The sequence below is a fragment of the Rhizobium viscosum genome (assembly GCF_014873945.1).
In the GTDB taxonomy this organism is placed as follows: Bacteria; Pseudomonadota; Alphaproteobacteria; order Rhizobiales; family Rhizobiaceae; genus Rhizobium; species Rhizobium viscosum.
Genome location: NZ_JADBEC010000002.1, coordinates 398,088 through 455,758 on the forward strand (window position 1 = coordinate 398,088; position 57,671 = coordinate 455,758).

43 protein-coding genes (1 of these 43 only partly in view) are annotated in these 57,671 nt (G+C 60.2%); 25 read left to right on the forward strand and 18 right to left on the reverse strand.

Annotation, left to right across the window (positions count from 1 at the left end):
• Positions 1-96: 96 nt before the first annotated feature.
• Positions 97-1,137 carry an alpha/beta fold hydrolase gene (locus H4W29_RS22805; protein ID WP_192731136.1) on the reverse strand — a complete coding sequence of 347 codons (1,041 nt, stop codon included), beginning with the start codon at positions 1,135-1,137 and terminating at the stop codon, positions 97-99.
• A gap of 135 nt (positions 1,138-1,272) precedes the next feature.
• Positions 1,273-1,644, reverse strand: a complete 372-nt coding sequence (locus H4W29_RS22810) for a DUF488 domain-containing protein (protein ID WP_192731137.1) — start codon at positions 1,642-1,644, stop codon at positions 1,273-1,275.
• Positions 1,645-1,871: 227 nt separating this feature from the next.
• Here H4W29_RS22810 and H4W29_RS22815 point away from each other — a divergent pair, with 227 nt between their 5' ends.
• Together H4W29_RS22815 and H4W29_RS22820 are read left to right on the forward strand one after the other, a co-directional pair.
• On the forward strand, positions 1,872-3,647 hold the full coding sequence (locus tag H4W29_RS22815) for a cytochrome c biogenesis protein DipZ (RefSeq protein ID WP_192731138.1): 1,776 nt from the start codon (positions 1,872-1,874) through the stop codon (positions 3,645-3,647).
• 43 nt (positions 3,648-3,690) lie between these two features.
• Positions 3,691-4,449: an alpha/beta hydrolase gene (locus H4W29_RS22820; RefSeq protein WP_192731139.1), complete on the forward strand. Its 759-nt coding sequence runs from the start codon at positions 3,691-3,693 to the stop codon at positions 4,447-4,449.
• Between the two features lie 31 nt (positions 4,450-4,480).
• Here H4W29_RS22820 and dhaL (H4W29_RS22825) read toward each other — a convergent pair whose 3' ends face one another.
• The 12 genes from dhaL (H4W29_RS22825) to H4W29_RS22880 all read right to left on the reverse strand — a co-directional run bounded on the left by dhaL (H4W29_RS22825) (position 4,481) and on the right by H4W29_RS22880 (position 18,823).
• Positions 4,481-5,137 (reverse strand): dihydroxyacetone kinase subunit DhaL, encoded by a 657-nt coding sequence (gene dhaL, locus H4W29_RS22825; protein WP_192731140.1) that lies wholly within the window; start codon positions 5,135-5,137, stop codon positions 4,481-4,483.
• Positions 5,138-5,189: 52 nt separating this feature from the next.
• Positions 5,190-7,280 (reverse strand): bifunctional sugar-binding transcriptional regulator/dihydroxyacetone kinase subunit DhaK, encoded by a 2,091-nt coding sequence (locus tag H4W29_RS22830; RefSeq protein ID WP_192731141.1) that lies wholly within the window; start codon positions 7,278-7,280, stop codon positions 5,190-5,192.
• A 153-nt stretch (positions 7,281-7,433) separates the two neighbouring features.
• The gene (dhaL, locus tag H4W29_RS22835; protein ID WP_192731142.1) at positions 7,434-8,081 is read right to left on the reverse strand and encodes a dihydroxyacetone kinase subunit DhaL; all 648 of its coding nucleotides are present in this window, start codon (positions 8,079-8,081) and stop codon (positions 7,434-7,436) included.
• A 14-nt stretch (positions 8,082-8,095) separates the two neighbouring features.
• Complete coding sequence (locus tag H4W29_RS22840) at positions 8,096-9,091, reverse strand: dihydroxyacetone kinase subunit DhaK (RefSeq protein ID WP_192731143.1); 996 nt, start codon at positions 9,089-9,091, stop codon at positions 8,096-8,098.
• A gap of 22 nt (positions 9,092-9,113) precedes the next feature.
• Positions 9,114-9,884 carry an SDR family oxidoreductase gene (locus tag H4W29_RS22845; RefSeq protein WP_192731144.1) on the reverse strand — a complete coding sequence of 257 codons (771 nt, stop codon included), beginning with the start codon at positions 9,882-9,884 and terminating at the stop codon, positions 9,114-9,116.
• 59 nt (positions 9,885-9,943) lie between these two features.
• On the reverse strand, positions 9,944-10,930 hold the full coding sequence (locus H4W29_RS22850; RefSeq protein ID WP_192731145.1) for a substrate-binding domain-containing protein: 987 nt from the start codon (positions 10,928-10,930) through the stop codon (positions 9,944-9,946).
• Positions 10,931-11,025: 95 nt separating this feature from the next.
• Positions 11,026-12,102 carry an ABC transporter permease gene (locus H4W29_RS22855; protein WP_246517423.1) on the reverse strand — a complete coding sequence of 359 codons (1,077 nt, stop codon included), beginning with the start codon at positions 12,100-12,102 and terminating at the stop codon, positions 11,026-11,028.
• The gene (locus H4W29_RS22860; protein WP_192731147.1) at positions 12,071-13,549 is read right to left on the reverse strand and encodes a sugar ABC transporter ATP-binding protein; all 1,479 of its coding nucleotides are present in this window, start codon (positions 13,547-13,549) and stop codon (positions 12,071-12,073) included. Before H4W29_RS22860 ends, H4W29_RS22855 begins: the two co-directional genes overlap by 32 nt.
• Positions 13,550-14,094: 545 nt before the next feature.
• Positions 14,095-15,078: an ABC transporter permease gene (locus tag H4W29_RS22865; RefSeq protein ID WP_192731148.1), complete on the reverse strand. Its 984-nt coding sequence runs from the start codon at positions 15,076-15,078 to the stop codon at positions 14,095-14,097.
• Positions 15,075-16,070 carry an ABC transporter permease gene (locus H4W29_RS22870; RefSeq protein ID WP_192731149.1) on the reverse strand — a complete coding sequence of 332 codons (996 nt, stop codon included), beginning with the start codon at positions 16,068-16,070 and terminating at the stop codon, positions 15,075-15,077. The genes H4W29_RS22865 and H4W29_RS22870 overlap by 4 nt, the downstream gene beginning before the upstream one ends.
• Positions 16,067-17,605: a sugar ABC transporter ATP-binding protein gene (locus H4W29_RS22875; RefSeq protein ID WP_192731150.1), complete on the reverse strand. Its 1,539-nt coding sequence runs from the start codon at positions 17,603-17,605 to the stop codon at positions 16,067-16,069. The genes H4W29_RS22870 and H4W29_RS22875 overlap by 4 nt, the downstream gene beginning before the upstream one ends.
• Positions 17,606-17,683: 78 nt before the next feature.
• Positions 17,684-18,823 carry a sugar ABC transporter substrate-binding protein gene (locus tag H4W29_RS22880; RefSeq protein ID WP_192731151.1) on the reverse strand — a complete coding sequence of 380 codons (1,140 nt, stop codon included), beginning with the start codon at positions 18,821-18,823 and terminating at the stop codon, positions 17,684-17,686.
• Positions 18,824-19,055: 232 nt separating this feature from the next.
• Between H4W29_RS22880 and H4W29_RS22885 the strand changes: the two genes are divergently transcribed.
• Positions 19,056-20,078, forward strand: a complete 1,023-nt coding sequence (locus tag H4W29_RS22885; protein WP_192731152.1) for a LacI family DNA-binding transcriptional regulator — start codon at positions 19,056-19,058, stop codon at positions 20,076-20,078.
• Here H4W29_RS22885 and H4W29_RS22890 read toward each other — a convergent pair.
• Complete coding sequence (locus tag H4W29_RS22890) at positions 20,075-22,378, reverse strand: FdhF/YdeP family oxidoreductase (RefSeq protein ID WP_192731153.1); 2,304 nt, start codon at positions 22,376-22,378, stop codon at positions 20,075-20,077. The genes H4W29_RS22885 and H4W29_RS22890 overlap by 4 nt on opposite strands.
• Positions 22,379-22,626: 248 nt before the next feature.
• On the opposite strand from H4W29_RS22890, the gene H4W29_RS22895 reads away from it, so the two are divergent.
• The 7 genes from H4W29_RS22895 to cysG all read left to right on the forward strand — a co-directional run bounded on the left by H4W29_RS22895 (position 22,627) and on the right by cysG (position 33,142).
• Entirely contained in the window at positions 22,627-23,214 is a 588-nt protein-coding gene (locus H4W29_RS22895; RefSeq protein ID WP_192731154.1) for an ANTAR domain-containing response regulator, read from the forward strand.
• 37 nt (positions 23,215-23,251) lie between these two features.
• Positions 23,252-24,535: a CmpA/NrtA family ABC transporter substrate-binding protein gene (locus tag H4W29_RS22900; RefSeq protein WP_192731155.1), complete on the forward strand. Its 1,284-nt coding sequence runs from the start codon at positions 23,252-23,254 to the stop codon at positions 24,533-24,535.
• Between the two features lie 454 nt (positions 24,536-24,989).
• Positions 24,990-26,231 (forward strand): MFS transporter, encoded by a 1,242-nt coding sequence (locus H4W29_RS22905; protein WP_192731156.1) that lies wholly within the window; start codon positions 24,990-24,992, stop codon positions 26,229-26,231.
• 18 nt (positions 26,232-26,249) lie between these two features.
• Positions 26,250-28,700 carry a nitrite reductase large subunit NirB gene (gene nirB / locus H4W29_RS22910; protein ID WP_192731157.1) on the forward strand — a complete coding sequence of 817 codons (2,451 nt, stop codon included), beginning with the start codon at positions 26,250-26,252 and terminating at the stop codon, positions 28,698-28,700.
• A gap of 11 nt (positions 28,701-28,711) precedes the next feature.
• Positions 28,712-29,041, forward strand: a complete 330-nt coding sequence (nirD, locus tag H4W29_RS22915; protein ID WP_192731158.1) for a nitrite reductase small subunit NirD — start codon at positions 28,712-28,714, stop codon at positions 29,039-29,041.
• A complete protein-coding gene (locus H4W29_RS22920; RefSeq protein ID WP_192732761.1) occupies positions 29,041-31,695 on the forward strand; it encodes a nitrate reductase in 2,655 nt (884 codons plus the stop codon). The genes nirD and H4W29_RS22920 overlap by 1 nt, the downstream gene beginning before the upstream one ends.
• Positions 31,667-33,142: a siroheme synthase CysG gene (gene cysG, locus H4W29_RS22925; RefSeq protein ID WP_192731159.1), complete on the forward strand. Its 1,476-nt coding sequence runs from the start codon at positions 31,667-31,669 to the stop codon at positions 33,140-33,142. Before H4W29_RS22920 ends, cysG begins: the two co-directional genes overlap by 29 nt.
• Before the next feature lie 110 nt (positions 33,143-33,252).
• Here the strand turns inward: cysG and H4W29_RS22930 are convergent, their stop codons facing one another.
• Both H4W29_RS22930 and H4W29_RS22935 read right to left on the reverse strand, forming a co-directional pair.
• The gene (locus tag H4W29_RS22930; RefSeq protein ID WP_192731160.1) at positions 33,253-33,585 is read right to left on the reverse strand and encodes a hypothetical protein; all 333 of its coding nucleotides are present in this window, start codon (positions 33,583-33,585) and stop codon (positions 33,253-33,255) included.
• 122 nt (positions 33,586-33,707) lie between these two features.
• Complete coding sequence (locus tag H4W29_RS22935) at positions 33,708-34,718, reverse strand: ketopantoate reductase family protein (RefSeq protein ID WP_192731161.1); 1,011 nt, start codon at positions 34,716-34,718, stop codon at positions 33,708-33,710.
• Between the two features lie 1,435 nt (positions 34,719-36,153).
• Here H4W29_RS22935 and H4W29_RS22940 point away from each other — a divergent pair.
• The 8 genes from H4W29_RS22940 (at position 36,154) to H4W29_RS22975 (ending at position 49,706) form a co-directional block, all read left to right on the forward strand.
• Complete coding sequence (locus H4W29_RS22940) at positions 36,154-39,447, forward strand: GH36-type glycosyl hydrolase domain-containing protein (protein ID WP_192731162.1); 3,294 nt, start codon at positions 36,154-36,156, stop codon at positions 39,445-39,447.
• A 558-nt stretch (positions 39,448-40,005) separates the two neighbouring features.
• Complete coding sequence (locus tag H4W29_RS22945; protein ID WP_192731163.1) at positions 40,006-41,313, forward strand: ABC transporter substrate-binding protein; 1,308 nt, start codon at positions 40,006-40,008, stop codon at positions 41,311-41,313.
• Entirely contained in the window at positions 41,313-42,272 is a 960-nt protein-coding gene (locus H4W29_RS22950) for a carbohydrate ABC transporter permease (protein ID WP_192731164.1), read from the forward strand. The genes H4W29_RS22945 and H4W29_RS22950 overlap by 1 nt, the downstream gene beginning before the upstream one ends.
• Entirely contained in the window at positions 42,269-43,090 is an 822-nt protein-coding gene (locus tag H4W29_RS22955; RefSeq protein WP_192731165.1) for a carbohydrate ABC transporter permease, read from the forward strand. Before H4W29_RS22950 ends, H4W29_RS22955 begins: the two co-directional genes overlap by 4 nt.
• A 5-nt stretch (positions 43,091-43,095) precedes the next feature.
• Positions 43,096-45,147, forward strand: coding sequence for a beta-galactosidase trimerization domain-containing protein (locus H4W29_RS22960; protein ID WP_192731166.1), 2,052 nt, complete (start codon positions 43,096-43,098; stop codon positions 45,145-45,147).
• Positions 45,148-45,287: 140 nt separating this feature from the next.
• Complete coding sequence (locus H4W29_RS22965; RefSeq protein WP_192731167.1) at positions 45,288-46,322, forward strand: LacI family DNA-binding transcriptional regulator; 1,035 nt, start codon at positions 45,288-45,290, stop codon at positions 46,320-46,322.
• A gap of 37 nt (positions 46,323-46,359) precedes the next feature.
• Positions 46,360-47,457 (forward strand): ABC transporter ATP-binding protein, encoded by a 1,098-nt coding sequence (locus H4W29_RS22970; protein WP_192731168.1) that lies wholly within the window; start codon positions 46,360-46,362, stop codon positions 47,455-47,457.
• Between the two features lie 2 nt (positions 47,458-47,459).
• Positions 47,460-49,706, forward strand: a complete 2,247-nt coding sequence (locus H4W29_RS22975; protein WP_192731169.1) for a glycoside hydrolase family 95 protein — start codon at positions 47,460-47,462, stop codon at positions 49,704-49,706.
• A 171-nt stretch (positions 49,707-49,877) separates the two neighbouring features.
• On the opposite strand, the gene H4W29_RS34460 is transcribed toward H4W29_RS22975, so the two are convergent.
• Positions 49,878-50,897, reverse strand: a complete 1,020-nt coding sequence (locus H4W29_RS34460; protein WP_246517424.1) for a right-handed parallel beta-helix repeat-containing protein — start codon at positions 50,895-50,897, stop codon at positions 49,878-49,880.
• A 60-nt stretch (positions 50,898-50,957) separates the two neighbouring features.
• On the opposite strand from H4W29_RS34460, the gene H4W29_RS34465 reads away from it, so the two are divergent.
• From H4W29_RS34465 to H4W29_RS23010, 7 genes are all read left to right on the forward strand, one after another.
• A complete protein-coding gene (locus H4W29_RS34465; protein ID WP_246517425.1) occupies positions 50,958-51,617 on the forward strand; it encodes a hypothetical protein in 660 nt (219 codons plus the stop codon).
• A gap of 199 nt (positions 51,618-51,816) precedes the next feature.
• The gene (locus H4W29_RS22985) at positions 51,817-52,950 is read left to right on the forward strand and encodes a transporter substrate-binding protein (RefSeq protein WP_192732762.1); all 1,134 of its coding nucleotides are present in this window, start codon (positions 51,817-51,819) and stop codon (positions 52,948-52,950) included.
• A complete protein-coding gene (locus H4W29_RS22990; RefSeq protein WP_192731171.1) occupies positions 52,947-53,528 on the forward strand; it encodes an ANTAR domain-containing response regulator in 582 nt (193 codons plus the stop codon). The genes H4W29_RS22985 and H4W29_RS22990 overlap by 4 nt, the downstream gene beginning before the upstream one ends.
• Positions 53,529-54,377, forward strand: a complete 849-nt coding sequence (locus H4W29_RS22995) for an ABC transporter permease (protein ID WP_192731172.1) — start codon at positions 53,529-53,531, stop codon at positions 54,375-54,377.
• Positions 54,377-55,297, forward strand: coding sequence for an ABC transporter permease (locus tag H4W29_RS23000; protein WP_192731173.1), 921 nt, complete (start codon positions 54,377-54,379; stop codon positions 55,295-55,297). Before H4W29_RS22995 ends, H4W29_RS23000 begins: the two co-directional genes overlap by 1 nt.
• A 25-nt stretch (positions 55,298-55,322) precedes the next feature.
• Positions 55,323-56,942 (forward strand): ABC transporter substrate-binding protein, encoded by a 1,620-nt coding sequence (locus H4W29_RS23005; protein ID WP_192731174.1) that lies wholly within the window; start codon positions 55,323-55,325, stop codon positions 56,940-56,942.
• Positions 56,943-57,008: 66 nt separating this feature from the next.
• On the forward strand, positions 57,009-57,671 hold the 5' portion of the coding sequence (locus tag H4W29_RS23010) for an acetamidase/formamidase family protein (protein WP_192731175.1). Its footprint extends 282 nt past the window's final position; 663 of the gene's 945 nt are visible here — the first part of the coding sequence; its start codon is at positions 57,009-57,011; the stop codon falls past the right edge of the window.

Here is a 57,671-nt window from a genome sequence, read left to right on the forward strand (position 1 = left end):
TTGTTATCTTAGACGCAGACTCGCTGGGTTCCTGTTTTGACTCTGAATTGGCTGCCGCGAAATAGGGAATTCCGTTCGCGGCAGCAAAGGCAGACTTTAGAAGCGATCGACATCCAGGATGGCCTGGGCAAAGGCCTGCGGTGCTTCTTGCGGCAGGTTGTGGCCGATGCCGCCGGTGATGGTGCGATGCTCATACCTACCGGTGAACTTCTTGGCATAGGCAGAAGGATCCGGATGCGGCGCGCCATTGGCGTCGCCCTCCATGGTGATGGTCGGCACGGTGATGACCGGAAAGGCGGCAAGCTTCTTTTCCAACGCGTCATACTTCTTTTCGCCATTGGCAAGGCCAAGCCGCCAGCGGTAGTTGTGGATGGTGATCGCGACATGGTCGGGGTTTTCGAAGGCTTTGGCAGAGCGGTCGAAAGTTGCGTCATCAAATTTCCACTGCGGCGAAGCGAGCTTCCAGATCAGCTTCGCGAAATCATGCCGGTTGGCCTCGTAGCCCTCGCGGCCGCGTTCCGTGGCGAAGTAGAACTGGTACCACCAGGACAGCTCGGCCTGCGGCGGAAGCGGCTTCTTGTTCGCCTCCTGACTGCCGATCAGATAACCGCTGACCGAGACCAAACCCTTGCAGCGTTCCGGCCAGACAGCGGCCAGAATGTCCGCAGTGCGGCCGCCCCAGTCATAACCGCCGATCACCGCACGCTTGATGTCAAGCGCATCCATGAAGGCGATGATATCCGTGGCGATGGCAGCCTGCTGACCGTTGCGCGGTGTCTTTGCGGAGAGGAATTCGGTTGAGCCATAGCCGCGCAGATAGGGGATCAGTACCCGGTAGCCGGCATCGGCGAGCGCAGGCGCCACATCGACGAAGCTGTAGATGTCGTAAGGCCAGCCATGAAGAAGGAGCACAACCGGGCCATTTGCGGGACCGACTTCTGCGTAGCCGACATTAAGTACGCCAGCCTTGATCTGCTTCAGCGGTGCAAAGGACGTATTCGAGCCTGCCTTGATGGCGGATGCGGTAACCTGCGACTGGGCGCCGGCAGCGCTGGTCAGGCCGAATTCGACCGCCGCCATGGTCATGGCCGCAACACCGAAAAAACGACGACGCTGAAGATTGATTTCGCTGGACATTGGCTTTCTCCGTTTCAAGTTGATGGCAAGGAGAAAACAGCTCGCATGTATCCCCGATGTTTCGGTATCCGCTTCAATTGCATGCGGATGTAGCATCCGGCCTTCCGGATACGTTCCGATACAATGGCTGCCTTCCTAATCGAAAATCCGTTTGATGAGGAAATCACGAAGCACGACGGCATTGTTGTGCTCATCATCGCGGGCGGCATAAAGCAGAGTGACCGTGCCTTTTTCTGCGAAACCGAGCACCTGATCTACCTCTTCCTCCTTCTGCTGAAGCTCGACGCTGTAGCGCTTGCAGAATTCCTCCCAGCGGTCCGGTTCATGATTGAACCAGTGGCGCAGCTCGGTACTGGGTGCGATATCCTTTAACCAGGCATCGAGAGCAGCGCGGTCCTTGCTGAGGCCGCGCGGCCAGATGCGATCGACAAGCAGGCGGGCGCCATCCGCGGCGGCTTTGGCCGCATATACCCGCTTCAGCTTTATCGTCTCCGGATTGATCGCCATGTGATCCTATCTGCTCTCCCACACTCTCCCGAAAGAAGATTCCGTCAGCGAGAGCCGTGATGCGGGGAAGATAGCGCAGCCCTCATCGGAGCGCTTCCTACACTTCGGTACATATTACCCGGAAACCAGACACATCCGGGATACATCGCCCCGGCCAGATAGCCGCGTTGCTGGTCGGGCTGCATCGCCGTCCAGAGCCCGATCACCCGGTTTCAAAGGAAACGATGATGACGCTTCTTATCATTGCCTATCTCGGAGGGGCGTTGACCATATTCAGCCCCTGCATCCTCCCCATCCTGCCCTTCGTTTTCGCCCGCGCCGGGCAGCCATTCGCGCGCAGCACGCTGCCCATGCTGATCGGCATGGCCGCAACATTCGCGCTGGTCGCGACACTTGCGGCAGTTGGCGGCAGCTGGGCGATCAACGCCAATGAATATGGCCGCCTTGCCGCGCTGACCTTGCTTGCCATCTTTGGCATCAGTCTTCTTTCGCCCCGTATCGCAAGCTTCATCACCCAGCCTGTCGTCGATTTCGGCAACCGCCTGCTGAACGCTTCCGGCAAGACCGGTGCTGCGCCGACTGTGGCGAGCGCGCTCCTTCTCGGCGTCGCAACCGGTCTGCTCTGGGCACCCTGCGCCGGGCCGATCTTGGGTCTTGTACTGACCGGCGCCGCACTCCAGGGCGCGAACCTGCAGACGACGTTCCTGCTGCTTGCCTATGCCGCCGGTACCGCCACTTCGCTGGCTATTGCCCTCTCCGTCGGCGGCAAGATCTTTGCCGGCATGAAGAGGTCGCTTGGCGTCAGCGAGCGAATTCGCCAGGGCCTTGGCGCTGCGGTGCTTGCAGGTGTCGCCGTCATCGCACTTGGTCTCGACACTGGCCTGCTTTCGCGGCTTTCCTATGCCAGCACCAGATCCTTCGAGCAGGCCGTTCTCGACAGGGTGAATGTGAAGCCAACCGATGGAGGATCGTCCGAAGTCGCGAGCAACGACAAGACGATCGGTCTTGCCGATGCGAAGAAACCTTTCCATAGCGATCTGCCGGTCGAAGGCCGTGCGCCCTCACTGGACGGTGCCGTCGAATGGCTGAACTCGCCGCCGCTGACGATGGAACAGCTTCGCGGAAAGGTCGTGCTCGTCGATTTCTGGACCTATTCCTGCATCAACTGCATCCGCACCATCCCCTATGTCCGCGCCTGGGCTGAAAAATACAAAGAACAGGGCCTGGTTGTGATCGGCGTGCATGCCCCGGAATTTGCCTTCGAGAAGAAGATCGACAATGTCAAAAAGGCCATTGGCGACTTCAACATCGGCTATCCGGTCGCAATCGACAACAACTACAAGATCTGGCGCGCCTTCGATAACAGCTACTGGCCGGCTCATTATCTGATCGATGCAAAGGGCCAGATCCGCGAACATCACTTCGGCGAAGGCAACTACCGACAGACCGAGCAGGCGATCCAGGATCTGTTGCGCGAAGCCGGCAGCGAGATGGCGACAAGCGCACCGGTCGTGCCGGATGCGAAAGGTGCCGAGATGAGCCCGGACCTGAAGGACATCGGCTCCGGCGAGAACTATATCGGCTATCAGCAGGCCAGCGGCTTTGCCTCCAACGAGAGCATGCGCGCCGATGCCACCAGGGACTATTCGGTCAAGCAGCCGGGTATCAACCAGTGGGGTCTTTCGGGCAAATGGACTGTCGGCGCCGAAGAGGCGACCCTCGATCAGTCGGGCGGCGGCATCGCCTACCGCTTCAGCGCCCGCGACCTTCATCTCGTTCTTGGCCCAAGTGCTGACGGCAAACCGATCCGCTTCCAGGTGACAATCGACGGCAAGGCGCCAGGTGCCGACCATGGCAGCGATATCGATGCCGATGGAAACGGCACGGTGACCTCGACCAAACTCTACCAACTCGTGCGCCAGTCCGGCGAGGTAGAAGCACGCAACTTCGAGATCCATTTCCTCGATCCCGGCGTTCAGGCCTACGCCTTCACTTTCGGCTGAACATTCATTCTCTCGTTTAACTTGAACAACAGGAGCAAACATCATGAAACGCAAGTATTTTTCTACCATCGCCCTTGCCTTCGCCACCAGCGTCATCGCTTTCGCCGCCCAGGCGGCAGAGGTAAAGAACATCGTCATCGTCCACGGCGCTCTCGCCGACGGTTCCGGCTGGCGCCAGGCGACTGAAATTCTCGAACGCCGCGGCTTAAACGTCACCATCGTCCAGGAACCGATCACCTCGCTTGCCGATGACGTCGCCGCCACCAACCGGGTGCTGGACCTGCAGGACGGCCCAACCCTGCTCGTCGGCCATAGCTATGGCGGCATGGTCATCACCGAAGCCGGCAACAGCCCCAATGTCGCGGGCCTGGTCTATGTCGCGGCCTTCCAGCCGGACAAGGGGGAAAGCCTCATCAGCCTGGCGAGTTCCAAGCCGGCCGGCGGCATGAATATTCGTGAGACGAAGGACGGAAAATATCTCTATCTCGACCCGGCCTCCTTCGCGAACGACTTCGCCGCCGACCTGCCGAAAGATGAGGCCGCGTTCCTCGCGAAGTCGCAGGTCTTCGCCGCCAAGGAAGCCTTCTCGGCCAAGATCGGCGATCCCGCCTGGAAGACCAAAAAAAGCTGGACGATCGTCGCGACCGAAGACCATTCGATCAATCCCGACCTCGAACGCGACATGGCAAAGCGAGCCGGCAGCACGGTGACGGAGATCAAGGCAAGCCACGCCGTCTTCGCCTCTCAGCCGGAAAAGGTCGCCGACGTGATCGCGAAGGCTGCCGAGGCAGCCGGCAAATAACTGACCAAAAGCGGTAGCCGGAGCCGGCGGATCACTCCGCCGGCTCATTTTCAGTAAACGTCTCCTTCATCGCCTTGATGATGACGACAGCCGATGCCGCGCCCGGATCGATGTGACCAAGGGATCGTTCGCCGAGGCGCGCGGCACGGCCGCGGGTGGCAACCATCGAACGGGTCGAGCGTGCGCCAGCGTCGGCGGCTTCAAGAATGCCGTCCCACATATCAGAGACAGACGACTGTCTGTCACGGGCTGCAGCCGCCGCTTCTGTCGCCGGGATCCAGGCATCCAGCATCGTCTTGTCACCGCGCTGCCCCTTGCCGCGGTCCCGGATACCGGATGTCATGGCCTCGACAATTGCAGCCTGAGCGGCAACCGAAAGCGTCTCGTCCCGTTTCAGAGCCTGCGCTGCCTTGCGGAAGGCCGTGGCATAGAGCGGGCCGGTCGATGCGCCGACGGCATCGAGAAAGGCCGATGCGGCAAGCGAAAAGACCTCTGATGGCAAGATCTCATCAAGGTCGTGTTTCGCCAGTTCGCCATTCACCGCCTGGAAGCCGAGCGACATGGTAATGCCGTGGTCGGCATCGCCGATCGCGCCATCCAGATCGGAGAGATGATCCTTCTCAGCCGAAATCGCCACGGATATCCGATGAAACATCCTGCTGAGGCGGCGGGCCGCGTTTGCCGACATGCTTATCCTCCCAATTCACGCAGCCCAGCCCCCTGGGATGCCTTTATGCTTTTCAGTTTACGACCCTCAGAAACGCCGCATCGCAAGGGTGATGCAGCAGATCCGTCAATTCCTGGTCGAGATGCAGGATCGATATGGATGCGCCGACCATATCGAGCGATGTGCAATAATGTCCCACCCAATTCGCTTCGATCTTGATCCCCTTCGCGCTCAGTCGCTGTTCCACCCGTCGATAGAGAATATAGAGTTCCATCAGCGGCGTGCCGCCGAAGGAATTGACGAGAACGGCGACGCGGTCCCCCGCCACCGGTTTCATCTCCGAGAATATGCGATCCATGACGACATCGACCACGGCATCGGCGATCATCATCTTTTCGCGCATCACGCCCGGTTCGCCGTGGATGCCCATGCCGATTTCCATATCGTCGGGTCCGATCTCGAAATTGTGGCGACGCGTCTGCGGCAGGGAGCAGGGCTCAAGCGCCACGCCCATTGTGAAGGTACGGGCGTTGGCTTTTCGCGTTGCTGCCTCGCACGCATCCAAGGACAGGCCGCGATCGCAAGCCGCGCCGGCGATCTTGAAGATGAAGAAATTGCCAGCGACTCCGCGGCGCCCATCCCGATCCTCCACAGGCGAGGAGGAAATATCGTCGGTCGTAACCACAGTACGAACCTCGATATTGTCCTCCGCGGCCATTTCGGCAGCCATCTCGAAATTCATGACGTCGCCGGCATAGTTGCCGTAGACGAACAGTACGCCCTCCCCGCCCGATGCCGCCTTGGCGCATTGCAGGATCGGTCCCGGAGGGGGGGAGGAAAAGATATTGCCGACCGCAACAGCGTCGGCGAGCCCCTTGCCCACATACCCGAGGAAGGCCGGTTCGTGGCCGGTGCCGCCGCCGACGACCAATCCGACCTTGCCCGCTCGGGGGCCTGCGCGGGCAACGAGCGCGCGGTTGGAGCCGTCGACCGGGCGGAGGTAGCCCGCATGCGCTTTGACGACGCCCTCGAGCATTTCCTCGACGACGTCATCAGGGTTGTTCAGGAACTTCTTGATCTGGGTGCGTGCGCTGTTCAGCGGCGATGAAATCTCACTTTCCACACGCGGACGCTGGAGGCTCTTCTGAGCGATTTCAGTAACGCCGTCGGCATTGAGGATGCCACGGCCCGTAGCCGCATCGGTAATGAGGACATTTACATAGCCGCCGCGAAGCGCCGCGAGGATAGCCGGCACCTTGTCGAAGCCGCCGGCAACAGCAATGCGCATGTTGATCTTCTTCAGGAGATCGAGCGAGATGCCGACCGTCCGGTCGTCCAGCGGACCAGCGACGGGCCGTCCATGGCCATCGATGAAGCGTCCTGCCACGACACCGGTCGCATCCTTCGCCAGGTAGTCCTGCAGCGACACAGACTCGAAAAAGCCGCTGGTGTGAATAGTGGAGTTAGGCCGCATGGAAGCGATGCCGAAAATCACCCTGTTCGCGCGCGAAAGCGCCTCGAACTGACGATCGATCAGCGGTTCGCGCATCAGCAGATCACGCACTTCGGCGCTGGACACAATGGCGGGTGCCGCGATGTTGATGAGGCGGCCATCGACCGCGTCGGCAAAGGCCACGGCACAAAGTTCCGGCGTGTAGGCAAATGTTGCGCTCGTCCCCCCTGTGGCCTGCACAACGGTCATATCCTGCAGGCCCGAAATTGCGGCCTGCTCGCCGACCGCCATGATGGTGCGGCCCCAGACGACCGCCAAGGTGTCGCCCGACTTCAGGAGCTTCTGCAGTGCCTGCGCGCCGGCAGCACCCAGCCGCTCGATCAGCGGCCGCGCATTGTCATCGCTCGGAACCACAAGACAGTCCTGCAGGCCGAAATGCCGCTTCAGTTCCTGGGCGATGGTAAGAGAACTCAGGCGTGAGGGTTCGATGGAAATATTGACGATGCCGCGGGCGCGCGCATCGGCGAGATAGCTGTTCACCGTGGCCCGTGAAATGCCCATGGTTTCGGCGATGTCGCCTTGAGTCATGCCATCCTCGTAGTAGAGCCAGCATGCCCAGACATAGGGATCGTCGCCGTAGCGCAGCGGGATTGGTTCGGCCCCGATATCAGCCGCAGTGTTCTTTCGTGCCGATGATGTCTTAGCCGTCATCCTGCCTGGTTTCTCCTCGTCTGCAATCGACGGCGAAGATGAGCGCAAAAGCTGCAGTTTTCAACGTGCCTTCGCCCGATTGTTCCCGGCCGCCGAAGCGGCCGGGAAGGTGATGCAAGGGAGGATCGCGGGCTCTCACCAAAGCCCGATCTGTCAGGCCGACTGCAGCCTCGGTTCCACGCCTTCAGCCAGCGACGTCAGGATCAATGCACAGGATGTCGCGCCTGCATCGAGCACACCGAGCGAACGTTCGCCGAGCCGGCTGGCGCGACCGATCTTTGCGACGAGATCGCGTGTGCTGTCGCGTCCGGCCTCGGCAGCTGCGACAAGGGCCTGAAGCGCCTCGCCAAAGGACTTACCGCTGCCGATTGCCGTATCGAATGCAGTGATCGCGGGCACGAGTGTGTCGAGCAGCGTCTTGTCGCCGACCTTGGCCGAGCCGATCGCCTGAATGCCGTCGAGACCATTGTGGAGCATGGTGCTGAAAGCCGTGGCGTCGATCGCATCGGACTTTTCGATGGTTTCAGCAAACTGCGTGAACATCACGCCGTACAGCGGTCCCATCGAGCCACCGATCTCCGTCATCAGCACGGTGCCGAGCGTATCAAGCGCTTCAGCCAGCGACATGTCTGTTCCCTTGATACGCTCGGCAGCCATGCCGAAACCCTTGGCCATGTTGACGCCGTGATCGCCGTCTCCGATCTTGCCGTCAATTTCGCTCAGATAGGCGCGATTTTCGATGATCCGGTCGGCCAGCGAGAGAACGATTTCACCCGATTTGGCATTCTGAAATTGCTGCATTGACCCGCCTCCCCTCAGAGCATCGCCGGGCACTGGACATCGACATCCAGCAGTCGCTTCAGTTCATCATCCAGTGCCATCACGGTCAGTGTTGCACCGACCATTTCCAGCGATGTGAAATAGTTGCCGATATAGACCCTGTAGATCGTCAGTCCGCGCCCGGCGATCTCGGATTCAATCGTATCGTGGAGAATATAGAGCTCGTTAAGCGGCGTTGCGCCGAGGCCGGACACGATAACTGCGACTTCGGATCCAGCAGCAAGCTGGTGATCGTCGAGAACGATCTTCGCCATCTCCTCGGCGACGTCCCTGGCGGACCTCAGGGGCTCGACACGCACGCCGGGTTCGCCATGGTGGCCGATGCCGACCTCCATCGTGCCAGGCTCGATGGTAAAATTCGGGTGGCCAACGGACGGCAGGGTACAGGGGCCGAGGCCGACGCCGATCGAGCGGCAATTGTCGATCGCCTTCTGCGCGGTCGCCCTGACTTCCTCGAGGCTTGCGCCCTCAGCAGCCTTCGCCGCGCCGCACTTCCACATGAATATCTCGCCAGCTACGCCGCGACGCTTTTCGCGCTCCTCGGGACCTGCGGAACATACATCGTCATTGGCAACGACGGTGGTGATCTCGATGCCTTCCTTGGCCGCCAGCTTGATCGCCATCTTCACATTCATGTTGTCGCCGGCATAGTTGCCATAGAGGCAGACGACGCCCTTGCCGCCATTGGCTTCGCGCGCGGCATCAAGGAAACTCTTTGCGGTTGGCGAAGAGAAAAGTTCGCCGACTGCCACGGCATCCAGCATGTTACGGCCGGTATAGCCGATGAAGGCCGGTTCATGACCCGAACCGCCGCCGGTGATGACGCCCACCTTGCCGTTGACCGGTGTATGTCGGGCGGCGATGACACGGGGATTTTGTGCTGATAGTCTTACGATGTCGGCATGAGCTTTGACGAAGCCTTTGACGGTATCTTCGACGACCTCATCCGGGTTGTTTATAAATCGCTGCATTATAACTCCTATCTACCGCGCGTCAGATAATGGTGTAGCCGCCGTCGACCAGAAGGTCCGCACCGTTGATCATATCGGCACCGTTGGAAGCCAGGAACACCGCCGCCGCCGCAATCTCCTCCGGAAATGCAAAACGGCCGGATGGAATGCGCTGTTTCAGCGCCTCACCGCGCGGGCCGTCCCATGCCTTCCTGCCGAGATCGGTCAGGACGACGGTCGGAGAGATGGTGTTGACGTTGATGCCGTGCTTTCCCCATTCGGCAGCCAGCGTCTTGGAAAGACCGATGACGCCGAATTTCGACGCACAATAGGCAACATGCTGGTCGATGGCGACCGTGCCTGCCTGGGAGGCCATATTGATGATCTTGCCGCCCCTGCCCGCCTTGATCATGGCGCGGCCGGCGGCCTGGGACACCAGGAAAGTGCCCTTGAGATTGATGGCGATGGTCTTGTCCCACGCATCGAGGCTGAGTTCTTCGGCTGGCGCGAGCATGACGACGCCGGCGCTGTTGACGACAATATCGATGTGACCGAACGCGGCCACTACGTCGGCAACCACCTTTTCGACCGATTGCGGGTCCGATACGTCGCAGACGAATGATTTCGCGCCATTGCCGAGTTCGTCGGCCTTGGCCTTCGCGACCGATTCATTGATGTCCACCACGCCTACGATCGCGCCCTTGGCGGCCATGGCGGAGGCGATGGCGCTGCCGATGCCGGAGGCCCCACCCGTGATCAGAGCGACCTTGCCGCTCAAGGAAAAGTTCAAATCAACCTGTTTTGAATCAGTCATGGCTTTCTTCTCAACCTGTCGGGATATGGGGCGGGATCTTCATCCCGCCCCAGGGAGGATCACTTGCGGGTGGAAAGCAGCTTATCGACGTTTTCAGCCGTCACCGGGGTCCACGGGACATTATAGGTCTTATCCTTGCCGTCGTTCCACGGCATATCCTTGTAGGTGGTCCAGATATCGGATTCCGGCTTATAGTCGCCCTTCTTGGCATTGAAGATCGCAAGATCCAGAGCGCCCTGCGCCTGGGCGCGAGCATCCTGAAGGATCGAGGTCATCTCACCGGCCTTGGCGGCCCGCAGCGCGTCGGTGACGCCGTCGATACCGGCGATGGCGAAGCTCTTGACGTCGAGCCCCGCAGCCTTGATCGCCTCGATGGCGCCGAGCGCCATTTCATCGTTCTGGCCGATAATGCCGTTGATCTGGTTCGGGTGCGACGTCAGCCAGTTCTCCATCAGCGTCTGGGCCTCGGCGCGCGACCAGTTTGCAGTCTGGTCTTCGAGAACCTTGACGTTAGGGCACTCGGCCAACGCCTTCTTGTTACCCTGAAGGCGCTGGATCTGCGCCGACTGGCCGACCGGACCCTCGATGATGACGACATTGCCCTTGCAGCCGATCTTGTCCAGCACACTCTTGGCTTCGAGATAACCGGAAACCGTGTCGTCGGAGCCGACATAGGAGGTCAATTGATCAGAATTGACACGGGTGTTGGAGCCGATGACCGGAATGCCGGCATCGACCGCGGACTGAACAGCAGATGCACCGGCATCGACGTCGATCGGAGCGAAGATGATGGCGTTGTACTTCTGCGTGATCATCGTCTTGAACTGATCCTGCTGGACCAGTGCGTCATAACGGCCGTCGAAAACCGTCAGTTCGACCTCGCCGCTCTTGACAGCCGGGTGGTCCTGGAGGGCTGCCGTCCAGATCTGCATGAATTCTGCGTTGAGGCCGTAAGGTGCTGCGCCGATCTTGATCTTTTCCTGGGCTGCGGCAGACGTTGCCAGCAGCGCCGTTGCCGAAGCAAGCGCAATCAGAAGCTTTCTCATTTCCATTCTCCTCCACTTTGGGTTTAGGCTGCCGGCATGGCTTGCCTGTCGGACGGGGCGGCGAGCTGCCTGCCCCCGAATTTCTGTTTGTGAGCTCAAGCTCCGAAATTTCGTTTCTGGTCGAGCATAACGGCGCCGACAATCAGGGCCCCCTTCAGGACCTGCTGGTAGTAGGACTGGATACCCATCAGATCGAGACCGTTGTTCATCACGCCGATAATGAGGGCGCCGATCAGTGTTCCCGTCACCCGGCCGACGCCACCGGAAAGGCTTGTCCCGCCGATGACGACTGCCGCGATCGCGTCCAGCTCATATGCGACACCTGCCTGCGGCAGACCCGAACCGGTGCGGGCGCTGAGCAGAATACCCGCAAGCCCTGCCAGGCCGCCCGAGATGACATAGACGGTGAAGCGGATACGATCGGTATTGATGCCCGAAGTCTTGGCTGCATGCGGATTGCCGCCGACAGCATAGATGTAGCGGCCGAACCGCGTGCGGTTGAGGATCCACCAGGAGACCGCGAAGACGACGGCAAGGACGATGACCGGCGCGGGAACGCCGAACACGTCGCCGGTGCCAATCCAGCGGAAGGCAGGCGTGAGTGCGGGAACCGGACGGCCGCCGCCGTAGATCAGCGTCATGCCGCGGGCAGCCGAGAGCATGCCGAGTGTGGCGACAAAGGCAGGCACCGAGAAACGCGAGACGATCGCGCCGGAAATCGAGCCGCAGACGACACCGACCAGGACACCGACGAGCAGGCCGATAGCGACCGGATAGGGCGAACCGATGACGCCGGCCGTTTCCGAAGTGGTAGCAAAACTGGCGCTGACGATGCCGGCGAGCGCCACGACCGAGCCGACCGACAGGTCGATACCGCGCGTCAGGATGACGAAGGTCATGCCGATCGCCAGCACGCCGTTGATCGACGTCTGCAGCAGCACGTTGGAGATATTGCCGCCGGTCAGGAAGAATTCGTTCGAGAACGACAGGATAATGACGAGGAGCAGGAAGGCGAGGAAGATGCCGTATTCCTGGACGATCAGGCGCCGCTGTTCCGTCTTGAACCAGCCGCCCGCACTCTTGTTCTCACTCACTGACACTGCCTGCTCCTCTGGTGCCGGACGAACGCCCTGACTCTGGTCAGGTTGATAAGTGGACGAGTGATTGGGCATTCGTCTCCTCCCGGCTGTATATTCCGGCGCTCTTGCCGCCGCGCATCACCATGATGCGGTCCGACATGCCTAGAACTTCGTCGATTTCCGATGAGATCATCACCACAGTGCCGCCGCCTTCGGCGAAGTCGCAGATGATGCGATAAATTTCACGCTTGGCCCCGACATCGACGCCGCGCGTTGGCTCATCCAGCAGCAGGACCTTGGGGTTGCGGAGGAACCACTTGCCGAGAACGACCTTCTGCTGATTGCCGCCGGAAAGGCCTGACACCGGCATGGTGTCGCGCGCTGCCTTGATTTGGAACTGCTCGCGCATTCGCCGGCTGGCGTCCAGTTCCTTCGTATGGTCCATGGCAAAGGCCGGGCTCAGCGCCGGCAGGTTCGCCATGCAGATATTGGCGCGAACTGAGTCCGACAGATTGAGGCCTGTCTGCTTGCGGTCTTCGGTGACCAGCGCCAATCCGTGAGCCATCGCATCCGAGGGCTTCGAGACGAGGATCGGCGCACCATCAACCGAGATGCGCCCGGCGGACGGCTTGTCGAGACCGAAGAGACAGTTGAAGATTTCCGTACGGCCGGAGCCCATGAGCCCGTAAATGCCGAAGATCTCGCCCTTATGTGCGGCAAATGAAATATCGTCGATCTTGTTCGGGCAGGAAAGCGCGCTGACCTCCAGACCGACATCCGACGTCGGCTTATTGGTCTTGACATATTCCTCGGCGAGTTCCCGTCCGACGATCATGCGGATCAGGCTCGGCCGGTCGATCTCCGACAAGGAGCCGGTACCGACGAAGGAGCCGTCGCGGAAAACCGTATAGGAATCGGCAATCTGGAAGATTTCCGACAGGCGGTGCGAGACGTAGACGATGCCACGCCCCTGGGCCTGCAGGCGGCGGATCGCTGCAAAGAGCTGCTGGGCTTCACGCTCGCCGATGGCCGAGGTCGGCTCATCCATGAAGATGACTTCGGCGTCATGGCTCAGTGCCTTAGCGATCTCCACCAGCTGCATCTGCGCGACGGATAGGTTCATCATGTATTGGGTGGCCCGGATGTCGAACTCCAGCTCGTCGAGCAGCTTCTGCGCCGCCCGGTTCATGCTGCGGAAATCAATGCCGCCGAAACGGGTAGACGGTTCACGGCCGAGATAGATGTTCTCGGCGACCGTCATGTGTGGAACCGGGCTCAGCTCCTGCTCGATAATGGCGATACCAGATGCGAGAGCATCCGCCGGACTGGAGAAATCCACTTCCTGGCCACGGCGGCGGATCGAGCCGGCATCGCGCTTGTAAATGCCCATCAGGATTTTCAGGAAAGTCGATTTGCCGGCGCCATTACCGCCGCAGAGCGCGTGAACCGAGCCAGCGCGAAGCTGGAAGCGGCCGTCGCGCAGGGCCGCGACACCGCCAAAGGACTTCCTGAGCCCCTCCACTTCCAGCAGAAATTCCACGTCTGTCTCCTCCATGCATGCGTCTGGTGACTACGCTCCAGCACGCCATCGGACACCTGGAAACCTCCGCCAGATGTCGATGCTGACAATATTCAAGACATGATCGACAAATGTCAAGTGACGCGCGATCATATAAATGTCAGGTCGTCGAAAGGCCGGGAACCACGCAGCAAAAGCCAGCGTTTGCAGGCTTGGGAGCGTCATCGCGGCGGGAATGGGGGCCTATGGAATCTGAAAGAATTTCCGCGAAAAAATCGCGGCTAGGACGCAGAGCCAGCAAACTGCTGCTGCATGCCATGGCCTTGCATCGGCTGGAGAGCCCGTCACAACGGCGGCAGATGTAAGTGATTCAAGCTTCCATGACCTATCCGGCCGAGCGGGTAGCCACGTGCACAATGCGCAGGCCATCGACATCGATGCACCGGAAGTTGGCCCCTACCAAGAATTGTCGATAGCCGCATCGTCTCCAGCTTAGGCTCGAATGACCCATCCGCCGAAACATCGAGGCAAGCGACTGCCCGGATGAGCCGAAATACTGAGTTTCGTCACAAGACCTTCTGCCGCCCATAAAGCAGCAGCATTCCGATGATGACGGCGCCATAGATCAGCTGACGGCCAGCCTCCTCGATCTGCATGACCGAGAGAATCGACTGCAGCAGAGTGATGAGGATGACGCCGGCGACCGTTCCGAGATAGGAGCCCTTGCCGCCAAGCACGTGCGTACCGCCAAGCACCACGGCAGCGATCGACGGCAGAAGATAGGCGTCGCCCATGGACTGGGACGCTTTCGAAGCATAACCGGCGAGAAGCACGCCGCCGAGTGCGCTGAGACCGCCCGAGATAATGAAGGCAAGAAGGGTGATCCGGCGCGTATTGATGCCGGACATGTAAGCGGCACGTTCGCGGTTGCCAATCGCATAGAGCGACCGGCCGAAGGTCGTGCGTGTCAGCAGGAAGACGGCGAGCAAGCCGACGGCGAGCCAGACGAGAACGCCGTTCGGAAGCCCGGGAATGGCATAGCCGGTTGCCAGGAAGCGCATGGCGGCAGAAGCCGAATCCTGTGGCGAGAAACCACCGGTGTAGACGACCATCAACCCTTGCGCGACGGCATTGGTCGCAAGCGTGATGATCATCGAGGGAATGCGCAGATAGGCGACTGCGATCCCGTTGACGAGGCCGATCGCGGCACCGCAGAGAATACCGAAGGGGATTGCGAGGACCGCACCCGTCGTTCCGTAAGCAGTGGCAGCGCAGGCCATCATCGCTCCTGTCGTCACCACCCAGGGCACAGACAGGTCGATCTGTCCAAGCAGGATGACCGCCATCATGCCGGTTGCGATGACGCCAAGGAAGGAAGCCACTTTCAACTGCTGCAGCAGGTAATCCGGAGACAGGAAGTTGGAGGAATAGAGCGAGCCGCCGAGAAGCAGCAGGATGATGCAGCCGAAGGCAATCGCCACAGCCGGATCGACGCCGCGCAACCGGGCGGGCACAGGAATTTGCCGCATGATCGAAGCATCCTCGCTCATTGGAACCACTCCAGACGATTGCGAACACGCGACAGGCCAATGCAGCCGATGCTGACTGCCAGCATCAGCACCACGCCCTGGAAGAGCGGCTGCCAGAGCGGATCGAGATCGAAGACGAACAACAGGTCGCCGATGGTGCGGAAGGCCAGCGCACCGAAAACGGCGCCGACAGCGCTTCCCTTACCACCCGCAAGCGAAACACCGCCGAGCACCACTGCCGCGATCGAATAGAGCGTATAGGCGTTGCCGCTCGCAAAGGCCGCTTCGCCCGTATAGGAAAAGAAGGTCAGATAAAGCCCGCCGATCGCCGAAAGCAGCCCTGCCAGCGCGTAAGCCGCAAGCTTTGCCCGCTTCACCGGCATGGCGGACATATAGGCGGCATTTTCTGCCGAGCCGACCGCATAGGCGGTGCGGCCGAGCACCGAACGGCTGAAGGGCACCCAGATCACCAGGACGACAAGTGCGAGCACGACAAGGCTTGCAGGGATGACACCGAAAAGTTTCGAGGTAAAAGCATCGGCGAGATCCTCATTGACCGAGCCGCCGGGTGTGGGTCGCAACAGCAGCGCCAGTCCGTAGAAGACCGCACTGGTCGCAATCGTGGTGACGATGGGCTGCAGCCGCCCGAAGATGATGACCAGGCCATTGAGCAGGCCGCAGGCGAGACCGGTCAAAAGTACGGCGACGACACCCAACCCCGTCTGTAGCGGCGTACCGACGACAAGCCATGAGGCCAGGCAGTTGCACAGGATCAGGATCATGCCGACCGAAAGGTCGATACCCGCCGTTATGACCACGAAACACTGCGCCATAGCCACGAAGGCGAGCAATGTCGCCTTGTTGGAGGCCGTCTGCACCACATTGGGCGTGAAGCCGGCGGGATGGTTTGAGACATAGATGATGAACATCAGGATGAAGAGGAGCGCTGCAAAGAGCGTGCCCTTCTGTTGAACGTACCGGTAGCGCCATTCACCAGTCACCTGCCTGCTCATTGGGCCATCCTTTGCTGCGCCTCGGCGGCGCCAATGTTGAGGGCGGCGCTCACCAGCTCGCGCTCGTTGATCTCGTCTCCCTCGAGAATGCGGACGATGCTGCCATCATACATGACGAGCACGCGGTCGCAGCAACCGACCAGTTCGTCATAGTCGGTCGAATAGAAGATGATGGCCGCACCCGCATCGGCAAGCTTGCGCAGCAGGGCATAGATTTCCTGCTTGGTGCCGACATCGATGCCGCGTGTCGGATCATTGAGCAGAATGATGCGCGGTCGGTTCATCAGCCATTTGGCAATCACGACTTTCTGCTGGTTGCCGCCGGATAGCGAGGCGACAGGCATGTCGATCGTCGCGGCCTTGATCGCCAGCAGCTTCAGAAGTTCTTCGATCTCTCGAAGCTCGGCTGCGCGGTCGATCACGCCGTTGCGCGAAACGCGATCAAGGGCTGCGATCGACAGGTTTTCGCGCACCGTCATCGGCAGCATCAACCCCTCGGTCTTGCGGTCCTCCGGGATCAGCGCCATGGAGATCTCACTCGATTTCGCAGCGCCCGGGCTCTTCAACCTGACCGGCCTGCCACCGACTATTACCTCGCCCTTGAGATCCCGCAGCACCCCGAACAGCGCCAGCAGCAATTCGCGCTGCCCCTGCCCGTCCAGCCCGCCGAAACCGATGATCTCGCCCGGCCGTACGTCGAAATTGATCCCGGAGAGCCGGCCTCCCCAGGAGAGGTCGCGGCAGGCCAGAACCGGCGCGTCCGCCCTCAACTGCAGTGGCTTGGGCGGAAAGACGTTGGAATATTCGCGTCCGATCATCAGTTCCACCACCTGCTGGTCGGTGTTGGTGCCGGCGGGATAGGATTCGATACTGCGGCCGTTTCTAAAGACCGTGCAGTCATCGGCCAGTTGCGCAATCTCATGCATGCGATGGGAAATATAGATCAGCGCCATGCCCTCGGCCCTGAGCTGCTTCAGCACAGCAAAGACCTTCTCGACATCCGACTGGGCCAGCGCCGAGGTCGCCTCGTCGAGGATCATCAAACGTGGCTTGCGGGCAAGCGCCTTGGCGATCTCTACCATCTGCCGGCGGGAAAGCGGCAAATCCTTCACCAGTGACGATGGATGGATATCGGCAGCGCCGGCGCGGGCAAGGGCTTCCTCGGCAATCTGGCGTTGCCTCTTGCGGTCGATCATGCCGAAACGCAGCGGCGGATTGCTGATGACGATGTTGTCGGCGACCGAAAGATCGGGAATGAGCGACAATTCCTGGAAGACACAGACGATACCGGCAGCATTGGCGGCGGCCGGCGAGGCGAAGAAGACCTCATTTCCGTCCAGCAGCACGCGCCCTTCATCCGGCGCCACCACACCGGCCATGATCTTGATGAGGGTCGATTTTCCTGCCCCGTTTTCGCCGAGCACGGCGTGGATCGCGCCCGGTCGAACAGCAATATTAGCTTCCTTCAGCGCAATCGCGCCACCATAACGCTTCGATATGCCTTCCAGGCGCAGAAGCGGTTCGGAAAGGGTCATGCATCCAGCCTCCATTCGGTCGTGTCGAGATCGAGACTGCGGGCGCGGGCGCCCGCAGTCAGGTCCGGATGGTGGTGCTTACTGGTTTTCCTTGGTCTGCCCCATGATTTCCTGTGCGGAGAAGTTGATGCCGCAGGTCGGGAAAGAGTTGCCGACGAAGAAGTTGTCGGATTCCTTGGGGTAATAATCCTCGCCTGCCTTGAAATCGGGATCGGAAACGAGTGCCGTCGGCAGCTTGACGGCCTGAGGAACAACCTGACCTTCAAGAGCCGCGATGGCCGTCTTGATGGCAACAGCAACCTGCGCCGGGCCGGTGCCTGCCGACGAGCATTTCAGGCCATCCCCCGCATGGGCGGCACAGAATTTGCGGAAGCCGTTCTCCGTCTCCCCGCCGAAGGGCACGAAGGGATGCTTCGCGTCAATCATCGCCTGCACGACGCCGGTATCGCCGCCCTGCGCGGTAATGCCATCGAACGGGCCATTGGTGGCGATCGCATCGGCCGTTGCCTTCTGCGCTACGCCATCATCCCACTTGCCGACGACTTCGGTGACGGTGAACTTCTTGCCGGAAGCGTCCAGCGTTTCATGAATGCCATTATGGCGATCCGTATCGACGGAGGTGCCGGCAACGCCGCGCACTTCCAGGATCTTGCCGCCCTGCGGCAGGTGCTTCATGAGCCATTCAGCCCAGATGACGCCGAGGCCTTTCTGGTCGACGTTGACGTTAATCGCGTCCTTGGTGTCGAGAATGTTGTCGAAGGCGACAAGAACGACGCCGGCTTCCTTGGCGCGCTTGATGACCGGACCAAAGGCTGTCGGATTCTGGGCATTGACGACGACGGCATCATAACCGGCATCGATGAAGTTGTTGATCGCGGAAATCTGGGCCGGAACGTCCTCGCCGGTCGACACGACCTTGAACTCTTTCAGCTTGGCGGCGACATCCGGCTGGGCGGCATAGGCCTTTGCCGTCTGCACCATCTGGATGCGCCAGGTATTGGCGATATAGCCGTTGGCAAGCGCAATGCGGTAAGGACCATCCTTCTTCGGATATTGCAGGAACTGGGTTTCGGCCGACCACGGAACCATGCAATTCGGATCGGCGGCGGGACCTGGTACGACCTTTGGCTCCGCCATGGCCGTGCTGCAGAGCAGAGCAAGCGCCGACGCGGAAAACGCGGCTATGCGGGCCATCTTCGCTTTCTTCACCTTGAGCATTGAATATCTCCTCCTCAGACGGCCAAGCCGCCCCTCCACAAATCTTTATTGACATGCTGATTCCGGAAGGCTCCATCCCATCCTTTCCGGCACAATTTAAACCTAACATAGTTGACAGCGCTGTCAAATCGGATTTGCTAGCGCTGTCAACTACGATCATCAAGGAGGAATATTTCGCAACTGCGAGATAAATCACGGATTTCCTTGAATTTGTTATATAAGTGAGAGGACGATGCGAAGAGTAACTTTGGATGACGTGGCAAACCTGGCGGGCGTCAGCCCGATCACAGTTTCACGCGTACTTCGCAAACCCGATGCAGTCTCGGAGGCTCTGCGCCGGCGTGTCAATGCCGCCGTCCAGGAACTCGGCTATGTGCCGAATATTGCGGCCAGCCGGCTTGCCTCGGCGCGTACGCATGCAATCGGCGTCATTGTGCCGACCCTCTATAACGTCATCTTTGCCGAATATCTCTTCGCTCTGCACGACGTGCTTGTGGGCGCAGGCTTTCAAGTCATCGTCGTCAACAGTCGATATTCCGAACAGGAAGAGGAAAATGCCATCAAGGTACTGCTCGGCCAAAGGGTCGAAGCGATCATCATCGCCGGCATTCATCATACGCCGCTTGCCCATCAGCTTCTGATGCGGGCGCATTTGCCGGTTGTCGAGACATTCGAGTTGTCACCCGATCCAATCGACATCAATATTGGCATGTTGCAGGATCGCGCCGGGCAGGCAGCAACAAAGCATCTCATCGACCGAGGCTTCACCCGTGTTGCCTTTTTGGCGGGAAATCTTGACCATCGTTCTCAGTCCCGCTTCGACGGCTATCGTCTGGCGATGCAGGAAGCTGGCCTGCAGAACCTCGAGATCGTCACCCAGCGACCGCGGCACAGCTCTGTCGCGCTCGGCTCCGACCTCCTAGCCTTGATGCATGAACGTGGTGACCGCCCGGAAGCGATATTCTGCACCGACGACAACGTGGCACTCGGCGCCATGCAGGAGTGCCGCAAACGCGGCATTCGTGTGCCTGACGATATCGCCATTATCGGATTTCACGATCTCGAATTTTCCGCCTGCGCGTCGCCGTCCCTTTCGTCGATCATGACGAGGCGTTTCGAGACGGGCAAACTAGCCGCCGAAAAGGTGTTGGCGGCCCTCGATTCCGCGAGCCGCCAGCCACCGAACCAGATCGATCTCGGCTTCGAGGTCATCGCTCGCGAAAGTACGGGCGCGACCGCCGCGGCTTCGAGCTAAGCCGCGGCCTGAACCTCACTCTTGGCGATCGTGACGGGAACGCCCTTGTAACTCGGTGTGCCCGACTTCCGATCGTAGTGATCGAGGGCGATCACCGCATTCATTTCCGGATAATAGCCCGCCACCGAACCGACCGGGATACTATACTCGACAGCCGTGAAACCGATGACGGCTTTCCCGCCGCCGTTGCCGGTGGCTGAACGGATATCGATCCGGTCTCCATCACGCAGGCCCCGTTCAGCGAGATCCTGACTGCTCATGAAAATGACGTCACGGCGGCCGAAGATACCGCGATAGCGATCGTCGAGACCATAGACGGTCGTGTTGTATTGGTCGTGGCTACGCAGCGTCGTCAGCACCAATGTCGTCGGGTCCTTCAGGCGGGGATCTTCGTCGAAACCGGGGGCGACAAGGAAATTCGCCTTTCCGCTTGCCGTCTTCCAGACGCGATAGGAGGCCGGAACATCGAGCCGGAAGCCGCCGCGAACACGGACGCGACTGTTGAACTCATGAAAATCCGGAAAGACCACTTCGATCTTGTCGCGTATCCGGTCGTAATTGGCGATCAGCCCGGGCCAGTCGATGCCGTACTTGCTCCCCAGCGTCGCCATCGCGATGCCGGCGATGATCGCAGGTTCGGATTTCAGCAACTCGCTCGGCGGCTTGAGGAAACCGCGCGAGGAATGCACCATCGACATGGAGTCTTCCACCGTCACCGCTTGCGGGCCTGATGCCTGGGTGTCAAGGTCGGTCCGCCCGAGGCAGGGAAGGATGATCGAGGTCTTTGCCGTCAGGAGATGCGAGCGGTTGAGCTTGGTGGCGATATGGACTGCAAGATCGAGCTTGCGCATCGCCTCGAAGGTAACTTCAGGATCGGACATGGCGACGGCCAGGTTGCCGCCGAGGCAGATCAGCGCCTTTGACTTGCCGGCCGCAATTGCCTCGATGGACTCGACTGCATTATGGCCCTTCTCTGCAGAAGGACGAAAACCAAAGGCGCGTTCCATGCCGTCGAGCAGCGCCTTGTTGGGGATCTCGGTGATGCCGACGGTCCTGTCCCCCTGCACATTGGAGTGACCGCGCAGCGGGCAGAGGCCTGCGCCGGGGCGGCCGATATTGCCGCGCAGCATCAGGAAATTGGCAAGCTGCTGGACATTTGCAGTTCCGTTCGCGTGCTGCGTGATGCCCATGCCGTAGCAAAGGATGACATTGCGGGCATTGAGGTAGACATCGACGGCGCTGTTCAGCGCCCCCATAGTCAGACCGGACACGGTGAGGATATCGGCCCAGCTGGCATTGGCGAGATCCTCCTTCAGGGAATCGATGCCGACGGTGTGTTCGGCAATGAAGGCCCGGTCGAGAACGCCCTTCCCGCCCACTGCGAGATCGGCCTCATCGCGCTCGAAGATCAGCTTCATCAGCCCCTTGAGGGCAGCAAGATCGCCGCCGGTACGAAGCTGATGATAGGCTGATGCAATGCGTGTTGAGGACAACGTCACCATTTCCACCGGGTTTTGCGGCGCGGCGAAACGTTCGAGCGCCCGCTCCTTCAGCGGGTTGAAGACGATGATGGGAACACCGCGACGGGACGCCTCATGCAACGTCGTCATCATGCGGGGATGGTTGGTTCCGGGATTGTGGCCGAAGCTGAAAATGGCATCTGCATGATCGAAATCCTCAAGCGTCACCGTACCCTTGCCGACACCGAGTGACAGCGGCAGGCCGACGCTCGTCGCCTCATGGCACATGTTCGAGCAATCGGGGAAATTGTTCGTGCCATAGGCCCGCACGAAGAGCTGATAGAGGAACGCGGCCTCGTTGGATGCTCGCCCGGACGTGTAGAACTCAGCTTCGTCAGGACTTGCGAGCTTGTTGAGTTCCGCACCAATGAGGCTGAAAGCATCGTCCCATTCGATCGCTTCGTATTTATCCGTGGTGCTGTTGTATTTCAGCGGATGCGTCAGCCGCCCCTGGTCTTCGAGCTTGTGATCGATCCATTCCCAAAGCTCCGAGACGGTGTGTTCGGCAAAGAATTCCGGCGCAACGCGCCGAGCAGTCGATTCCCAGGTGATGGCCTTTGCGCCGTTTTCGCAGAATTCGAAGGAAGATGTGTGCTTCGGATCGGGCCAGGCGCAACCAGGACAATCGAAGCCTTCCGGCTGGTTTGCCTTGAGCAGGGTCGTACTTCCCTGTCCAAGGATCTGCTGATGCTTCAGCGTCTTCGCCACCGCTTTCAGCGCATCCCATCCGCCTGCGGGATGGCTGTACGCCTCAACACCTTCCGGACGCTTGTCACTCATCTTCGCTCTCCGTCTTCAAGATGGCCTGACGATAACAGCGAGCGTCCAGGCGGTGCATTATACTGAGGCATAGGTAGCGCAGCCGCCGACAAGGGCATGGATGTCGCAGTCTTTTTTTAAAACCCAACACAGAACAGGCACTGCACATATATGTAGCAAATAGACTATTTTTTAATCCGCTCCAAAAATTGCCTAATAAATTGCCTTTTTAGCTTGTCCGCTTTGCTGCGTTGCGTCATAAATGTCGCATGAGCCGGCTCGATCTGACCATCCTTGTGATCGATGAAAACACCATTCGCGCCTCCATCATCGAAGAGGGGCTGCGGGAGGCTGGGCACGCGCGCGTGACAGTCATCCACGAAGTCCAAGGTGTGGCGCGCATCATCGATACGCTGAGGCCCGATGTCATCATCATCGATATCGAGAACCCCAATCGCGACATGATGGAGCATCTGTTCCAGTTGACCCGTACCGTCGGCAGGCCGATTGCCATGTTCGTCGACCGCTCCGACACCGCCTCGATCGAGGCCGCGGTGGATGCCGGTGTGTCGGCGTACATCGTCGACGGGTTGAAGAAGGAGCGCGTCAAACCCATTCTTGATATGGCGGTCAGCCGCTTCAATGCCTTCAGCCGGTTGCAGCGTGAACTTGCCGATGCCAAGTCGGCCCTGGAGGAACGCAAGGTCGTCGAGCGTGCCAAGGGCATATTGATGAAGATGCGCGGCCTGTCAGAGGAAGAGGCATTTGCACTGCTGCGCCAAACGGCGATGAACGAAAAGAGGAAAATGTCCGACATAGCTCAGAGTGTCGTGACTGCGGCAGGACTTTTGATGTGATGACCGCTCTGGCTGCGACTGTCCGGAGGAAGCCGGAGTGAACATGATGACGAAAAGCTCTGATCCCGATGCCGGCCTGCCCGCACCTGCCCGCACCAGCGGCGAAGGCTCCAGAACGCTGAGGGCTGGCTTTATTCCGCTCGTCGATGCTTCCGTGCTAATTGCCGCTGCAGAATTCGGCTTTGCTGAGCGGGAAGGCCTGACGCTTGATCTCGTCAAGGACGTCTCGTGGGCAAACGTTCGCGATCGCCTCGCCTTCCGACAGTTCGATATCGCCCACATGCTCTCGCCGATGCCCGTTGCCTCCATGCTCGGCCTCGGCTCCAATCCCTCGCCGACGATCACACCCTTCTCTCTCGGGCGCGGCGGAAATGCGATCACCCTATCGACCCGCCTGTTCGACAGGATGCGGAATGCGACTGGGCTTTCCGAAGCTGCCAGCGCACTGGAAAACGCCAAGACGCTCTCAAAGGTTCTGGTGGAAATGAAGGCAAGCGGCGAACCTATGCCGACCTTCGGTGTCACCTATCCCTTTTCCTCGCATAATTACGAATTCCGCTATTGGCTCGCCGCCGGCGGCATCGATCCTGACAGGGACGTCAAACTCGTTGTCGTGCCGCCACCACTGACCTCAGATGCACTGGCCGCCGGCGCGATCGATGGCTTCTGCGTCGGCGCGCCCTGGAACATGGTGGCGTCAGAGCGCGGTGTCGGGCGTATCGTCGCCGCCAAACAGGATATCTGGCCATCCGCACCGGAAAAGGTGATCGGCATGCGCCCGGAATGGGCGGACAGCCATCCGGAAACGGTCTCCCGGCTGATCGTCGCTCTCGACGCAGCGGCGCGCTGGTGCGACCGGCCGGAAAACCATGATGCGCTTGCCGAGGCCCTGGCGGATGCCCGCTACATCGCAGCACCGATCCACATTATCCGTCATGTGCTGGCCGGCGAGTTCAGCCTAGACGCAAAGGGGAACCGGCGCATCATCGACAATTACTTCATGTTCCATTCGGGCTTTGCCAATTATCCGCGCACGAGCCAGGCGCTCTGGATCTACAGTCAGATGATCCGCTGGGGTCAGGCCGAACTCGGCCTAAACCCCGCACGCGCAGCCGCCTCCGCCTATCGCCCGGACCTTTATCGCACAGCCCTCGGCGAGGGCAGCGCACCTAGCGATGCCGACGTGCGCATCGAAGGCGCCGACGAAAATGATCGCTTTATGGACGGCCATGTTTTCGAGCCGTCGAAACTGCCTGACTATATTGCGGGCTTTGCGGTGAAAAGCGCCCTGCCCTTCATTCCGCATCCTGATGAAACCTGAAAGGGTTGCTGCATTGCATAAATCGCTTGCAGCATTTCCGACCGGCGACTGAGCAATCGCACAAAAGTTTTGCAGAGAGATTTTGTGCTTCGAAAAGCAGCAGCAGGGTAACCAGAAGATTTTCCCTTTTATTTCAATAGTCTGCAGAAACAACAACGGACTGGCACGCTGCTTGCAGGAATAAAAATGCACTGGTCAAGGGCGATCGGGGCAGAATGTGGGCGCGATAGGCGCTCATCAGAGACACAGAATTACTCTTGAGCAATCTGCTACCGATTGTTTGAGGCAGATGGGCCACCAGGCCATGAATTCGGCGTCCAACGACGGGCGCCACCAGCAAAGCCGCTGATCAGGATATCTCGCGCAGCTCGTGCATGCGTGTCCTGACCAGCGGCTTTTTGTTTTAACCCCCAGCGATGGATCGGCACGACCTAAGTCGGGCCACGGAGAAGCCATGTCTGTCATCGAGAAAGCGCAGCCCATGTCCGCCGGCGAACCAGCCAAAGCACTGTGGATCTCCACGGTCGCCTTCACTCTCTGTTTTGCCGTCTGGACGATCTTTGCGATCATCGGCATTCGCATCAAGCAGGAACTCGGGCTGAATGAAGCCGAGTTCGGATTGCTGGTCGGCACCCCCGTGCTCACCGGTTCGCTCGTGCGCATCGTCCTTGGAATCTGGACGGGACGGTACGGCGGCCGTCTTGTTTATACGCTCACGATGCTTGCCGCCGCATTGGCGACTTTTCTGCTCTCCTACGCTCACACCTATACACAGATGCTGATCGCCGGCCTCGGTGTCGGGCTTGCCGGCGGCTCCTTCGCGGTCGGTGTCGCCTATATCTCGCCTTTCTTCCCGGCGGAGAAGCAGGGAACGGCGCTCGGCATCTTCGGCGCGGGCAATGTCGGCGCGGCCGTGACCAAGTTCGCGGCCCCCTTCGTACTTCTCGCATGGGGCTGGCAGGCGGTCGCCGAGATCTGGGCGGTCGGCCTGGCGCTGATGGCAATCGTCTTCTGGTTCACCACGACCGATGATCCGGCTTTCCGTCTTCGCCGTGAACGCGGCGTCGCCTCCAAGAGCCTCGCCCAGGAATTCGCGCCGCTGCAGAACATCCAGGTCTGGCGCTTCTCACTCTACTATTTCTTCGCCTTCGGGGGCTTTGTCGCCCTGGCCTTGTGGCTGCCGCGCTATCTGGTCGGCGTCTACGGCTTCAACCTGGAAACTGCCGGCATGATCGCCGCCGCCTATTCCATCCCGGGCAGCATCTTCCGCGCGTTCGGCGGCATGCTCTCGGACAAGAAAGGGGCGCGCAGCGTGATGTACGCAATGTTTGCCGTATCGGCAGTCGCCACCCTTATCCTGTCGCTGCCAGCCACCGCCATCACCCCCGTCATCTTTATCGTCGTCATCTTCGTGCTCGGCTTCTTTATGAGCCTAGGTAAGGCTGCCGTCTACAAGCACATTCCGGCCTATTACCCGGAAAGCGTCGGCGCAGTCGGCGGCATTGTCGGGATGATGGGCGGTCTCGGCGGCTTCATCCTGCCGATCGCCTTCGGCCTCCTCAAGGACATGACCGGCCTTTGGTCGAGCTGCTTCCTGCTGCTCTTCGCGATCGTCGCGATCTCGCTGATCTGGATGCACCTGTCCGTAAAACAACTGTCGCGCCAAGGGCACTCCGCGCCCGTGGCTGCAACCTGATCCAGGGACTTGTAAAACATGACCCAAAAACTCGTCATCATCGGCAATGGCATGGCGCCCGGGCGTATGCTGGAGCACCTCCTCGAACTGGCGCCCGGACGCTATGACGTCACGATCTTCAACGCCGAGCCGCGCGTCAATTACGACCGTATCATGCTGTCGCCGGTTCTCTCGGGAGAAAAGGACTACGAGCAGATCATCATTCACGGTGACGGCTGGTACATCAAGCACGGCATCACGCTTTACAAAGGCCACAGGATCGTCAACATCGACCGTGACGCCAAGACCGTCACTTCCGATCACGGCGTTGTCGAAAGTTACGACAAGCTGGTAATCGCCACCGGTTCCGTGCCTTTCATCATCCCGGTCCCGGGCAAGGACCTGCCCGGCGTCATCACCTATCGCGACCTCGACGACGTGCAGGCCATGCTGCTTGCTGCCCAGTCGCGTGAAAAAGCCGTCGTCATCGGCGGCGGCCTGCTTGGCCTCGAAGCGGCGGCCGGCCTTGCCCAGCGCGGCATGGACGTCACCGTGCTGCACGTCATGCCGACGTTGATGGAGCGCCAACTCGATCCTGCCGCTGGATATCTGCTGCAGAAAGCCGTCGAGGAACGCGGTATCAAGGTCATCTGCAAGGCCAACACCAAGGCGATCGTCGGCAACGGCAAGGTCGAAGGCATCGAGCTCGACGACGGTCGTATCATCCCGGCAACCCTCGTCGTCATGGCCGTCGGCATTCGCCCCAGTGTCGGCCTCGCGAAAGAAGCCGGCCTTGCGGTCAATCGCGGCATCGTCGTGGATGCCGGCATGCAGACCTCGGACGGCGATATTCTTGCGCTTGGCGAATGCGCCGAGGTGGGCGGCATGGTCTACGGTCTGGTTGCACCCCTTTATGAAATGGCCCGCGTCGCCGCTGCGCATCTCTCAGGCGATCGCTCGCCTGCCTTCGTTCACGCCGATACGCCGACCAAGCTCAAGGTCACCGGCATCGAACTCTACTCGCTCGGCGATTTCGCCGACGGCGATGACCGCGAGGAAATCGTGCTGCGCGATGCTTCAGCCGGCGTCTACAAACGTCTGGTGCTGAAGGACAACAAGATCATCGGCACGGTGCTTTACGGTGAGACTGCCGATGGCGCCTGGTTCAATGACCTGAAGAAGAAAGCGACCGATATTTCCGAGATGCGCGAGACGCTGATCTTCGGACAGGCCTATCAGGGAGGGTCGCCGCTGGACCCTATGGCGGCCGTTGCAGCCTTGCCGGATGACGCGGAGATCTGTGGCTGCAACGGCGTATGCAAAGGCAAGATCACCTCGACGATCACGGCCAAGGGACTGGCGTCGCTCGACGACGTGCGCGCCCACACCAAGGCATCCGCCTCGTGCGGCTCCTGTACCGGGCTTGTCGAGCAACTCATGGCACTGACGCTCGGCGACGGCTACAATCCGGCTGCCGTTCAGCCGATGTGCACCTGCACTGAACTCGGCCATGACGATGTCCGCCGGCTGATCAAGGCGAAGGGGCTGAAGAGCATCCCGGCCGTCATGCAGGAGCTCGAATGGAAGACTTCCTGCGGCTGCGCCAAATGTCGCCCGGCACTCAATTACTACCTCGTCTGCGACTGGCCGGATGAGTATGCCGACGACTATCAATCGCGCTTCATCAACGAACGCGTTCACGCCAACATCCAGAAGGATGGCACCTATTCCGTCGTGCCGCGCATGTGGGGCGGAGTGACGAGTTCGGGCGAACTGCGCGCCATTGCCGATGTGGTCGACAAGTTCGCGATCCCGATGGTCAAAGTGACCGGCGGCCAGCGCATCGACCTGCTCGGCGTCGAAAAGGAAGACCTGCCGGCGGTCTGGGCCGATCTTGGCAAAGCAGGCTTTGTCTCCGGCCAGGCCTATGCCAAGGGCCTGCGCACGGTAAAGACCTGTGTCGGTTCTGACTGGTGCCGCTTCGGGACGCAGGATTCCACCGGCCTCGGCATCCGCATCGAGAAATTCATGTGGGGCTCCTGGACACCGGCCAAATTGAAGATGGCAGTCTCCGGATGTCCGCGGAACTGTGCGGAGGCCACCTGCAAGGATATCGGCGTCATCTGCGTGGATTCCGGCTTCGAGATCCATTTCGCCGGTGCTGCAGGCCTCGACATCAAGGGCACCGAGGTGCTCGGCCTTGTCAAGACCGAGGACGAAGCGCTCGAACATATCGTGGCGCTGACCCAGATGTACCGCGAACAGGCCCGTTATCTCGAACGCATCTACAAATGGGCCAAGCGCATCGGCCTTGATGAGATCCGCCGGCAGATCATGGAGGATCACGACAAGCGCAAGGCCTATTACGAGCGCTTCGTTTTTTCCCAGAAATTCGCGCAGGTCGATCCCTGGTCGGAGCGTGTCTCCGGCAAGGACAAGCACGAATTTCGGCCGATGGCGACGATCGGCTTCAGTCAGGCAGCGGAATGAGGAGAGCAACCATGAACTGGCACCCGATCGGCGATATCTCCGATATTCCTCTGCGCGGCTCCCGCTGCGTGAAAACCCCGCATATGAACATCGCTATCTTCCGCACGAGCGAAAACGAGGTTTATGCGATCGAAAACCGCTGCCCGCACAAGGGCGGCCCGCTTTCGGAGGGCATCGTGCATGGCAATGCCGTCACCTGCCCTCTGCACAACTGGGTGATTTCGCTGGAGACCGGCAAGGCACTGGGTGCCGATGACGGCGCTGTGTGTACCATCCCGCTCAGGAACGAGGGCGGCGCACTCTATATCGCACTCGAAAGCCTTGTTATGGCGGCCGAATGATGGAAAGAGAGGTCAAGACCACCTGTCCCTATTGCGGCGTCGGCTGCGGCGTGATCGCCCGGGTGGACGAGGCCGGTACTGTCACCGTGAAAGGCGACCCTGAACATCCGGCCAATTTCGGCCGGCTCTGTTCCAAAGGTTCAGCGCTTGCCGAAACCATCGATCTCGACGGTCGTCTGCTCCATCCCGAAATCGATGGCAGACAGGCCGGCTGGGATGAAGCTCTCGATCTCGTCGCCAGCAGGTTTTCCGCGACCATTGCCGAACATGGTCCTGATGCCGTCGCCTTCTATGTCTCCGGCCAGCTTCTGACCGAGGATTATTACGTCGCCAACAAGCTGATGAAGGGCTTCATCGGCTCCGCCAATATCGACACCAATTCCCGCCTCTGCATGTCTTCCTCGGTCGCCGGCCATCGCCGCGCTTTCGGCTCGGATACGGTGCCCGGCCTCTACGAAGATCTGGAACTCGCCGATCTCGTCATATTGACTGGCTCGAATCTCGCCTGGTGCCATCCGGTGATTTACCAGCGGCTCGCAGCTGCCAAGGCGGCCCGGCCGGGTTTGAAAATCGTCGTCATCGATCCGCGCAGGACGATGACCTGCGACATCGCCGACCTGCATCTGGCTATCCGTCCGGATGGTGACGTCGCGCTCTTCATGGGACTGCTCGCCCATCTCGCGGCAAGCCCTGCTATCGACCAGAACTACATCGGTGCCCATACGGAAGGTTTCGGTACGGCTTTTGCCGTTGCCGCCGCTTTGACATCGAATGAACTGCTTGAGCGCACCGGCCTGCCGGCCATGCAAGTGAGGGAATTCTTTCGCCTGTTCGAGACGACCGAGAAGGTCGTCACCTGCTACAGCCAGGGTGTTAATCAGTCCACTTCCGGCACCGACAAGGTCAATGCGATCATTAATTGCCATCTGGCGACCGGTCGCATCGGTCGACCAGGCATGGGCCCGTTTTCACTGACGGGGCAGCCGAATGCCATGGGCGGCCGCGAGGTCGGCGGGCTTGCAAACATGCTGGCCGCCCATATGGCGATCGAAAACGCTGAGGATCGCGACCGGGTGCAGCGCTTCTGGAATGCGCCTGATATTGCCTCCAAGCCCGGCCTGAAGGCCGTCGATCTGTTCCGCGCTGTCGAGGAGGGACGCGTCAAGGCGCTCTGGATCATGGCGACCAATCCGGTCGTCTCCCTGCCCGATGCCCGCCGCGTCGAGGCGGCGATTGCCGCCTGCCCCTTCGTGGTCGTGTCCGACATGTTGCGCGAGACCGATACGACGCGGCACGCGCATGTGCTGCTTCCCTCCCTCGGCTGGGGCGAGAAAGACGGAACAGTCACCAATTCGGAACGTCGCATATCGAGGCAACGCCCCTTTCTCGTTTCTCCGGGAGAGGCGCGCGCCGACTGGTGGCAGATGGCAGAAGTCGGCCGCCGGATGGGCTTTTCCGCCTTCGACTACACATCTCCGGCCGATATTTTCGCCGAACACGCGGCGCTCTCCGCTTTCGAGAATGAAGGCAGCCGCGACTTCGATATCGGCGCCTACGCCGAGACGGAAGCGCCAGCCTATGAGGCGCTGAAACCGTTCCAATGGCCGCAGCCTTCCGGAACGGAGAAAAGGGAAACGCGGTATTTCGCCGAGGGGGGTTTCTTCCACCCCGATCGCAAGGCGCGCTTCATTGCCGTCGAAGCGCCGGCAACCGACAGAACAGATTCAGCCTATCCGTTCACGCTGAATACGGGCCGCATCCGCGACCAGTGGCATACGATGACCCGGACGGGAAAGAGCGCGCGGCTCTCATCCCATATCGCTGAATCCTTTGCGGAAATCCATCCGCGAGACGCGATGGAACTCGGCTTAACCGACGCAGCCCTCGTGCAAATCGAAAGCGGCTATGGCAAGGCGATCATCCGCGCGCTGGTGACCGACCGGCAGGCGCGCGGCAGCGTTTTCGTGCCGATGCATTGGAGCGACCAGAATTCCGCTGAAGCGCGGATCAGCGCCGTCGTTAAACCGGCGACAGACCCCGTTTCGGGTCAACCCGCCTCGAAGAATGTCGCGGTTGCCGTCAGCCGCTATCGCGCTGCCACTTACGGCTTCGCCGTCAGCATGGCAAAGCCTGATGTGGCAGACGCGGACTATTGGGCACTCGCCAAAGCCGATGGCGGATGGCGGCTGGAGCTTGCGTTCCATGACGGTATCGAAGACTGGACGACCTGGTGCCGAAAGAGCTTCGGCATCGCCGACCATATCGATCCCCTGGGTTATGCCGACCGACAATCTGGCGACCGGCGGATCGCCTTCTTCGACGGAGAGAGGCTGCTTGCCGCGCTCTTTCTTGCGAGAGAGCCGGTCGCCGTCGCACGCAACTGGGCGGTGTCGCAGTTGACGGCAGACCACAGCAATCTGCGTCGCCGCTTTGCCATCATCGCCGGCCGGCCGGGAGCCGACAGGCCTGATCCGGGTGCGACGGTCTGTTCCTGCTTCAGCGTCGGCGTCAACCAGATCGTCGCCGCCGTCCGTTCCGGCTGCCGCAACGTCGAAGCGATCGGCAACGAGCTCAAGGCCGGCACCAATTGCGGCTCCTGCCGTGCCGAAATCAGGGGGATCATCAATGCCTGTGTTGCAGACGCTGCCGAATGATGTTGCCGACCGGGCACCCGCCCGCATGGCGCCGCTTGCCAAGCTGCCGGTCTTCTGGTCGCTTGCCGGACAACGGGTGATCGTCGCTGGCGGCTCGGATGCCTGTGCCTGGAAGGCGGAACTGCTGGCCGCCTGCGGTGCGAAGGTCGAGATCCATGCCGAGCACCTCGGCGAAGCCTGTGTCACCCTCATTGAGCGCGGTTCATCGCATCCGGATGGTGCGTTTATCTACCATCCGACGACATGGCGCGAAGATATTCTTGCAGGTGCGGCGCTTGCCGTAGCGGACTGCGAGGATGAGGCCGAGGCGCGAACATTTTTCGAAGCGGCGCAGCGAGCCGGCGTTCCCGTCAACATCATCGACAAGCCTGCCTTCTGCCAGTTTCAGTTCGGTTCCATCGTCAACCGCTCGCCCGTCGTGGTGTCGATCTCGACGGATGGAGCCTCCCCCATTCTCGCCCAAGCCATTCGCCGCCGCATCGAGACGCTGCTGCCGGCATCCCTGAAATCCTGGGCGGCCCTTGCCCAGTCTCTCCGCGAAGAAATCGCCCTTCGTCTGAAGCCCGGCCAAGCGCGGCGCGCCTTCTGGGAGCGTTTTGTCGATCGCGCTTTCGGAGCGGAACCGACGGAAGCAAGCGGTCGCGATCTGCTTGCCGATATGGAGAGGCCAGCTCAGGCGCGTCCTGTCGGACGGGTGACGCTTGTCGGCGCCGGTCCGGGCGATGCGGAATATCTGACGCTAAAGGCCGTGCGGGCATTGCAGGCGGCCGACGTCATCCTGTTCGATGATCTGGTGTCGGACGAGGTTCTGGAGCTCGCGCGGCGCGAGGCAAAGCGCTTGCTCGTCGGCAAGCGCGGCGGGCGCACCAGCTGCCGGCAGGAAGATATCAACGAGATGATGCTGACCTTCGCCAAGGCCGGCAAGAACGTTGCCCGGCTGAAATCCGGCGACCCGATGATCTTCGGCCGCGCCGGAGAGGAGATCGCCTATCTGAAGCAGCATAATATCCCGACAGAGGTCATCCCCGGCATCACGGCGGCCAGCGCCATGGCCTCGCGGCTCGGCGTGTCCTTGACGCATCGCGATCATGCGCAGAGCGTCCAATTCGTCACCGGACATTCGCGCCATGGCATCCTGCCCGACACGATCGACTGGCAGGCGATCGCAGACCCAAGAAAAACGACGATCTTCTACATGGGCGGACGGACCGCCGGAGCGATCCAGAGCAGGCTGATCGAGGCTGGCCTCGATGCGAAGACGCCCGTCGTGATCGTCAGCTCGGTTGCCAACGCCGACGAGCGCCGCTGGGCAGGCAGTCTGAACGATCTTTCTTCGGCCATGGCGGAAATCGGCCTCGACCGGCCCGTACTCATTGGCGTCGGGGAGGTTTTTGCCGCCTGCGGTCTGACGGCCGAAACCGGTCTGCCCGTTGCGGCCCGAGCTTAACGACGCGCCAGCTCGGAAAAAGTCACGGCAAATCAAGGGCTGCGACAAAAAATGGCGATGAAGGGTGACCACGTCACGCGGAAAACCCCAAGCACGTCATATCACCGTGCTTATAATCCCTGTCGGCGGCGGGATAAGACAACCGCAAATGTAGTCGTTACCAAGATTGCCGCCAAAACCGCTCCCCATTGGTCGTAGGTTACTTTGTCAAAGCCATCGTTGTTCGCAAGCACGAAACTGGCACAGGTCAATACGCCAGCGGCAAGCCCGACATAGGCCACTGCAAATCCGGACAACACCCTGGTCGAGAACAATATCAACGGAAGATACAGTACGCCCACGACCGGATCGTACGGCCCCAGGATGTCCAGTAAGAAGACAGCCGAAAGGCTTAAGGGTATTATGATGAGCAAAGTGATGCTCGGGGGTTGTTCGCTTTTCATCTTAACGTCTCCAGTGAACTCTCGCGGCGGGTTCCGTAGCGCCATCGCAGCAGCGTCGCTGTGCAACACCGTTAGTAGCTCGGAACATTCGGGAGCGATGTGCCGATTACGCGCAATGTCGCCTAGGCTGCATTAGCCGGCTCACCCTGGCTTCTGAAATGAGCGATACCTGTAACGGCTTCCGTAACCGGCATTGTTATTCCTTGCCGCTCCGCCATTTCGATGACGGCATCGCAAATCGAGGCGAGCTCAAGCCGATTTCCTTTCTCGAAATCCTGGAGCATCGAAGTCTTTACATCTCCGAGCATTCGACCGGATTCGATGATCGCATCGGGATCGACCTCAAGTTTGCCACCATAGGCCTCGATGACAGGAATGACCTCCCGAAGCATCTGTCGGCTGACGTCCGAGAGATAGTGATTGCCGAAATTCTCACGAAGCGTCGCGCCCGTTATTGCGGTCACCGGATTGGAGATAAGGTTGCGGACGACCTTCGTCCAAACGGCATCGCGAATGCGCGTGGCGACACGGACGTCGATTCCTGCGGCATTTAGAATCGCTGCCAATTCGCCGACACGTGCAGACAGTCGGTCGTCCAGCTCCCCGATCGTCATCTGCAACGGATTGAAGGTTCGCGCGGTTCCCCAGCCCAAACGCTCGGCCGTTATGACAGTGGTCGTGCCTATGATTTGCCGCGATGGCATCAGTTTCTTCAGGTCGCCCTTTGGGTCGACAGACCGAACAACTGGACCGTCCCATAGCCCACCTTCGCCGTCGAAGTACCACCACGGGATACCATTGACGACCGGGATGATCGTCGTTTCGCTGGTAATGAGCGGCTGCAAGGACGCGGCCAATTCCGGCAGGTCGTAAGATTTTGCGCACAGGAATACGATATGTTGCGGGCCAAAGTCTGCCGCCCGGCCAACCTCCACTTGTGAGCAGTGATCCCCTTCCTTGTCCAGCAGTCGTATCCCGTTCTCCCTTATCGAGGCCAGGCTTCCGCCTCGAGCGATCAACCTTACGCGGAAACCGACGATCGAAAATCTTGCGGCAATCGTGATGCCGATAGCGCCCGCGCCTGCTACACAAATCGACGGAACCTGATCGTTCTCTTCGAGAAGTTGCGACATATAGTGTCTCCTGCTGAACTTCGGTGACGCTGCGGGAGTGACGGCGTCAACCTTTAGGCATGTTTCGCGGGTTAGCCGGAATTTGGCGACTTCCTGGACGCTGATGGTGAGATGTTGGGCCGCGAACGGTGCCGAATGGATGTCACTGCCGGCTCCGTGGCTAAGAGTTGAACGCGCAGACTCCTACCGACGGATCAGACAGCTATGTAATCCGCGTTAGTAGCAGTCGGGAGAGGTGACAACGATTCCGACAAGTTGCGTGTCGGCCTCCGTCCAGATGCCTTGTTCCGATCAATTCCGATACGAAGAAGTTATGACTTCACCGTCGTCTACGCATCTATACGGAGGTCTAGCCAGCGCCTACAATTGGTTTATAGCCAAAACCGCGAGCTGGCCTATCAGCTCCTTCGGACCTCCCGACGAGGAGATAACGGGCCGTTTCGTCCACTCATTCGGCTGCCATCTGCCAAACCGAGCGGGAAGCTGGCAACCAGCAGGTTACCTGCTTTCGACGTTGGCGGCCTGCCCATCGACATACATCTGCAACGGATAGCGAGACGACAGTTCCAGCGCGTTTTTGAATGCAGCGCCGGTCGACCTACCTCTTTGTCGTGGCATCGCTACACCTCGGTATAGATGCATGCGGTCATTGATCAGGGGTATCCTAAGAACTGCGTAACGGCCTAAGGAAATGCCTCTGTCAGAAGCAGCAATGCGATTGGTTTGCCTCATACGCAACCAGTCAAGACCCGGCTCTTTCGCCGTGTCGGCCTTGGAGGCGGAAACCGTGTAAATCCCACAGGCTTCTGAGAAAAGCGGCCGACCTGGCCGCTGTACAGATGCTGACGACCAAATCGTTACCGCAATTCAATGGAACTGCACCAACCATGCCCCAAGATCCGGATAAAAGAGCAGGCACGCCAAGACGTTTCATTCTGGAGACAGGCATCGTGTGTTTTATCGCTCTCGCCTGTTGCCTCGCGGTATGGGCCTCGCTCGAGCTTAGCGTGGCCTCAAGCGAGACGGATGCAAGCCCCCCCCGCGCGACGCCTTCGGTGCCAGCAAAGGCCGCTAAGCCAGTTCCCGTATATCTTTATGGTCTTGGTTCCGTGCACGGATCGAGCGCAGTCACCGTCAGAACGCGAATAGAGGTTCGAACTGCGGGTGTCGCTGGTAGCTAATTTCCCCCAAACTCCCCCATTTTCGTGACGATGGCTATCGATGGAGTCGTCCTCAGCATTTGCTGGATGGCAACCTGCTGAGAGGCGCGATGATTTTCCTGGGCGTCGACGGCAGCATCCTGATGGCCTTCACCGCTTCGCTCAGGTGCATTCGCCATCTGTACGCCACGATCTAACCAGTGACATTAGGTAGTATTTCGCTCAAACATTCTGCATCATTCTCCGATTCCCTTCCAGGCGACACGAGATCTCACATGCCCTCGAGACTGAATCGCAAATTGCAGATGCCCCGCCGCGATGACCTCGGCCTTCTGACAATCGCCAATGGCTCCGGCCTTTCCATATCCGCACTGCCGAACGGCACGCTCTTTTCCATCGATTATGCCGATAGCCTTGGATCGGTGCAGATCAACCAGATCCAGGGATCGCCTCTTTCCGGCGGTGTCGGTCGCCTCTATCTGCGGATCGGCGGCAAAAAGCCTACGGTTGCCGAAATCGTTGGACCTCGAGCGCAGGGTCGCTTCGGCCATAGTGAGGCAGGCTTCTCCTGGAATGGCGAAGTCGGAGACATCCACTATCATGTGTGTCTCGTGCTTGCCCCTTCCGAGACGACATGGTTCTGGCATGTGACGCTGACGCATCCCGGCGCGGAAAAGCTGCCGGCCGATCTCGTGCTGGTTCAGGATATCGGCCTCGGCGACCGCGGTTTCCTGATGAACAGCGAAGCCTATGCCTCGCAATATGTCGATCACCATATCGCCGAACATCCGGCCTACGGCCCTGTCGTAATGAACCGGCAGAACCTCAAGCAGGGCGGCGGGCGCAATCCGTGGCTCGCGCAGGGCTGCCTGGAAGGTATTGCCGCTTACGCTACCGATGCGATCCAGCTGATCAAATCGGCGGCCGACAGGGGTGACCTACTCGTCGGTCCCTTCGGCAGTGACCTGCCGAGCCAACGCCGGCAGCACGAAATGGCCTGCCCGGCGCTTCAGTCGAAGTCGCTTACCGTTTCGGCCGAAGGCGTCACTGCGAGCTTCTTCGGCCTGTTCCTCAACGACCATCAGGCAGCCTCCGACAAAGCCGATCTTTCCCGCCTCGATCATCTGAAAGCTGTCGAAAAGACAGCGACTGGACCGGTCGAGCAGGTGCCGCCGCGCAGCATCCTGCAGGATGCCGAACTGCTGACGGTGGAGACGCTGGACGACAAGGCGCTTACCCGCCTCTATCCCGATCGCATGCTCGAAGAGCGTGTGGACGGCCAACTGCTCTCCTTCTTCGTACCTGAGGGCGCCCTCAATCGTCACGTGGTTCTGCGCGAGAAGGAACTGCAGGTCGCGCGCCGCCACGGAGCAATCGTGCGCAGCGGCCAGAATATGCTGCTCGACGATGTCACTCTGGCATCGACCTGCTGGATGCAAGGCATCTTTGCCGCACAGCTGACAATCGGCAATACATCCTTCCACAAACTGTTTTCGGTCTCCCGCGATCCCTACAATCTGACCCGCACCAGCGGATTGCGCATCCTTGTCGATGTCGGCCATGGCTGGCAGCTTCTCGGCGTGCCCTCGGTCTTCGATATGGGCCTGAGCGACTGCCGCTGGATCTATCGCCTTGGCAACCAGACCATCACCGTAACGGCGACTGCGTCAGGCGAAGATCCCGCGATGCAATGGGCCGTCTCGGTCGAGGGCAAGCCCTGCCGCTTCCTGGTCTTCGGCCACCTCATTCTCGGCGAGCGAGAATATGACACGAGCGGCTATGCCGAATTCGATGACGATGCCAAGCGCATCCTCTTTCGCCCGGATCCGCATTGGCTCTGGGGCGAGCGGTTCCCCGATGCCAGCTACTGGCTCGTGAATTCCACACCCGATGCCATCGAGGCGATCGGCGGCGATGAGCTTCTTTATGAAGATGGCGTTGCCCGCAACGGCGCCTTCGTCGCCCTGCGCTCCACCGAGACACAATCGCTCTCCTTCGCCGTCGTCGGCTCGATGACGGACAAGGCAGAGGCCAAGCGTCTGGCGGATCGCTATGCAGGCGATGTAACGCAGGAGGCGATGCTGGCTCCGGCATCGCGTTTCTGGAAGCACGCAATCCGTGGCCTGACGCTCGACAAACCCAAAGTCGACGCTCAGGCACATGCAGCGATCCTGCCCTGGCTGGCACATGACGCGATCGTGCATCTGAGCGTACCACACGGGTTGGAACAGTATACGGGTGCCGCCTGGGGCACGCGTGACGCCTGCCAGGGACCAATTGAATTCCTGCTCGCCTATGAGCATGATCGCGAAGCCAAGGAAGTCGTGAAGACGGTCTTCAGCGAACAATACCTCGAAAAGGGCGATTGGCCGCAATGGTTCATGCTGGAGCCCTATTCCAACATCCGCTCCGGCGACAGCCATGGCGATATCGTCGTCTGGCCGCTGAAGGCGCTCTGCGACTATATCGAAGCGACCGGTGACCTTGCCATCCTCGATGAGAAGGTGGCCTGGCGCGATGACAAGACCATGGACCGAGCCCCAGCTGATACGATCGCCATCCATGTCGACAAGCTCCTCGATACGGTGCGCGAACGCTTCATCCCCGGCACGCATCTGATCCGCTACGGCGAAGGCGACTGGAACGATTCCCTGCAGCCCGCCGACCCGCATCTGCGCGACTGGATGGTGAGCAGTTGGACCGTTTCCCTGCTCTACGAGCAGATCGTGCGTTACTCCGCAATCCTGCGCCGTATCGGTAAAGGCGCTGACGCTACCGAACTGCGCAAGATCGCCACCGCCATGCGGCGCGACTTCACCAAGCACCTGATCCGCGACGGCGTTGTCGCCGGTTACGGCATCTTCGATCCCGCCCACGACGGCGTCGAGCTGCTGCTGCATCCCGATGACCAGCGCACGGGGTTGCACTATTCGCTGATCTCGATGACGCAGGCCATGATCGGCAAGCTCTTCACGCCGGAGCAGCGGCAGGCGCATATGAAGCTGATCGAGAAGCACCTGCTCTTCCCCGATGGCGTGCGCCTGATGGAGAAACCCGCGACCTATGCCGGCGGCCCGGAAACGCTGTTCCGCCGCGCGGAATCCTCTTCCTTCTTCGGCCGCGAGATCGGCCTCATGTATGTCCATGCGCATCTGCGCTATTGCGAGACACTTGCCATAGCGGGTGATGCGAAGGCGCTCTGGAAAACGATCGGCCTCGCCAACCCGATCGCCGTCGCTGAAGCGTTGCCGAAGGCGTCGCTGCGTCAGCGCAACACCTATTTCAGCAGCAGCGATGCCGCTTTCACCGATCGCTATCAGGCGATGAGCAACTGGGATCAGGTCAAGAAAGGCGAAATAGACATCGACGGCGGCTGGCGCATCTATTCCAGCGGCCCCGGCCTCTATGCCCGCAGTTTCATCGAAAACATCCTCGGCTTCAAACGCCGCTTCGGACGGCGTAAGCGCGAACCGCTGCTGCTGTCATCCGCCTCGATCACCATCAAGACGGATCATGCGCCCTGGCGCCGGTTGAACGCCCCGTCGAAGGCACCGAAGCGAAAAGGTTAAAGCAATTCCAGGAAAAGTGGGAGCCGGTTTTCCGTCCGGAATTGCGAAAAAACAATAGGATAGAGCGCTTCCTCCGATTCCGCATTAGCCGGAGGCGCTCTAGAAGACGGCTTCGTGCACCCGTCGGAGCTGATCGCAGGGCCTGCATAGAATGCATAGGCATTTTCCCACGCCCTTTAGAAAATGTCAGAATCATCAGCTGTCATATACGTGGCTGACATCTCTCACGTAGCGGAGAGAGAAACCTATGCATTCTATGCATCCTATGCAGTAAGGACCCAGTTTCCGCTCTGTTTCTACCTCTGCGTGATTGTAATTGGCCGGTTTCAAATCGGGCACCATCGCCACATACTCGCCAACGACACATGCTCCTTCTTCAGAGCATGGGACGTACCTATCAATCATCGTTCTGTTTCATTTTCTCGAAGCGATATCAATCGCTTATCCGATGTGTCGTTTGTTTATCGATAAAAACATTTGTTTCAAGCAAAATAGATGATAACGTTTCAACTAAATTGAATGCATGACGGCAACAGTCAATGTTTGGGAGGACATGACATGACCAGCAGCAGTAAATTTGTGCCCGAAATCGGTCGCCGCACCCTTCTTGCCGGCGCAGGAAGCGCTGCCCTCTTGGCCGTCACCGGTGCGGCACGGGCTCAGGATCCAGTCAGCGGCGAACTCGTCGTTCTGAACTGGCTCGGCGGCTCCGAACTCGAGATGATGCATGCGATCCACAAGGCCTTTCTGGCGAAATACCCCAATGTCACGATCCGCGAAGTCGCCATCACTGGCCAGGGTGACATGCGCGGCGGCATCCGCACCGCGCTGATGGGCGGCGAGGTCGTCGATGTGCTCTTCAACACATGGCCGGCCTTCCGCAAGGAACTTGCCGATGCCGGCATGCTCCGGCCGATCGACGATCAGTGGAAATCCTTCGGTTGGGACAAGCTCGTCAGCCAGTCGTGGAAGGATCTCGGATCCATCGGCGACAAGACCTACGGCCTGACATACACCTTCGGTGACCGCTCCGGCATCTGGTACAAGAAGGAGCATCTCGCCAAGGCCGGTATTGCCGAACCGCCGAAGACCTGGGACGAATTTGTCGCCTCCTTCGCGAAGCTAACAAACGCGGGCTATGCGGCCCCGATCGCGATCCCCGGCAAATACTGGGCGCATGCCGAATGGTTTGAAACCCTGTTGCTCAGAACCGCAGGTGTGGAGACGGCGGCGAAGCTTGGCGCCCATGAAATCCCGTGGACCGATCCAGCTGTGAAGACAGCGCTGACAAAATACGCCGAGATGCTGACGTCCGGCTGCTGCGGGGCGCCGAACACCATGCTTGCCAATGACTGGGACGGTGAGGCCGACCAGGTCTTCCAGGCCAATGCCAAGAACTATCTGCTGATCGGCATGTGGATGAACAATCGCGCCAAGAACGACTACAAGCTGGTCGAGGGCAAGGATTACGGTCTCTTCCAGTTCCCGTCTCTCGGCATGGGCCATGACGATACATCGAGCGTCGACGCCAAGGAGCTGCTGGTGACGACGAACGGCCCTAATCCGAAGGCGGCAGATGCCTTCCTCGATTTCTGGACGAGTGCCGAGGCCGCCAACATTCTCGCCAAGGCCGGTTATGCCTCGCCAAGCAGCAATGTCGATGCGTCGCTCTATGGTGAAGCACAGAAAGTGGCGACGCAGGCCGTCGCAAGCTCGAAGCTGCAATTCGTGCTCGGCGACCTGCTGCCCGGCGATCTCGTCGACGAGTATCGCGTGCAGTTGCAGAAATTCCTGCAGGATCCGTCGACCGCCAATATCGATACGGTTCTTGCGGCTATCGAAACCAAGGCCCAGGGTTCCTACTGATGGCTGACACCTCCGCTTCCCCGGTGCGGGAAGCGGCGGGCGTGATGCAGGGTTCTCCGCTGGCGGCTGGCATCAAAGGCCGTCGGCGTCTGCTCAGGGACACGCCCGCCGCACTGATCCTGATTGCGCCGGTTATCGTGTTGTTTGCGATCGCCGTGATCTATCCGCTGGTCGAAACGATCCGGCTGAGCTTCTGGGATATCCAGGGGCTCAGAAAGCCGGCCTTTATCGGCTTCGGCAACTATGCGCGGCTTTTCGCCGACGCGGCTTTCCGCAACACGCTGCTGACGACCTTGATCTTCACCATCGGCACGACCGTGATCTCGGTGGCGATCGGCTGGGTTCTGGCGATGCTGTGCGCCTTCGCGCCGCAGCAGACCCTGCCCTTCCGCGTGATGATCTTCGCAGCCTTCGGCATTTCGGAAGCGGTATCGGGCTATATGTGGATCGGCATATACAGGCCGGATGCCGGCGGGCTGCTCAATTCATTGATCCAACTCCTGGGTTTTCCCGGTTTTGCCCATGCTTGGCTGGGCGACGCCAACACGGCCCTTTGGGCGCTGATTGTTGCAGCCTCCTGGAGCGGCGTCGGCCTGCCCCTGATGCTGATCTTCGCCGCAATCCAGGCGATCCCCAAATCCGTGCTCGAAGCGGCCTATATGGATGGTGCCAAGCCGCTCTCGACCATGCGTCACATCATGATGCCGCTGTCGATGCCGGGGGTGCGCGTCGCCGTCTTCATCAACCTGCTATCGGCACTGCGCGCCTTCGACATCATCTATATCCTGACCGGCGGCGGCCCGGTGCGCTCGACGGAAACCGTCGGCTATTTCATGTACCGGGAATCCATGACCCAGTTCAAATTGGGCTATGGGGCGGCCGCTACAGTCATCCTGCTGCTAGCGGTCCTTATCATTTCCATCCCCGCCATCATCCAGCGAACGGCAGGTGCGAAATGATCGGCAAGGCTCCTCGCTGGATTATCGTCGTCGTCGGCATCGTCGCCTTCATCTGGGTGATCCCGATCATGGGCATCGTCGTCACCTCGTTGCGCCCGCCGGAAGGCGTATCGCTCGGCTGGTGGCGCTTCGATCATTTCGATCTCACGCTCGATGCGTGGCGCCGCGTCTGGGACAAATATCCGCTCGCAGACTCCATGTGGGTAACGATGAAGACGGCAGGTATTGCGACAGCGCTCACCATGCTGCTGACACCGGCCGCAGCCTATGCTTTCCACTTCCTGACATTCCCCTTCCGCCGGGTGCTGCTGATCATCATCATCAATGCATTCGTGTTGCCGCAGCAGGTCGTCATCATTCCGCTCTTCACGCTCTGGCGCGACATGGGGCTGATCGACAACATCCTCTCGGTGCTGATCCCCTATGTCGGTCTTTCCTTCGCCTGGTCGATCTTCCTCGTCAAAAACTTCTTCGAGGATTTTCCGCGCGAACTCGTAGAGGCCGCCAAGATCGACGGCTGCGGGCCGCTCGCGACCTTCCGCCATGTGGTACTGCCGAACAGCCTGTCGCCGATCTTTGCCGTCGGCATCCTGCAGTTCCTGTGGACATGGAATGCGCTCCTGCTGCCCATGCTCTTCCTGCGCAGCGATGTGCCTCTTCCCGTGCTGCTTGCCCGCATTTCCGGCAGCTACGAAATCAACTGGGACCTGAGATCGGTGGCGGCCATCCTCACCACTATCGTCCCCCTGCTCGTCTTCCTCGTTTTCCAACGTCAGTTCGCCGCCGGCTCGCAAACCCGCACCGGCGCAAAGGAATAGGACCCATGCCCAAGACTACGAACAAGCCGCTGCGTTACCGCCAGATCCATCTTGATTTCCACACGTCGGAACATATTCCCGGCATCGGCGCCGATTTCGATCCGGATGCCTTCGTCTCGACGCTGAAGGCAGCCCATGTCGATTCCATCACCATTTTCGCCAAGTGCCATCACGGCTGGTCCTATTATCCGACCAAGGTCGGCAAGCCGCATCCGCAGCTTGCCCGCCCGGATCTGCTCGGCGACATGGTGAAGGCGCTGTCTGCCGCCGATATCGAAAGCCCGATCTATATCTCCGTGCAATGGGACGAGCTGACGGCCCGCGAACACCCTGAATGGCGCGCCATGAGTGCGTCGAACCGTTACCAGCACGCCATTCCGGCGGACCCGTCTGCCGGCAAGCAGCTTAGTCCAGCCTGGCATACGCTCTGCCTCAACCACGCAGGCCTTCGACACTACATCCTCGAACAGGCACGGGAAGTCGCCCGGAGCTATCCGACGCAGGGGCTCTTCTTCGACATCATCCTGACGCCGGACTGCGTCTGCCCGGCCTGCATCGAGCGCATGCAGTGCGAGGGGCTCGACCCCGAAAACGCGGCCGACCGCCTGAAGAACGACGAGGCCGTCAACGAGCAGTTCCGCCGCGAGACCAGCGAAGCGCTGTTTGCGGAATTTCCTAGCCTGCGGGTCTTCTACAATTGCGGCCACATCCACAAGCAGGGGCCGGAACGCTTTTCGACCTATTCGCATCTCGAGCTCGAAAGCCTGCCGACCGGCGGCTGGGGTTACGACCATTTCCCGTCGAGCGCACGCTATGCGGCCACGCTCGGCATGGATTTCCTCGCTCATACCGGCAAGTTCCATACGTCCTGGGGAGAGTTCGGCGGCTTCAAGCACCCGGACGCGCTGGAATATGAGTGCGCACAAATGATCGCGCTTGGCTCCAAATGCCTGGTCGGCGACCAGCTTCATCCGAACGGAGCGATCAACCCCGATACCTATGCTTCGATTGCGCCGGCCTATCATCGTGTCGAAAAACTCGAACCATTCCTGGAGGGGGCAAAGCAAATTTCCGAAATCGCGATCCTTTCAGCCGAACACATGAACCCGAAAGGCGCGCGCAACCATCCAAGTGATGATGGTGCCGCCCAGGTGCTGCAGGAGCTGAAACGGCCTTTTGACGTAGTCGATAGGTCCAGCCGTTTCGAGCAGTACCGGTTGCTGATCCTGCCGGATGAAATCCCTGTCGATGCCGCGCTCGCCGTCAGGCTGAAATCCTATCTTGCCGGCGGTGGAAAGATCATCGCCTCCTGGCATTCGGGCCTTGATGAAAACGGACAATTCGCCATCGACTTCGGTATCGAAAGAGGCCCTGCGCCTGTCGCCTTCAAGCCAAGCTATGTGAAAGCCGGAAAGGATCTCGATCCCTCCATGCCGGAAACGGCCTTCGTTTTCTACGATGATGCCGAAACCGTCCGGTCGGTCGGCGCAACGGTGCTGGCCGGCATCTATCCCTCCTATTTCAATCGCTCCTACAAGCATTTCTGCTCACATCAGCATGCGCCCGATGACCCGGATGCCGATATGCTGGGCGCGGCAGTGACCGAACACAAGGGTGCGGCCTATATCGCCTATCCGATCTTCCGGCTTTACCGGGCGATGGGCCAGCCGCTCTACAAATATCTGGTTCGCGGCCTTCTCGACCGGCTTGTTCCCGATCCGGCCATGGTCACCGATCTGCCCTCGTCCGGACGGGCGACGCTGACGCGTCAGATCGAGCACGACCGCCATATCCTGCATCTCCTCTACGGTCCGCCGCAGATCCGCGGCAAGGACGTGCGTGGCGATGACGGTTCGACCCGGGTCATGGAAATGATCGAGGACATTCCGGCGATCGGCCCTGTTAATGCCACGGTGCGCTTGCCGGCAAAACCGAAGCGCGTTTTCGACGCGATGACAGGAGAGGATCTTGCCTGGAATGCGGGTGACGATGGCGCCATCAACATCACGGTACCGCGCCTGCGCATCCACAGCGCCGTGGTCTTCGAAGGCGCTTAATGCAGGTTGAAGTAAGGGAGCCGTCGGACTTTGCTCTTGCCGCCCGCAATACTGGTGGGCGGCGGAGCGCTGGGCTATACGACGGAAAGGCGCCTGGCCAGGCGCCATCTCCCATGAATGAACGCAGGAGCCCGCTCGAAATGCAACAGACGGACCAGACGGCCGGAAGAAGGCGCGGAGCCACGATCATCGACGTTGCCAGGGTGGCAAACGTCGCAGTCGGCACCGTGTCCCGCTATCTCAACGGCCAGACGATCCGCCGCTCCAACCGCGAACAGATCGAGCGGGCGATCCAGGATCTCGGCTATCGGCGCAATGCTGCTGCCGCCTCGATCCGCACCGACCTCACCCATATGATCGGCTTCCTGGTGCCGACCTTCGACGAATTCCACTCCCGCATGCTCGAGCATCTCGCTCATTCGGTTCGTCCAACCGGACGAGCACTGCTGACTTACTGCCATGGCGGCGATCCGCGCGTGGTCGCCGAGGCGCTCGACTTCTTCGCCGCGCAGCGTGTCGATGCACTGGTCATGGACGGCACTGCGGAAGTTTATGACCGTGTCGACGACCTGATCCATCACGACATTCCAATCATCTTCTATAACAACGACGTTCGCGGGCTGGCAGCAGATCGGGTCATGGTGGAGAACCATCGTGCGAGCTATCGCATCGTCAGCCACCTCATCGATCTCGGTCACAGCCGCATCGGCATTTTGACCGGCGATCCGCGCAATTCTTCGGGTATCGAACGGCTGGCGGGCTATGAACAGGCATTGCGCGACCGGGGTATCACCATCGATCCGACCCTCGCGGCGCGTGGAAACTGGCGCATGGACGGCGGTTATGAGGCGACCAAGCGATTGATGTCGCTTGAAAATCCGCCCACCGCGATCTTTTCCGCCAATTATGGCATGGCAGTCGGAGGGCTGAGCTGGCTGAAGGAGAACGGCCGGCATGTGCCCGAGGATGTTTCGCTTGCCAGCTTCGACGATGTGGCAATCTTCCGGCTCTACGAAGCCGGCATTACGGCCGTCGCCCAGCCGGTGGCAAGCATTGCTGAAACCATCACGGACATTCTCGTGGAACGCCTGACGGAGCCGTCAGGCGGGGCGACGCGCAGCGTCGTCCTCGAATGCGACATTATCCTGCGAGGCTCGACGCGACGGATCACCTGACGCGTTCTGCCCGCCAAGCGGTTAAAGGGAGGAAGCTTTGGCCAGTGTAGAATTGCACGATATTGACAAATCCTATGGCAGCTTTCAGGCGATAGAGGGGCTCAATCTGAGCGTCGATGACGGTTCGTTCACTGTCTTCGTCGGTCCCTCCGGCTGCGGAAAGTCGACGCTTCTGCGCATGATCGCCGGCCTGGAGAAGATCACCGCCGGCGACCTGACGATCGGCGGACGGCGCATGAACGAGGCCGACCCGATCGAACGCGGCGTCGCCATGGTTTTCCAGAATTATGCACTTTATCCGCATATGACGGTGGAGCAGAATATCGGCTTCTCGCTGCGCATGGCGGGCATGGGCAAGGCCGATATCGACCGGAGCGTTGCCGCTGCCGCCTCCACCTTGCAGATCGAGCCACTCCTGAAACGCAAGCCCGCTCAACTCTCTGGCGGACAGCGCCAGCGCGTCGCGATCGGCCGTGCGATCGTTCGCAACCCCGCCGTCTTCCTGTTCGACGAACCCTTGTCGAACCTCGATGCGGAACTCCGAGTCTCCATGCGTGTCGAAATCGCCAAACTGCACCGGCGCATCGGCGCGACGATGATCTATGTCACGCATGACCAGACCGAAGCGATGACACTTGCCGACAAGATCGTCGTCATGCGCGCCGGCAAGATCGAGCAGGCCGGCACGCCGGATACGCTTTATGCCGATCCCGACAATTTCTTCGTCGCCGGCTTCATCGGCTCGCCGCGGATGAATTTCCTCGATGGCACGCTTGGCGCGGATGGGGCGATCAAGCTCGACTGCGGCACTGCTTTCAGAGCAGCCATCGTCGGTTCGGGCAAGGACATACCGGTCAAGGTCGGCATCCGCCCGGAACATTTCACCGGACGGGACGAAGGCGGCGGCGCGATCGACGTCAAGGTCGATGTCGTGGAAAACCTCGGCGGAACCCGCTTCATTTACGGAACTCTCGCCTCGGGCCAATCCGTGATCATCGAGGACCGCTCGGAAAGGACGCTGCACCCGGGCGAGACGGTCAGCGCCGGCTTTTCCGCGAGAAAGGCGCTGCTCTTCAGCGTCGACGGTCTGCGGATCCGCGATATCAGGCCGGCAAACAGCATCCCGGCAGAATGATCATGACCGACAATCTTCTCTGGTACGGCGCCCCTGCCCGGCTCTGGACGGATGCGCTGCCGCTCGGCAATGGTCGGCTTGGCGCGATGGTCTTCGGCGACCCTATTTCCGAACGACTGCAGATCAACGAAGCCACCTTCTGGGCCGGCGGGCCTTACCGGCCGGTCAATGCCGATGCCTATGGTCGCCTGGAGGATGTACGGGAACTGATCTTCGCGGGCCGTTACGCCGAAGCCGAAGCGATGGCCGAAGAACATCTGATGGCGCGGCCGATCAAGCAGATGTCCTATCAGCCGGTCGGCGATCTCCATATTGATTTCCTCCATTCGCAGACCGTCGGCAGCTATCGTCGCACGCTCGATCTCGACACGGCGATCGCCACGACCTCCTACATTTCCGACGGCATCACCTTCTTTCGCGAGGCCTTTGTTTCCGCAGTCGATGGCGTGCTTGTCCTGCGCCTTTCAGCAGATCGGCCCGGAGCCATCGGATGCCGTATATCAATCGACAGTCCGCAGCGGGGACAATTCGTCGATCAAAACGGCCCAGAACTGACCTTCTCTGGTACCGGCAACGCAGAATGGGGCATCCCCGCCGCCCTGCGCTTCGCCTTCGGCATCAGGGTGATCAACACAGGAGGGTGCCTGACCTCTTCGGGCGGCATACTCTTTGCCGAGCGTGCCGACGAGCTTTTGATCCTGCTCGATGCAGCCACGAGTTTCCGGCGTTATAACGACGTATCCGGCGATCCGGATGGCGTAATTGCCGAACGCCTTTCGAAAGCCGCGCGCCGTAGTATCGAGAGCATGCGCCGTGACCATATCAACGAACATCAAAGGCTGTTCCGGACCTTCAATATCCATCTTGGCGCGACACCGGCAGCCTCCCAGCCGACAGATCGCCGTATTGCGGGCTTTGCCGAAGGTAATGATCCCGCGCTGGCTGCCCTCTATATACAATTCGGCCGCTACCTGATGATCGCCTCATCGCGCCCTGGCACCCAGCCGGCAAACCTGCAAGGCATCTGGAACGAAGAGACCGATCCGCCCTGGGGCAGCAAATATACTGCCAACATCAATCTGCAGATGAATTACTGGCTGCCGACGCCTGCCAATCTGCCGGAATGTATCGAGCCTCTTGTCGAGATGGCGGAGGAGCTTGCCGAAACCGGTCGCGAGATGGCACAAATGCACTACCACGCCCGCGGCTGGGTCATGCACCACAATACTGATCTCTGGCGAGCGACCGGACCTATCGATGGTGCGAAATGGGGACTTTGGCCGACAGGTGGCGCCTGGCTCATGGCGCAACTGCTCGATCTCAGCGATTATCTTGATGACGCCGAAGGGTTACGCCGGCGGCTTTTCCCGGTCGCCAAGGGGGCGGCCGAGTTTATCTGCGATGTGCTGGTTCCCCTTCCCGGCACCGACTATCTGGTGACCAATCCTTCGCTCTCCCCGGAGAACGTCCACCCGCATGGCGCCTCCCTCTGCGCGGGGCCGGCCATGGATAGCCAGATCATCCGGGATTTCCTCAATCTGCTGCGCCCGCTCGCAGTCTCCATCGGCGGCGAAGACGCACTGGTCTCCGCGATCGACCGCGTGTTGTCGCATCTGCCGCCCGACAGGATTGGTGCCGCCGGTCAGCTGCAGGAATGGCTTGAGGACTGGGACCTGCAGGTACCGGAGATCCACCACCGCCATGTCTCGCATCTCTATGGCCTCTATCCGAGTTGGCAGATCGACATGGACGGGACGCCTGCACTTGCCGCCGCTGCCCGCCGCTCGCTGGAAATCCGCGGTGACGACGCGACGGGCTGGGGCATCGGTTGGCGCATCAATCTCTGGGCCCGGCTTCGTAACGGCGATCATGCGCTCGATGTGGTCAAAATGCTGATCAGTCCTGAGCGAACCTATGCCAATCTGTTCGACGCCCACCCGCCCTTCCAGATCGACGGTAATTTCGGCGGGGCCGCCGGCATTCTGGAAATGTTGGTGCAGTCTCGCCCCGGCGAAATTCACCTGCTCCCGGCCCTGCCCAAAGCGTGGCCGCGCGGCTCATTGCGCAGTTTGCGCGTGCGGGGTGGCATGCTTCTCGACCTCGACTGGGAGAATGGCAGGCCCGTGAAGATTGCGATTTCGGCAGCACGGGATATTCATACCGCCATCCGTTTTGCGGACGGCAGGTTTACCATCACCCTTGCGGCTGGCCAGACTTTCATGGCGAGCAAGGACGACCTCTTCGCATAGAGGTAGAGCCTCTACGCGAACTCGGCTTTTAGTGGCATACGTCGACTATCAGACCATCAGCCTGGTCGAGTGCATCATTTGTCCGCACGGCGTTCGGGCTGCGATATCAGCGTAGACCCTGTTTTGAGCTGCTTCGAAAACAGATATTTCCGCTGCCATGCTCTTTCCCCGCTAGGATTGAGCGCCCTCAGAATACTGTGCTGGTGTCGGCCATATGACTGCGAATGACGGATCAAAGGCCTCGATCCGGCCGGTTTCCTGCCAGGCGCCGACGCAATAGTTGGATGGCGAAAACAGACTGCTCGATTTATCCGGCAACTCGATCGAGAAGGCTACTGCCGGCGGAGCCTTGGTTATCTTCAATCCGGATGGCAGACCGATGGTCTGATCCTGGAATTGAAAGGCCGCGTACCTGGCATTCTTACCGATATCATAATGCGCCTGCCGCAATCGGTCGGGAAAATCCCGGTGAGAGATCACGTCGCCGTCAAAGATGATGCCAAGAGATCCCCAGGAACGTGTGAAGCAATCCTCCTCAAAGCGGAACAGGTCATCCAGCTCGGTCGAGGGATAAGAATCGAAGCTCCAGCCTGATCCGAAGGGAGAACAAGCCTCCCACTTGAACTTATCGGCGTCAGTCGCATAGCCAATAAGGTTGTTGCGATGCTCCAGCTTCGCAAATCTCTTCTTCTTGGTAATCGGCGCGCGAAGGAGCCAGGTATTGTTGAAGACGTAGTGCGGTCCATCCGCAATATGCGTCTCGGGAAACTTGAAAAGCACGCCCTTGGCATGCTTGTCACCTTCGGGTCCGGGAATGTGAACGTTCCAGCCAAGATTGCCGTAGACATAAAAGTAGCCGGAGCGCTGCATTTCGAAGGAAAACGGCATGTAGCAGTCGACGAATTGGTTTCGGCGGATCGTCCAGTTCCATGCGAAATTCTCGGGCTCGACGGCATTATCCTTTATCCGGACGAACCAATTGTCTTCGATAAGAACGTTCCGAGCGAAGGCTTCCTTGGTAGACTCCGATGCCTGATTGAAGAAATGGACGCCATTGAATGCGTCTGTGATGACGTTGCCGCGGATGATGACATATCCGGCGATGGTCCAGGCGCGGAAGAAGTCGCCGTCATAGGCACGTGCATCGCCGTCAGGGTCAACGGGACCATCCTCGTCGCCCGATCCGTGCACCCGCTTCCATAGGATATCGCTCCAAAGCCTGCAGTCTGTCGGGGATAAGTCGGCACGAACATGACCATTGCGCTGGATCGACAGGACGTCGTCTTCACCGTGGCTTTTCGTATCCTGCACCCAACTGCATTTTTCGATGAGCAGGTGACGCGTGTAGGGGCCGGCCGCGCCGATCGCAATGCACCCTCCCCTGAAATCGACGCGGCGTATGAAAATATGTTGGCAGTTGTCGAGGTATATTGCTGTCGGCCAGCAGTTCCTGAAAACCAGTTCGTCAATGATAACCCATTGGCAATCGCGCAATGTCAAAGCCGCATTGTCGGCCATGAAATAGATACCGGGAAACGAACCGCCCTTCTGGTGAGCGGCAGCCAGTTTATTGGCAGTTTCCCGATAGGCATCGAAGTCCATATCAGAGCCGAGAATTGCTCCCCGACCGGTGATGTATATAGGGCGATCCCCGGAGCCTCGTTTACCTGTTATCGTTATCGGATCGGGATAACGGCCCTTTTTCAGGTGGAGCTCGCCACCGGGTCCCAGCCGATTGAGCTTCCTATGAATATCCTCGGCATTGACCTTTATTTGCGCTTTCATTTAGTGCCGCCCCAACAAAACACCCCATCAGCACTATCGTCTGAGTTGATATTTTTGCAAGCACTCCCAATGGCACCTGGCGGGGCGCAAGAGCCTCATCTCCAGGCCTTCCGCCTGCAGCTGTGATCTTACGCGTGTCGCCCCTCGCATTTCGCCCAACGCGCGCTTGACAAAGTCGAAGTGCCTGTATTTTATTCAAGCCTGCGGATTAGGCAAAACGCTCCGCATTCTCACATGACTTCGATAGTCGCTGGGCAGTTTCGCCCCATGATGGCCCCGTCGCGGATGGGACGCCTTCATGGGGTTTTTGGTATTTGGCTTGCAGATGAATGATGCGTTGAAAATTGGCATTCTTTACTCCACCACCGGCCCCTACGGCTCGATGGGGCGCGACGCACGCGATGGCGCAGAATTCGCGATTGCCGAATTCGCCGCGGCGAGCGGCCGGCCGGTCGAACCGATCTTCTTTGATCCGCAAGCCGATCTTGCCGCCTATCTCGAAGGTGCCCGTCGTCTGCTGCGTGCCGGCTGCCGCCATATTGTCGGCACCATCACCTCGGCCGCTCGCAAGGAAGTCATCCCACTCATCGAAAAGCATGATGGGCTGCTTTGGTACATGTGCCCCTACGAGGGTTTCGAGGCGAATGAGAATGTCATCTATGTCGGCGGTTGCCCCAACCAACATCTCTTGCCGCTTTTCGAGCACCTGATCCCACGTTACGGCAATCGGCCCTATCTCGTCGGCGCCAACTACGTCTGGGGTTGGGAGATGAATCGGCTCGCCCGTGAACTCACCACCAATGCCGGTGGCGAGGTTCTCGGAGAGCGTTACCTGCCGCTCGAGGAAACCGCAGTCGAGCGCATCGTGACCGATATCGAGCAGCGCCGTCCGAGTTTCATCCTCAACAATCTGATCGGCCCGTCGAGCTATGCTTTCCACGAAGCGATCCGGCGGCTTGCCGATCGCGACCCGGCCTTCCGGCCGGAGAACTGTCCTGTTGTCAGCTGCGACCTGATGGAATGCGAGCTCGATGATATCGCACCGGGTGCCGCCACCGGCCAGCTCTGTGCCGCCTCTTATTTCGACAGCGTCGCGACATCCGAAAACGCCGAATTCAAGCAGCGGATTATCGCCCATTTTGGCGCCGAGCGCCGTATCTCCAGCGTCTTTGCCAGTGCCTATACAGCCGTGCGGCTCTGCGTCGATGCGATTGTGGCGGCCGGCGGTGACGAGCCTTCCGCAGTGCGCCGAGAATTGTACGGCAAGAGCTGGGCGACACCCTTCGGCGCGCTCAACATCGACCGCGAGACGAACCACGCAGCCCTGCCCTTCCATCTCGGTCGCATCAACGCTCAGAACGGGTTCGATGTGATCGCCTCGCGCCCGCCGCTCGCCGCCGATCCCTATCTGACTGGCCGAAGCAAGGCGTCTTCGCCGAGATTGCGGGTGGTATCATGAAGCAAACACCCAATTTTACCGGCTGGCATGCCGTCGTCCTGCACCGCGAGGACGGCAATACCGAAAGGCTGATCCGTCAGCTGCGTCTGCTGGGCTTGTCGGCCACGCTGCAGTGGGCGCCGCTTTCAGCCGCAGGCGTACCCGATCTTGTCATCGTCGATGCCGACCAGGGTTTTGATGATCTCCTGCCCTGGAGCGGTGCGGCTCCGACATGCCCCGTCGTCGCGTTGCTCGGCTCGGAAGCGCCGGGCCGTATCGCCTGGGCGCTCAGCCAGGGTGCCGGCGCCGTTATCGCCAAGCCGATTGCAGCCTCCGCTGTCTATCCGGCCCTTGTCATGGCCGTCTCCATTCATCAGGAGCGCAAGAGTGTTGCCGAGCGCCTTCAATATCTGGAGGAGCGCATACGTCTGCGCCCGCTCGTACATGCCGCCGTCGAAAAACTGATGAAGGCGCACGCTGTCGATGAGGAGCGCGCCTATTCGATCCTGCGTAACTGCGCCATGCGTCGGCGGCTGCCCATGGAACAGATCGCTGCCTTCATCATCGGCGGCATAGAACCCCTGCCGGAGGCGGGTTGAATGCGTGTATTGAAAGCCATTTTAAGGCAGCCGACCGCCCTTTTTGGCCTTATCGTCGTGCTTATCGTCATCGGCCTTGCGGTTGCGGCCCCCTGGATTGCGCCCTTCAATCCCGATGAGCAGATGTTCGACGGATTGTCGCTGGAAGGCGCGCCGCTACCGCCCGGCGGCCCCTATCTGCTTGGCACCGATACGCTGGGGCGCGATCTTTTCTCGCGCATGCTCTTCGGTGCGCGCACTTCGCTCGTCATCGGGCTTGTCGCCAACGGCATCGCGGTCGCGATCGGCCTCTTGATCGGCATCCTCGCCGGCTACATGCGTGGCATCGTCGGCAATATCCTGATGCGCTTCACCGATCTGATGATGGCATTCCCGGCCCTGCTGCTGGCGATCGTGCTTGCCGCGCTGCTGCGGCCGAGCCTCTGGATCGTCGCCATGGTGATCGCGCTTGTCAACTGGGTGCAGGTCGCCCGCATCGTCTATACCGAGACGCGCGGACTGGTGGAGCGTGATTTCATCATGGCCGAACGCTCGCTTGGTGCCGGCCATATGCGGGTGCTCTTTCTGCACATCCTGCCGCACCTCGTACCCACGGCGATCGTCTGGGGCACGCTCGGCATCGCCACGACCGTGCTTCTGGAAGCAACACTCTCCTTCCTCGGCATCGGCGTGCAGCCGCCACAGCCCTCCTGGGGCAATATCATCTTCGAAAGCCAGAGTTACTTCCAGGCAGCTCCCTGGCTCGTGTTCTTCCCCGGCGCGATCATCCTGCTGACGGCGCTGTCCTTCAACCTCGTCGGGGATGCGCTGCGCGACATTCTCGATCCGACCCAGCGCGGGAGAGGCTGATGATCTTCCTCATCCTTCGCCGGCTCGTTCAGGCCGCCCTCATCCTTCTCGGCGTTGCCGCCATCACCTTCGTGCTGCTCTATGCATTGCCGGCCGATCCCGCGCGCATGATCGCCGGCCGCAGCGCCACGGCGCAGACGGTTGCCAACATCCGCCATGAACTCGGCCTCGACCAGCCGCTGCTCGTGCAGTTCAGCACCTATCTCTCCAACCTGCTGCACGGCAATCTCGGCCGCTCCTATGCACAGAAGACCGAGGTCTGGACACTGATCGCCGCTCGTCTGCCCGCAACGCTCGTGCTGATGCTGGCAGGCATTCTCGTGGAAGTCGCTCTCGGCCTGACGCTCGGGACGATTGCTGCTGTCCGTCGCGGCGGTTTCATCGACCGGCTCGTCATGACCGCCTCCTTCGTCGGCGTCTCGGCACCGCAATTCGTCGTTGCCCTGCTGCTTCTTTATGTCTTTGCCGTAACGCTCGGATGGCTACCCATGAGCGGCTACGGCACGTTCGCCCATGTCGTGCTGCCGGCCGCCACCCTCGGCGTCCTCGGCGCCGGCTGGTATGCACGCATGGTGCGATCGGCGATGATCGACGTCCTCAATCAGGACTATGTGCGCACCGCCCGGGCCAAGGGCCTATCCTCGCGCCGCATCATCTTCCGCCACGCCCTGCCGAACGCAATCCTGCCGATCATCGCCATGATCGGCATCGATATCGGCCAGTTCATGGGCGGCGTGGTCGTGGTCGAAGCCGTCTATGGCTGGCCGGGCATCGGCCAGCTCGCCTGGCAGGCCATCCAGCAGGTCGATATTCCGATCATCATGGGCGTCACGCTGACGTCAGCTCTTGCCATCGTCATCGGCAATCTGCTCGCCGACCTTGTGGCCCCGCTCATCGATCCACGCATCCGTACACGTTGACAGCAACCAAAGAAGGGGAACCCGAATGTTCAAACGCTGGCTTCGACACACAACCATGGCAACGATGGTGGCGCTCGCCCCCCTCGCCGCCACGGCACAGGAAACGCCCAAGCAGGGCGGCGATATCGTCGTCACCTACAAGGACGACATCACCACGCTCGACCCGGCCATCGGTTACGACTGGGTCAACTGGTCGATGATTAAGAGCCTCTATTCGCGCCTGATGGACTATGCACCGGGCACGCCGAACCCGATCCCGTCGCTCGCTGAGAGCTTCACGGTATCCCCCGATGGCCTGACCTATACGTTCAAGCTGCACAAGGGCGTGAAATTCTCCAACGGCCGCGAAGTCGTCGCTTCCGACGTGAAATATTCGATCGAGCGCGCCGTCAATCCGAAGACACAGGGTCCGGGCGCCGGCTTCTTCGGCGCCATCCAGGGCTTCGAGGATGAGACCGGCGGCAAGACCGAAACGCTTTCGGGCATCGAGACGCCTGACGAGAGCACGGTCATCTTCCACCTGTCGCGTCCTGACGCGACCTTCCTGCACGTCCTTGCTATCAACTTCGCCTCGGTCGTGCCGAAGGAAGCCGTCGAAGCCGCCGGTGGCGATTTCGGCAAGAAGCCCGTCGGTTCCGGCACCTTCATCCTGAAGGACTGGACGATCGGCCAGCAGCTGGTTTTCGAGCGCAACAAGGACTATTTCGTCAAGGGCGTGCCCTATATCGACAGCTTCAAGGTCGAGGTCGGCCAGGAACCGCTGGTGGCATTGCTGCGCCTGCAGAAGGGTGAAGTCGATATTGCCGGCGACGGTATCCCGCCGGCGAAATTCCTTGAGATCAAGAACTCTGCCGACGGCGCGCAGATGATCGTCGATGGCGAGCAGTTGCATACGGGATACATCACGCTCAACACCAGGGTGAAGCCCTTCGACAGCGTCAAGGTGCGCCAGGCCATCAACATGGCCATCAATAAGGACCGCATTGTGCGTATCCTCAACGGTCGCGCAACGCCTGCCAACCAGCCGCTGCCGCCGCTGATGCCTGGTTACGACAAGTCCTTCACCGGCTATGCCTATGATGTTGCCAAGGCGAAGGCATTGCTTGCTGAAGCCGGCTTCCCTGATGGCTTCGAAACCGTGCTTTACTCCACCAATACCGATCCGCAGCCGCGTATTGCCCAGGCGATCCAGCAGGATCTCGCCGCTGTCGGCGTCAAGGCTGAAGTACGCGCTCTGGCACAGGCCAACGTCATTTCGGCCGGCGGTACGGAAGGCGAAGCGCCGATGATCTGGTCGGGCGGCATGGCCTGGATCGCCGACTTCCCGGATCCGTCCAACTTCTACGGCCCGATTCTCGGTTGCGCCGGCGCTGTTCAGGGCGGCTGGAACTGGTCCTGGTATTGCAATGCCGATCTCGACAAGCGTGCGGTTGCCGCCGACTCCATGTCCGATCCTGCAAAGTCCGCAGAGCGTACCGTTGCCTGGGGCAAGGTCTTCACCGACATCATGGCCGATGCGCCGTGGGTTCCCGTCATCAACGAGCGTCGCGTCGTTGCCAAGTCGCTGCGGATGGGCGGCGCTGACAATATCTACATCGATCCGACCCGCGTCATCAACTACGACGCGATCTACGTGAAGCAATAAGCCCTAAGGAAACAATGCCTTCCTGGCTCGGCCGGGAAGGCTTCATAAAATCGAGGGAGACACCTTATGTGCATTGCCTGCACCCACACGATTCACCGCGCCCAGCATAATTTCGGCTGGAACAAGGATTTCGCACCCGCCGTCGTCGCCAAACCAGGCGAAACGATCCATTTCGAATGCCTGGATTCCTCCGGCGGTCAGCTCGGCGCCGATGCGACGCTGGACACGCTGAACAATCTGGATTTCGGCAAGATCAACCCGGTTTCCGGCCCGATCTATGTGGAAGGCGCCAAGCCCGGCGATGCGCTGAAGGTGACGCTACGCAAATTCATTCCCTCGGGCACGGGCTGGACAGCCAATATTCCGGGCTTTGGCCTGCTCGCCGACCAGTTCAAGGAACCGGCGCTGCATGTCTGGTCTTATGACGCCAACAGCATGACACCGGCTCTTTACGGCCCCGGCGGCCGCGTGCCGCTGAAGCCCTTTGCCGGCACGATCGGCGTTGCTCCGGCCGAGCCCGGCACGCATTCCGTCGTGCCGCCGCGCCGCGTCGGCGGCAATATGGATATTCGTGACCTGACCGCCGGTGTGACGCTCTATCTGCCCATCGAGGTCGAAGGCGCTCTCTTCTCTATCGGCGACACGCATGCCGCCCAAGGCGACGGCGAAGTCTGCGGCACGGCGATCGAAAGCCAGATGAATGTCGAGGCGACGATCGAGCTCGTCAAG

What these genes read in the sequence shown, in the direction of transcription:
- H4W29_RS22805 (WP_192731136.1), bottom strand. Translation starts at nt 1,137, where the DNA reads ATGTCCAGCGAAATCAATCTTCAGCGTCGTCGTTTTTTCGGTGTTGCG.
- H4W29_RS22810 (WP_192731137.1), bottom strand. Translation starts at nt 1,644, where the DNA reads ATGGCGATCAATCCGGAGACGATAAAGCTGAAGCGGGTATATGCGGCC.
- H4W29_RS22815 (WP_192731138.1), top strand. Translation starts at nt 1,872, where the DNA reads ATGACGCTTCTTATCATTGCCTATCTCGGAGGGGCGTTGACCATATTC.
- H4W29_RS22820 (WP_192731139.1), top strand. Translation starts at nt 3,691, where the DNA reads ATGAAACGCAAGTATTTTTCTACCATCGCCCTTGCCTTCGCCACCAGC.
- dhaL (WP_192731140.1), bottom strand. Translation starts at nt 5,137, where the DNA reads ATGTCGGCAAACGCGGCCCGCCGCCTCAGCAGGATGTTTCATCGGATA.
- H4W29_RS22830 (WP_192731141.1), bottom strand. Translation starts at nt 7,280, where the DNA reads ATGACGGCTAAGACATCATCGGCACGAAAGAACACTGCGGCTGATATC.
- dhaL (WP_192731142.1), bottom strand. Translation starts at nt 8,081, where the DNA reads ATGCAGCAATTTCAGAATGCCAAATCGGGTGAAATCGTTCTCTCGCTG.
- H4W29_RS22840 (WP_192731143.1), bottom strand. Translation starts at nt 9,091, where the DNA reads ATGCAGCGATTTATAAACAACCCGGATGAGGTCGTCGAAGATACCGTC.
- H4W29_RS22845 (WP_192731144.1), bottom strand. Translation starts at nt 9,884, where the DNA reads ATGACTGATTCAAAACAGGTTGATTTGAACTTTTCCTTGAGCGGCAAG.
- H4W29_RS22850 (WP_192731145.1), bottom strand. Translation starts at nt 10,930, where the DNA reads ATGAGAAAGCTTCTGATTGCGCTTGCTTCGGCAACGGCGCTGCTGGCA.
- H4W29_RS22855 (WP_246517423.1), bottom strand. Translation starts at nt 12,102, where the DNA reads ATGCCCAATCACTCGTCCACTTATCAACCTGACCAGAGTCAGGGCGTT.
- H4W29_RS22865 (WP_192731148.1), bottom strand. Translation starts at nt 15,078, where the DNA reads ATGAGCGAGGATGCTTCGATCATGCGGCAAATTCCTGTGCCCGCCCGG.
- H4W29_RS22870 (WP_192731149.1), bottom strand. Translation starts at nt 16,070, where the DNA reads ATGAGCAGGCAGGTGACTGGTGAATGGCGCTACCGGTACGTTCAACAG.
- H4W29_RS22875 (WP_192731150.1), bottom strand. Translation starts at nt 17,605, where the DNA reads ATGACCCTTTCCGAACCGCTTCTGCGCCTGGAAGGCATATCGAAGCGT.
- H4W29_RS22880 (WP_192731151.1), bottom strand. Translation starts at nt 18,823, where the DNA reads ATGCTCAAGGTGAAGAAAGCGAAGATGGCCCGCATAGCCGCGTTTTCC.
- H4W29_RS22885 (WP_192731152.1), top strand. Translation starts at nt 19,056, where the DNA reads ATGCGAAGAGTAACTTTGGATGACGTGGCAAACCTGGCGGGCGTCAGC.
- H4W29_RS22890 (WP_192731153.1), bottom strand. Translation starts at nt 22,378, where the DNA reads ATGAGTGACAAGCGTCCGGAAGGTGTTGAGGCGTACAGCCATCCCGCA.
- H4W29_RS22895 (WP_192731154.1), top strand. Translation starts at nt 22,627, where the DNA reads ATGAGCCGGCTCGATCTGACCATCCTTGTGATCGATGAAAACACCATT.
- H4W29_RS22905 (WP_192731156.1), top strand. Translation starts at nt 24,990, where the DNA reads ATGTCTGTCATCGAGAAAGCGCAGCCCATGTCCGCCGGCGAACCAGCC.
- nirB (WP_192731157.1), top strand. Translation starts at nt 26,250, where the DNA reads ATGACCCAAAAACTCGTCATCATCGGCAATGGCATGGCGCCCGGGCGT.
- nirD (WP_192731158.1), top strand. Translation starts at nt 28,712, where the DNA reads ATGAACTGGCACCCGATCGGCGATATCTCCGATATTCCTCTGCGCGGC.
- H4W29_RS22920 (WP_192732761.1), top strand. Translation starts at nt 29,041, where the DNA reads ATGGAAAGAGAGGTCAAGACCACCTGTCCCTATTGCGGCGTCGGCTGC.
- cysG (WP_192731159.1), top strand. Translation starts at nt 31,667, where the DNA reads ATGCCTGTGTTGCAGACGCTGCCGAATGATGTTGCCGACCGGGCACCC.
- H4W29_RS22930 (WP_192731160.1), bottom strand. Translation starts at nt 33,585, where the DNA reads ATGAAAAGCGAACAACCCCCGAGCATCACTTTGCTCATCATAATACCC.
- H4W29_RS22935 (WP_192731161.1), bottom strand. Translation starts at nt 34,718, where the DNA reads ATGTCGCAACTTCTCGAAGAGAACGATCAGGTTCCGTCGATTTGTGTA.
- H4W29_RS22940 (WP_192731162.1), top strand. Translation starts at nt 36,154, where the DNA reads ATGCCCTCGAGACTGAATCGCAAATTGCAGATGCCCCGCCGCGATGAC.
- H4W29_RS22945 (WP_192731163.1), top strand. Translation starts at nt 40,006, where the DNA reads ATGACCAGCAGCAGTAAATTTGTGCCCGAAATCGGTCGCCGCACCCTT.
- H4W29_RS22950 (WP_192731164.1), top strand. Translation starts at nt 41,313, where the DNA reads ATGGCTGACACCTCCGCTTCCCCGGTGCGGGAAGCGGCGGGCGTGATG.
- H4W29_RS22955 (WP_192731165.1), top strand. Translation starts at nt 42,269, where the DNA reads ATGATCGGCAAGGCTCCTCGCTGGATTATCGTCGTCGTCGGCATCGTC.
- H4W29_RS22960 (WP_192731166.1), top strand. Translation starts at nt 43,096, where the DNA reads ATGCCCAAGACTACGAACAAGCCGCTGCGTTACCGCCAGATCCATCTT.
- H4W29_RS22965 (WP_192731167.1), top strand. Translation starts at nt 45,288, where the DNA reads ATGCAACAGACGGACCAGACGGCCGGAAGAAGGCGCGGAGCCACGATC.
- H4W29_RS22975 (WP_192731169.1), top strand. Translation starts at nt 47,460, where the DNA reads ATGACCGACAATCTTCTCTGGTACGGCGCCCCTGCCCGGCTCTGGACG.
- H4W29_RS34465 (WP_246517425.1), top strand. Translation starts at nt 50,958, where the DNA reads ATGACCATTGCGCTGGATCGACAGGACGTCGTCTTCACCGTGGCTTTT.
- H4W29_RS22985 (WP_192732762.1), top strand. Translation starts at nt 51,817, where the DNA reads ATGAATGATGCGTTGAAAATTGGCATTCTTTACTCCACCACCGGCCCC.
- H4W29_RS22990 (WP_192731171.1), top strand. Translation starts at nt 52,947, where the DNA reads ATGAAGCAAACACCCAATTTTACCGGCTGGCATGCCGTCGTCCTGCAC.
- H4W29_RS22995 (WP_192731172.1), top strand. Translation starts at nt 53,529, where the DNA reads ATGCGTGTATTGAAAGCCATTTTAAGGCAGCCGACCGCCCTTTTTGGC.
- H4W29_RS23000 (WP_192731173.1), top strand. Translation starts at nt 54,377, where the DNA reads ATGATCTTCCTCATCCTTCGCCGGCTCGTTCAGGCCGCCCTCATCCTT.
- H4W29_RS23005 (WP_192731174.1), top strand. Translation starts at nt 55,323, where the DNA reads ATGTTCAAACGCTGGCTTCGACACACAACCATGGCAACGATGGTGGCG.